A 57,671-nucleotide genomic window follows, 5' to 3' on the forward strand; every position below is an offset into this window, starting at 1 on the left:
GCTGTTGAAGAGGGAGTTTACTTAACTCGCTTCGCATCAAAAGTAACAATCGTTCACAGACGTGATAAGCTTCGTGCGCAAAAGATCCTTCAGCAGCGCGCATTTGACAACGATAAGATCGACTTTATCTGGAATCATTCTGTAAAAGAAATTCACGGCGAAAACAACAAAGTGAATAAAGTAACCCTTGTTCATTCTGAAACAGGTGAAAAACAAGACTTCTCAGCGGATGGTGTTTTCATATACATCGGAATGCTGCCGCTAAACGCTGCGTTTAAAGATCTTGGCATCACGAACGAAAACGGCTATGTTGAAACAAACGAACAAATGGAAACGAGAATCCCTGGCATCTTTGCAGCTGGAGATATTCGTGAAAAAACACTTCGTCAGATTGTTACGGCAACAGGTGATGGAAGTATTGCTGCACAAGCGGCTCAGCACTATGTGGAGAGCTTAGCTGAAAAGCTAAAAAACGTAACTTCCAATTAATGTGATTGTAACAGTGGTGAAACAATTGTGGGGTAATATAAAAATAAGAAATTGACCCCCTTTTTATAAAGGCAAGACTTTGACACGGAGCTATGCTTCGTGTCCTTTTTTATGCGCTTTGTCACATATAGTAAAAATGCGAAAAAAATACTTAAAAAAGGATACTAAATTCATTTCTAATCTCTTCATTGAAAATTGATTGGAGTGTAAGATGCGAGACTCCTGCGGGACAGGCGGGCAGGTGAGACACTTAAGAGTGAAACGTCCAAATGTGGCTCACCGCCTGCCCCGCGGAAAGCGAGCATCTGAAACGGAAATCAACTACTCTCTAAGACATCATTGAAAAGTGCAAAAACTCCATGGATAAAGCTCATTTAATAGGGTATTTTTTCACATAATAAAAAAAGATCAATACCATAAATTAGAATGCTAAAATACGTCAAACCCTTGAGACCTCTGTATTGTGAGGGGTTACATAATTTAGTATACTAACAAGTAGGACATAGCCCTGAGGTGAAACAAGTGCAAAGAGTAACAAACTGTGTGTTAATTAGAGACAATCAAGTGCTTCTGCTTCAAAAGCCTAGACGGGGCTGGTGGGTAGCACCCGGTGGGAAAATGGAGTCTACCGAGTCCATTCGGGATTCTGTTATTCGGGAGTACCGCGAAGAAACAGGGATCTATCTGAAGAATCCTCAACTTAAAGGTGTCTTTAATTTTATTATTAAAGAAGGTGACAAAATCGTCTCTGAGTGGATGATGTTTACCTTTTTTGCAACCGATTCAGAAGGTGTTGCATTAGAAGAATGTGAAGAAGGAATTCTGTCTTGGAAGTCTGTTGAAGAAGTTCGTGAACTTCCGATGGCGCCAGGAGACCATCATATTCTTGATTACATGACTAATGGAAGCAACATGATTTTTGGCACGTTTACGTATACACCTGATTTTGAACTGCTTGCATATCGCTTAGATCCAGCATAACTCTGGGCTAGCCGCATATGAATTGAACATAGCTTACTGGGGGAAATGGCATGGAAAGACATGATGTACAAATGGTGATTATTACAGGAATGTCAGGGGCCGGGAAGACGGTAGCCATGCAGAGCTTTGAAGATTTAGGCTTTTTCTGTGTTGATAATCTGCCACCTGCACTACTCCCTAAATTTGTAGAATTGATGCAAGAATCTGCTGGCAAACTGAACAAAGTCGCGCTTGTGATGGATCTGCGCGGCCGTGAATTTTTTGATCAGTTGTTCTCAACGCTCGATCAATTAGCAGTCTCATCCGATGTTCAGCCGCAGATTTTATATTTAGATTGTAAAGATGCAACGCTTGTAAGGCGTTATAAAGAAACGCGCCGCTCACATCCGCTAGCGAAAAGCGGAAACCCTCTTCAAGGCATCACGCAAGAACGGGAGATGCTCGAAGAACTAAAGGGAAGAGCTCAGCAAGTGTTGGATACGTCTGACTTAAAACCGCTTCAGTTGCGTGAGCGAATCATTCAGCGCTTTTCTGCTAATGCCGCTCATCCGTTTACGATTAATGTGATGTCATTCGGATTTAAGTACGGTATGCCGATCGATGCTGACTTAGTATTTGATGTTCGCTTCTTACCGAACCCGCACTATATTGAACACATGAGACCAAGAACAGGACTTGAAGCAGACATTTCTGAGTACGTATTAAAATGGCCGGAAACGAACATGTTCTTAGAAAAACTGCTGGATCTCCTGCATTTTATGGTTCCTCAATATAAAAGAGAAGGAAAGAGCCAGTTGATCATCGGGATCGGATGTACAGGCGGGAAGCATCGTTCTGTAGCTCTAGCTGAATATATCGGAAATGCACTTTCCAAAGAATATGTAACATTCAGCTCTCACAGAGATATGGGAAAGGATAAAGTATAGATGAAAAAGCAGCCGAAAGTGGTAGTGCTTGGCGGGGGAACAGGGCTCTCTGTTCTTCTACGCGGACTGAAGCGCTACCCAGTTGATATCACTGCTATCGTAACGGTTGCAGATGATGGCGGCAGCTCAGGAAGGTTGAGGAGGGATTATGACATGCCTCCTCCTGGCGATGTAAGAAACGTAATCGCCGCTCTTTCTGAGGTTGAGCCGCTTGTGGAAAAAATGTTTCAGCACAGGTTTAAAGTAGGCGACGGAATTACCGGTCACTCACTAGGAAACCTGCTTCTTGCGGCCATGCATGATATAACAGGAGATTTTTTAACCGGAATTCGGGAACTTAGTCGCGTTTTAAACGTAAGAGGTCAAGTACTCCCTGCTGCAAAAAACAGCATCATTTTATGCGCAGAGTTGGAAGATGGGACGATTGTACAGGGGAATCCAAGATCCCGCTGTCGAATAAGAAAATCAAACGTGTTTTCTTATCAGATGAGAAGATCGAACCTCTTCGTGAGAGTGTTAAAGCGATACAAGAAGCAGACTTAATCGTAATCGGACCAGGAAGCTTATATACGAGCATCTTGCCGAACCTTCTTGTTAACGGAATCTCTAATGCTATTCGCGAGGCAACGGCACCTAGAGTATATGTATGTAATGTGATGACACAGCCTGGTGAGACAACCGATTACACGGCAGGAGATCACATCCAGGCATTAATCGACCATGTGGGCCATAATTTTATTGATGTTGTGATCGTGAACAATGAAACGATCCCGTCTGAATTTTTGGACCTTTACTTGGAAGAAGGGGCATCACAAGTGCAGTTCGATGAGGAACGTTTAAATTCGTTTGGGATCGGACTAGTCTGCGACAATATTATTCAATACGGCACGCTTGTAAGGCATGATGCGCAAAGGGTTTCTGACTTGCTGTTAGGACTTTTAGAAAAATAGTTTATGGTTTGTAATGGATGGAAGAGGAGTGGTGATGCAGATGTCTTTTGCTGCAGATACAAAAAAGAATTAACGCAGCTCGAACTGAAGGATTGCTGTAAAAAAGCTGAGTTAGCTGCTTTGATTCGAATGAATGGTTCCATCTCTTTCAGCAACAGAAAATTGATTCTGGATATTCCGACTGAAAATGCTGCTATCGCAAGAAGAATTTATACGCTGATCAAGCGTGTATATCCTTACCACGTAGAGCTATTAGTACGAAAAAGATGCGCTTGAAAAAGAATAATGTCTACATTGTACGTGTTTCAGAAGAATCAAGAGCATTGTTGGAAGATTTGAAGATTATTGACGGGGCGTTTACGTTTACCCGCAACATTGCAGAGGAATTTAATAAAAAAGCTGCTGCCGCCGTGCATACATGAGAGGCGCTTTCTTAGCAGGGGTTCGGTGAATCATCCTGAGACAAGCTATCATCTTGAAATCTTTTCGATGTATGAAGAGCATACGGTTGCATTGGCAGAACTGATGAACAAATTTAAGCTTAAAGCGAAAGTTCTAGAACGCAAAAAAGGCTATATTATCTATTTAAAAGATGGCGAAAAGATTTCAGAGTTTCTAACCCTGATCGGCGCCCATCATGCTGTTTTGTTCTTTGAGGATATTCGTATCTTAAAGGATATGCGGAACTCGGTAAACCGCCTGGTGAACTGTGAGACGGCAAACCTCAACAAAACGGTAGGAGCTGCCATGAGACAGGTCGAGAATATCAAATTCATCGATGAACAAGTAGGACTTGAAAAACTTCCAGATAAATTACGCGAAATTGCGCAGCTTAGAGTAACTCACCAAGAAATTACCCTTAAAGAACTGGGCGAAATGGTATCATCCGGCCCTGTAAGTAAATCAGGTGTAAATCACCGATTACGCAAGATTGATGAAATAGCAACGAAAATTAGAAGCGGTCAACCCATCAATTGATGTTCCAATAGAGAGATAAGGTTAGAGGAGGTAAGGTAGAATGGTTGAGAAGAAAGTAACCGTGCAGTTGAAAAGCGGACTGCAAGCACGCCCAGCCGCATTATTTGTTCAAGAAGCAAACCGTTACACGTCTGATGTATTTGTTGAGAAGGAAGGCAAGAAAGTCAATGCAAAGAGCATCATGGGGATTATGAGTTTAGCCGTAGGATCTGGTGCTGAACTTGTTTTAGCTGTTGATGGCCCTGATGAGAAAGAAGCCATTGAAGCACTATCGGCTTTTGTTTCTAAAGTAGAATAATAGGGGTCTGACCCCAGACAAATACAAACCGCCGTTTTGTCCATCTAGAAAGGACAAATGGCGGTTTTTTCTATTTCATAGGGTTGGCCAACCAACTTCTCTTTATATACTGATAGAAGAGGAAAAGGGAGGCGATTATTTTGCATCATACAAGTTTTGTGCATGACTGGTCGTTTGCCGCTGGTTTAACCGTTTTGAATATGCTATTAACCTTATATTTGATCAAACCCCGAAAAAGTACGTTCAGGCTCATCTTCTGGGTTTCGATGCTGATTTTCATTCTTCTCTATCCCTTGGCGTTAGCTGGCTACACGCTGCAATATCCACAAAGTTCCGGCTTGTTCTTAGGACTTGCGTTTATGATTACGATTATATTTAGCCTCATATTATTTTTTAGTGTTTGCTGGGTTTGGGTGATTCGGCACTCGTTTTATCGCTAAGCTTTTGTAACCTTATTCAATAGTTGACAGATAAGGGGTAACCCTATATATTAATCACTAATCAGGAGAATAGTAAGAGTTGAGATGAGTGGAGAAAAGAGAGCATAGCTTGAGCTGAGTTGAGAGTATTTAATCCTGTATTAAACCTCTTTCTTAGTTTATTAATGATGCATTTAATTAGCCTCCGCTGTAACAAGCGAGAGGTTTTTATTTTTTGAAAGAGGTGAATTGAACATGTTTGTACCATCTTTAGAGGAAGTTGTATCTCTATCGAAAGAAAACTACAATGTGATTCCGATTGGTCTTACGTATCTATCTGATCAAGAAACATGCATCTCTCAGTTTGAGAGAGTACGCCACGAGCCGTATGCGTTTCTGCTTGAAAGTGTAGAAGGCGGAGAACGTTGGGCTAGATACTCCTATATCGGCAGAAAACCCTTTTTGGTTGTTTCCTCAAAAGGGACCAAAGTCGATCTTGACTTTATTAAAGAAAATCAACACATACAGAAACAAGGCTCTCCATTAGAAATCGTGAAGTACTATATGTCGCGATACAAGTCTCCTAAACACTCTTCTCTGCCTCCGTTTACAGGAGGTGCTGTTGGCTTTTTCGGCTATGACCTGATTCATACGTTTGAAAATGTGCCAAAACCAAAATCGCCATCCAACCAAGAAAATGAAATGGAATTTTTGTTCACTGACGAAATCATTGTATTTGATCATCTGAAACAAAAAACCACAATCCTGTGCAATCTGCACGTTTCCCATGATGATAATGAGGAAAGTATTAAACAAAAGTATAACGACGTTTGCGAGAGTATTCGTCGAACGTATCAAGAGTTGCAGCAACACCCGAAAAGCAAGGCAGAAAATTCAGAACAGCCATTAACCGTGAAAAAAGCAGAGGAGTTCGCTCTTCTCACACAAAAGAAGAATTCTGTTCCATGGTTGAGCAGGCGAAAGAATACATCAAATCTGGAGACGTTTTTCAAGTCGTATTGTCACAGCGGTTTGAACAGGAAACGGAAGCCGATCCGTTTGATGTGTACCGGCTTCTGCGTTCCATGAATCCATCGCCATATATGTATTACTACAAATCTAACGACACGTTTATCGTAGGTGCTTCTCCTGAGCTTCTTGTAAAAGTAGATAACGGATGTGTTGAAAACAGGCCGATCGCAGGAACCCGGCCAAGAGGCAAGACGCATGAGGAAGACTTAGCATATGAAAGGGACTTACTCGCAGATGAAAAAGAGCGTGCAGAACATGTCATGCTTGTTGATCTAGGCAGAAACGATGTTGGACGAGTCAGTGAATTTGGTTCTGTTGAGCTAGACTCTTATATGGAAATCGAACGGTATTCACACGTAATGCATATGGTATCGCACGTAAAAGGCAAAATGCAAAAAGATAAAGATTTCTTTGATGCTTTGCGCTCGTGCATGCCGGCTGGAACAGTCTCAGGTGCTCCGAAGGTAAGAGCTATGCAGATCGTCTCAGAACTGGAGAAGCAATCACGCGGTGTATATGGAGGCGCGATCGGCTATTTAGGGTTCAACGGGCAGATGGACTCATGTATCGCGATTCGAACGATCGTGTTTCAAGACGGCAAAGCATATGTGCAAGCAGGAGCTGGTGTTGTGGCGGATTCCGTGCCTGAACGTGAATACGAAGAAACGGTCAACAAAGCCAAAGCCATGCTGAAAGCAATCGAGGGGGACAGACCCCAGACAAATACAAATCCCTGTTTTGTCCATTTAGTGAGGACACCCAGAACACGCAATACACTGACAGCGTAAAGCTAACCGCCATGAGCATTTTTCTATTATCACACCATCAAAATGGATATACTGTCCCTTGTATCATTTTTACCAATCTTACTACTCGTAAAGGGGACTTTATAGATGAAAGCTTTATTGTTACAAGACAAAAACATGTGGCGTGAAATGAAGGTTAGTGAAACAGATAAACCTGTTCCAGGACCAGGTGAAGTTCTTGTTAAAGTGAAGGCGGCAGGACTTAATCCAGTAGACTACAAAACGGCAACAAATGGAAACCCAAATTGGAACTATCCTCATATTTTAGGACTAGACGCTGCGGGTGTTATTGAAGAAACAGGGGAAGGGGTTACGGAATTCAAACAAGGAGACCGTATCTTCTATCATGGTAACCTCGCAAAAAAGGCGGATACGCTGAATATGCGCTTACTACCGCTCATTCTGTAGCTAGAATTCCAGACGGACTGTCATTTGAGGAAGCAGCTGCTCTTCCATGTGCAGGGATGACGGCTTATCAAGCACTATTCCGCAAGATGAACTTGAAAGAAGGTGAGACGATCCTGATCCATGGCGGCGCAGGGGGTGTCGGCGGTTTTGCGATACAGCTGGCTAAACAGATTGGAGCGATCATCATCACAACATGTTCGCCTGAAAATGAAGAATACGTGAAGAGCTTAGGTGCAGATCACGTGATTTTTTATAAAACAGAAGATGTCCATGCTCGAGTCATGGAACTGACTGATAATGTTGGTGTAGATGCCGTTCTTGATACCGTAAGCCGTGATAATGCTACTCAGTCTCTAAAGAGTATTGCATTTAACGGGCGTATTGCTTTTATTGCTGGAAATCCTGATTATTCCGCTGTTAAACCATTCAGCCAAGCGCTATCCTTTCACGAGATCGCACTAGGTGCTGCTCATTTTTCTAATTCAGTCAAAGCACAAAAAGATCTAGCAACAATGAACGAAGAATTGGCACAGCTTGTGGCCGAAGGAAAAATAACAGCTATGATTTCTGAAACGATTTCGCTAGAAGAAGTACCTGCTGCACTTGCTAAGCTTGCAGAACGACACGTTAAAGGAAAAATTGTAGCTGTACTTTAATAAAACACACAAAAAAACAGGGCTGCTCAACATTGAAGCAGTCCTGTTTTTCCTATTTGTTGTTATTTTTTAATATCTGTGCTGTCTACAGAAGTGATCAGTTTATCGACCAATCCATATTTAACAGCATCTTCTGCAAGTAAGAAATTATCACGGTCTGTGTCGCGCTCGATCACTTCAAGCGGTTGACCCGTTTTTTCAGACAAGATTTTGTTAAGCTGTTCACGCATTTGGATAATGCGGCGTGCGTGAATTTCGATATCACTCGCTTGACCGCGTGTGCCGCCAAGTGGCTGATGAATCATAACTTCTGAATTCGGAAGCACATAACGCTTTCCTTTTTCACCTGCAGCCAATAAGAAAGCTCCCATTGATGCTGCCATACCAATACAAATTGTTGATACGTGCGGCTTAATAAAGTTCATTGTGTCATAAATCGCCATACCTGCTGTGATTGATCCACCTGGGCTATTTATGTATAACGAGATGTCTTTATCAGGATCTTCAGCAGCTAGAAATAGAAGCTGTGCTACGATTGAGTTAGAAACGTTATCGTCGATTGCACTGCCAAGCATAATAATACGGTCTTTTAACAGACGGGAGTAAATATCGTAAGCGCGCTCCCCACGGTTCGTTTGTTCAATTACTGTTGGAATTAAGTTCATGGAAATCCTCCTTCTCCTTTTTCAACTTAAACTGTACTGTCATCATACAAAAAAGGTCAAACAAGGTCAAACAATATGCTGTATGTAACTCATTTCGCCAGCATTGCTCAATATCCTTCTTACACCTTATGTATGGGCTATCATCATAATGCCCGCTAGAAGCAGGATTTTAAACCTCTCCATTACAAAACATTACCCTGATATCGGATTAATTAAGCTTTAGTTTTCATTTTTAATTTCAATATAAGCGGTTTCTAAATTACGTATGCGACGCACGATTTCACTGTTTTTATTGAGATTATCATTGATAAGTGTTCCTACGATCGAACGATAATAAGCATTCATCGCATGTGTTTTCGTAAAAACATCTTTGTTTCGTTCGATATATTGCTGAAAATTTTCTTTAAAATAAGGTACTGAAAATGCTTCGCTCACAGTTCTTCCTCCTTAAATCGATAAACAAGTTTTACAGATGTTACAGGTCTTTATCTATCATAGCCTATCGAGTGGCAGAGCAAAAGTATATCAAAAATTTCATCCCTTGTTTTGACAATTTGGGTTGGACATGTTATAGTTATCTCAACCTTTTACGTTGTGAATATTTTTTGGATTTAAAGCGGTCGTACTTTTTGAATAAGAAGTGGAACACTTAAATCCGCTTCTGAATTATTCAGATGAGTGCGCATTTTTTTATGCCTTTTTATTTACATAGTAAGATGGTTAAAAGAGTTAAAACGCTTACATAGCGTTTGTAAGGAGGAAACACCCATGCAAAATGGTAAAGTAAAATGGTTCAACGCTGAAAAAGGTTTCGGCTTCATCGAAGTTGAAGGTGGAAATGACGTATTCGTACACTTTTCTGCGATTCAATCAGAAGGCTTCAAGTCTCTTGAAGAAGGACAAGAAGTATCTTTCGAAATCGTTGATGGCGAGCGCGGACCACAAGCTGCTAACGTAACAAAACTTTAATAGTAAAGTTTAAAATGCCACACTGCCTTCCGGCGGTGCTGGCATTTTTTTGTATCTTTTAAAATGGTATGAAATTGTGTGTAAATTGTTAGGGGTCTGTCCCCGGGACAGACCCCTAACAATTTAACATTGCGCTTAATCAAAGATGCTAATCAAACTTAAGCTTGTAGGGATCGTTATGTCTTTCTGACAAATACAAATTTGGTAAATTTGTATTTGTTGGGAGTCAGACCCCCAAATTTTGTAGGATGTATAGCGCTTTCATCTATAGTATGATGAAATAATAGGGGAGGGATTTAGGATGGAAATGGGTTTGTTTCAACAACAGAGCATGAATCTTGTCATGACAACTGAATTGCGCCAGGCCATCGCCATTTTACAAGTTCCCAGTCACGAACTGACATCATACCTTCAAGAGCAGGCATTAGAAAATCCGCTTATTGAAATTGCTGAACCAAAAGGCATGTTTACCACATTGAAAAAGAGTGTACGGAAGAACGGAATTAATAGCCGTTCAGATGATAAGCAGCACCTCGAACATTTAATTATGGAGAAGGAAACGCTATATGACTATCTTTATAAGCAGTCCATTCTTCTTCCAATTGAAGAAAAGGATCGCAAACTTTTTCAATATTTACTTTTGAGCGTAGATGAAAGCGGTTATCTTACCGTATCCGCTCAAGAAACGGCTGCCAGATTTAAAACAACAGTCGAGAAATGTGAAGAGCTTATCAGTCTGCTGCAAACACTTGAACCTGTTGGAATCGGAGCGAGAGATTTACGAGAGTGTCTCTTACTTCAGCTACGTGAACAACAGCTTGAACATACGTTAAGCTACATAATTGTTGATCGGCATTTGGATCAATTAGCTGAGCGGAAAATGAAAAACCTAGCGTCAATCCTGAACGTAACACCTGAACAAGTGGAGAAGGCAGCAGATTTTCTACAAACGCTGGAACCGCGTCCTGGTGCGGCGTTTTCACCTGTTAATGATCAGGCGTATTTATATCCTGATGTTTCTGTGACCGAAGAGAATGGGATATTCCACATTTCCGTGAACGAGCAATATTCACCAATCTTAAAGTTGAACGACAGCTATGGTTCGCTTTTAAACGAAAAAAATGCGACCTCTAAATTTTTATATGATTCTTTTCAAAAATTCAATTGGCTGAAAAAAGCGCTGGAACAAAGAAAAGAAACATTGCTTAACATTACGAAAGAGATCGTACGGGTACAGGAAAAGTATTTTTTAACCTTTGATAAATCAGATCTTATACCACTAACGTTAAAAGAAGTAGCGGATGAGATCGGTGTTCATGAATCGACAGTGAGCCGTGCTGTAAAAAACAAAGTGCTTCAAACCTCCAAAGGTGCAGTGGAGCTTAAGAGCTTTTTACCGCAAAAATCTTTACACAAGACGGCGGAAGTGCGTCGGCGACTTCTGCGAAAACCGAGATTAAAAAACTAGTAGACAACGAAGATAAGCAAAAACCTTTATCAGATCAAATGTTAGCTGCTCTTTTAGAAAAAAACAACGGACTATCGATATCCAGGAGAACGGTGGCGAAGTATAGAGAAGAGCTGAACATTCCATCCTCTTCTAAGCGCAAACGGTATACTTCTTAAAAAGATCTTTTCCACGCGGAGAAGATCTTTTATTTTTAGGCTGTTTTCCCATACAGCCCAAACATGATAAATTAACTAAAGAAATCGAGTCAGAAGGAGACATCAAAAATGGGTGAAAAAAAGTAATTTTTTACACGAAAGTACATTGTCCACTTTGTGATAAGGCACATAAACTATTACAGGAGCTGCAGCAGGAAACTCCATTTTCCATGGAAACGATCGATATTTATCAAGATGACGTCCTTCTTGAAAAATACGGGCTCATGATACCTGTTATAGAAGTAGACGGTAAGGAAATTGATTACGGCATCCTTTCAAAAGAAAAGATAAAGAAAGCGCTTACTAATTTTTAATAAGTAAAAGTTGTTGAAATGTAGTGAAAGTATTTGATAATATAAACTTGCCAGAAAGAAATCTGACACTTTTATGACAAAAAGTGAAAGCTGGCACGTTTTAAATGATCACGATCAGGGTATTCTACAATAGGAAATATGCGACTTGGGTTAAACCAAGTTATTTTCTTACGCTAATGGGACAAAAAATGACTAACCGGGACATATTTAGTCCAATGGTTTCGTCGGCATCCCACCAAGATCTATCGTCATCCCATTGAATCAGGAGAATGTGCAATGAAAAATCTTATAGATGTTCAAAAGAAATTGCTGCCAGATCTTCTGGAAACGATGCGAAAACGATACAACGTCTTAAATGTGGTAAGAATTCATGAACCTATTGGCAGAAGAAGTTTAGCATCAACCCTGAGTATGACAGAACGCGTACTTCGATCTGAAGTTTCCTTTCTGAAAGATCAAGGTCTTTTAAGCATTCAAACAGCAGGCATGTCATTAACTTCAGAGGGGCATGATATTTTAGTAGAACTTTCTGAGATGATGAAAGAATTGTCAGGTTTGCATGTTTTAGAATCAGATCTGAAGGAAATGTTAAATCTGTCAGAAGTTATCGTTGTACCAGGTGATAGTGATCAAGATGTGTGGGTGAAAAATGATATGGGTAAGGCGGCGGCAGACCGGTTGAAACGTCAGCTGTCAGCAAAGAACATCATCGCAGTAACGGGCGGAACAACGCTCGCTTCTGTAGCAGAAATGATGTCACCTATTCAAAAAGGACAACAATTATTGTTTGTTCCTGCCCGCGGCGGACTTGGTGAAAAGGTTGAAAACCAAGCGAACACCATTTGTTCCACGATGGCACAAAAAGCCAACGGGGAATACAGGCTTCTTCATCTGCCCGATCAGTTGAGCAAAGAAACCTATCTTTCTCTGATGGTTGAACCAGGTGTTAAAGAAGTCATGGAGCTCATACGGTCTGCTGGTATAGTGCTTCACGGGATTGGCGATGCTAAAACAATGGCGGTACGAAGGAACTCTAATCCATCTCTGCTCCAAAAGCTGGAGAAAGAAAAAGCCGTAGCAGAAGCGTTTGGCTATTACTTTAATCAGCAGGGTGAAGTGGTTCATCGCGTGCGCACGATTGGTCTGCAGCTAGATGAGCTGCAGAATAGTGATTTCATCATGGCTGTAGCAGGCGGATCTTCTAAATCCGATGCGATCGCAGCATTCATGAAACATGGTCCGAAAAAGGTTTTAATCACGGACGAAGGAGCTGCCCGACAACTATTGGGTTGTTCGTAAGTTCATTTCCATTTCGTTATTAAGGGGTTATCCCTTTATATAAAAAATAAATTCTCTCTTAAATCAAGGAGGTCATTTTACATGGCAACAAAAATTGGTATTAATGGTTTCGGTCGTATTGGCCGTAATGTATTCCGCGCAGCATTCAACAACCCTGAGGTAGAAGTTGTAGCTGTAAACGACTTAACAGATGCTGACACTCTTGCTTTCCTATTAAAGCATGACACAGTACACGGCAAGTTCGCTGGTTCTGTTGAAGTTAAGGAAAATGCACTTATTGTAGATGGCAAAGAAATCAAAGTTTTAGCTGAGCGCGATCCAGCACAACTTGGCTGGGGAGACCTTGGTGTAGAAGTAGTTGTTGAATCAACTGGACGTTTCACAAAGCGTGCAGACGCTGCTAAACACTTAGAAGCTGGCGCTAAAAAAGTAATCATTTCTGCTCCTGCTTCAGATGAGGATATCACTGTAGTTCTTGGTGTTAACGAAGACAAGTACGATGCAGCTAGCCACGATGTTATCTCTAACGCATCTTGTACGACTAACTGTCTTGCACCATTCGCAAAAGTTCTTCACGAAAAATTCGGCGTGAAGCGCGGTATGATGACAACTGTTCACTCATACACGAACGATCAGCAAATTCTAGATCTTCCACATAAAGATCTTCGTCGTGCTCGTGCGGCAGCTGAAAACATCATTCCTACATCAACTGGTGCTGCTAAAGCAGTATCTCTAGTGCTTCCTGAACTTAAAGGCAAGCTAAACGGTATGGCAATGCGTGTTCCAACTCCAAACGTATCTCTAGTTGACTTAGTTGTTGAACTTGACAAAGAAGTTACTGTTGACGAAGTGAATGCAGCACTTAAAGCTGAAGCTGAAGGCAACCTAAAAGGAATCCTTGGCTACTCTGAAGAGCCGCTTGTATCTACTGACTACAATGGCGACACTCACTCTTCTACAATCGATGCTCTTTCCACAATGGTTATGGAAGGAAACATGGTTAAAGTAGTATCTTGGTATGACAACGAAACTGGATACTCAAACCGCGTTGTAGATTTAATTGACTATATCGCTAAAAAAGGACTTTAATAGATAGAGAAGAACAATAAGGAGGGGAGAAGTCGTTTCAAACAGGCTTCTACTCCTCTTTCCCATGTAAAACCTGGGGATTGTCATTTCTTTAATCTTTTTGACTAGTCAGGAGGCTGCATACTTATGAACAAAAAAAGTGTTCGTGACATCGATTTGAAAGGCAAAGTAGTATTTTGCCGAGTTGATTTTAACGTACCGATGAAAGATGGAAGTATTACGGATGAAACGCGTATTAACGCTGCTCTTCCTACCATCAAATACTTAACAGAGCAAGGCGCAAAAGTTCTTTTAGCAAGCCACTTAGGACGTCCAAAAGGACAAGTTGTTGAAGAGCTTCGTCTAACTCCTGTAGCAGAACGTTTAAGCGAGCTTCTTGGAAAAGAAGTTGTAAAAACGGATGAAGCATACGGCGAGGAAGTAGAAAAAGCAGTTGCTAACCTAGAAGAAGGCGGCGTGATCTTACTTGAGAACGTTCGTTTCTACCCAGGAGAAGAGAAAAACGATCCTGAGTTAGCACAAAAGTTTGCTGCACTCGCTGATGTGTACGTAAACGATGCTTTCGGAGCAGCTCACAGAGCGCATGCTTCAACAGAAGGAATCGCGAAACATCTTCCGGCTGTTTCAGGTTTGTTGATGGAAAAAGAACTTGAAGTGCTTGGGAAAGCTCTATCCAATCCTGACCGTCCTTTCACTGCGATTATTGGCGGTGCAAAAGTTAAGGATAAGATTGACGTAATTGATAATCTTTTAGACAAAGTAGACAACCTAATCATCGGTGGAGGCCTTGGTTACACCTTCATTAAGGCACTAGGCCATGATGTAGGGAAGTCTCTTTTAGAAGAAGACAAGATCGAAACAGCTCGAGGCTTCATGGAAAAAGCGAAAGAAAAAGGCGTAAACTTCCTGATTGCTGAAGATGTTTTAGTAGCTGACGACTTTTCAAATGATGCTAACACTAAAGTGGTAGCGATCGATTCCATCCCATCAGACTGGGAAGGTCTTGATATTGGAACGAAAACAATTGAAAAGTACGTAAAGGTTATTAAAGAATCGAAGCTTGTAATATGGAACGGCCCAATGGGTGTGTTTGAGATCGATGCATTCGCAAACGGTACTCGTTCTGTTGCAAACGCACTAGCAGAAGCTACAGATACGTATAGCGTAATCGGTGGCGGAGACTCAGCGGCAGCTGTCGAAAAGTTCGGTCTCGCTGACAAGATGAGCCATATCTCAACAGGCGGCGGTGCTTCCCTTGAGTTCATGGAAGGTAAAGAGCTTCCAGGCGTTGTAGCTTTGAACGATCGCTAGAAAGGCCATCAAGAGGTAGATTTCTTTGTTACCTCTTTAGAAGTTGATTGGAGTGGAAGGTGCGAGACTCCTGCGGGACAGGTGGGCAGGTGAGACACTTAGTGGCGCAAAGCGGCAAGTGGCTCACCGCCTGCCCCGCGGAAAGCGAAGCACCTGGAGCGGAAATCAACGGCTTGCAAATGCTTCATGTAAAAGAATTTTACTCTTTAAGAGGTGAAAAGAATGCGTAAACCTATTATTGCAGGTAACTGGAAAATGAATAAAACATTGTCAGAAGCACGCAGTTTTGTAGAAGAAGTAAAAGGCCTTGTTCCTTCAGCTGAAACTGTTGACTCTGTAATCTGTGCGCCTGCTCTTTTCCTTGACTGCTTAGCAGACGAAGCTGAAGGCACGCCTTTAGCGATTGGTGCACAAAACATGCACTTCGAAGAGAGCGGTGCTTTCACTGGTGAGATCAGCCCTGTTATGTTAAAAGATCTAAACGTTCAATATGTTATTCTTGGACATTCTGAGCGTCGTGAACTTTTTGGTGAAACAGATGAATTGGTTAACCAAAAGACACATGCTGCATTCAAACATGGTCTGACTCCGATCGTTTGTGTGGGTGAAACGCTTGAACAGCGTGAAGCAGACAAAACGAAGGACGTTGTAAAAGAACAGACTGAAAAAGGTTTATCTGGTTTGACAGATGAGCAGATGAAACAAACCGTTATCGCATACGAGCCAGTTTGGGCGATCGGAACAGGCAAAACAGCTTCTTCTGAAGATGCAAACGAAGTATGTGCTTACATCCGCAGTGTTGTAGCAGATCAATTCTCTCAAGATGTTGCAGATGCTGTTCGTATTCAATACGGTGGCAGTGTTAAGCCTGACAACATTAAAGAATTAATGGGTATGTCTGATATTGATGGCGCTTTGGTTGGCGGAGCTAGCCTTGAGCCAAAATCTTACCTTCAGCTTCTGGAGGGCGTTAGCCGATGAGTAAAAAACCAGTAGCTTTAATCATCTTAGACGGTTTTGCTTGCCGTAATGAAGACAAAGGTAATGCTGTTGCACAAGCGAAAAAGCCCAACTTTGACCGCTACTGGGAAACGTATCCGCACGCTCAACTAACGGCTAGTGGGGAAGCCGTTGGACTTCCTGAAGGTCAGATGGGTAATTCAGAAGTAGGTCACTTAAACATTGGTGCAGGACGTATCGTCTACCAAAGTTTGACTCGCGTGAATCTATCGATCAAAGAAGGAGATTTTTACGAAAATCAAACGTTTATTGATGCGATGGACCATGTGAAAAAGACCGGCAATGCACTTCATATCTTTGGATTGCTTTCTGATGGTGGGATTCACAGCCACATCGAACACATTCTTTCACTATTAGAATTAGCTAAAAAGCAGAACGTGGAAAAGGTATATCTGCACGGATTCTTGGACGGGCGTGATGTACCACCGCAATCAGCTAAAGGCTATATTCAAAGAACAGTGGACAAGATAAATGAACTCGGTGTTGGTGAGATCGCAACACTTTCTGGCCGCTACTATTCCATGGACCGCGATAAGCGTTGGGACCGAGTTGAAAAATCATACCGCGCTATGGTTTATGGTGAAGGACCAGATTACAAAGATCCATTTGAAGTCGTTGAAGATTCATACAGCAATGGCGTTCATGATGAATTCGTTCTTCCTTCAGTTTTGAAAAAAGAGAACGGTGAACCTGTTGCGACCGTTCAAGATGGAGATGCAGTTATCTTCTGTAACTTCCGTCCTGACCGTGCGATTCAAATTTCACAAGTGTTTACAAACGAAGATTTCCGTGGATTCGACCGCGGAGAAGCGTTCCCGAAAAACCTTCATTTCGTATGTTTGACACACTTTAGTGAAACAGTAGATGGTGACGTAGCATTTAAACCTACGAACCTGGACAATACTTTAGGCGAAGTTTTATCACAGCAAAACTTTAAACAGCTTCGTATTGCTGAAACAGAAAAATATCCGCACGTAACGTTCTTCTTTAGCGGAGGACGTGAAGCAGAGTTTCCTGGTGAGACGCGTATCCTAATCGATTCGCCAAAAGTGGCAACGTACGACTTAAAGCCTGAAATGAGTGCTTATGAAGTAACGGATGCTCTTTTAGGAGAAATTGAGGCGGATAAGCACGATGCGATCATCTTAAACTTTGCCAACCCTGATATGGTAGGTCACTCAGGCATGCTTGAGCCTACGATTAAAGCGGTTGAAACAGTGGATGAGTGCTTAGGAAGAGTGGTCGATGCGATCCTTGCAAAAGGTGGAGCTGCGATCATTACAGCTGACCATGGTAATGCTGATGAAGTAATTACGATGGAAGGCAATCCGATGACGGCTCACACGACGAACCCTGTACCGGTAATTGTTACGCAAGAAGGATTAGAACTGCGTCAAGACGGAATCTTGGCCGATCTTGCACCAACGGTTTTAAACCTTTTAGGTGGAGAACAACCAAAAGAAATGACAGGTAAATCGTTAATTAAATAAGGCGATTTTACGGAATATGTACCAGGGCCCTTGTGCGTATTGCCGAAAATGTCTTATTCTCAAATTACATTTTCTTATAAAAAGGAGAGACAATTATGTCAGCTATTATTGAAATTTACGCTCGCGAAGTTCTAGACTCTCGCGGTAATCCAACAGTTGAAGTAGAAGTTTACACAGAATCAGGTGCTTTTGGACGCGCAATCGTTCCATCTGGTGCTTCTACTGGTGAATACGAAGCAGTTGAGCTTCGTGATGGAGACAAAGAACGCTACCTTGGAAAAGGTGTACTTAACGCAGTAAATAACGTAAACGAAAACATCGCTCCAGAACTTATCGGTTTCGACGTTCTTGACCAAGTAGGAATCGACCAAACGTTGATCGAGCTTGATGGTACTGAAAACAAAGGTAAACTAGGTGCTAACGCAATCCTTGGTGTTTCCATGGCTGTTGCACACGCGGCTGCTGATTTCTTAAACGTACCTCTTTACATGTACCTTGGAGGATTCAACTCTAAAACTCTTCCAGTTCCAATGATGAACATCTTGAACGGTGGAGAGCACGCTGATAACAACGTAGATATCCAAGAATTCATGGTTATGCCTGTTGGTGCTGAAAGCTTCCCTGAAGCACTTCGCATGGGTACTGAAATCTTCCACAGCCTAAAAGCAGTTCTTAAAGAAAAAGGCTTAAACACAGCTGTAGGTGACGAAGGTGGATTCGCTCCAAACCTTGGTTCAAACGAAGAAGCTCTTCAAACAATCATGGAAGCGATCGAAAAAGCGGGTTACAAGCCAGGTGAAGAAGTTCGTCTTGCAATGGACGTTGCTGCTTCTGAATTGTTCAACAAAGAAGACGGAAAATACCACCTTTCTGGTGAAGGTGTTGTTAAGACTTCTGAAGAGATGGTTGCATTCTACGAAGATCTTGCTAGCAAATATCCGATCGTTTCAATCGAAGACGGTCTTGACGAGAACGACTGGGATGGCTTCAAGCTATTAACAGAGCGTATCGGTGACCGCGTACAGCTTGTTGGTGACGACTTGTTCGTAACAAACACAACGAAGCTTTCTGAAGGTATCGAAAAAGGAATTGGTAACTCAATCCTTATCAAAGTTAACCAAATCGGTACGTTGACTGAAACATTCGACGCAATCGAAATGGCTAAACGTGCTGGTTACACAGCAGTTATCTCTCACCGTTCAGGTGAATCAGAAGACAGCACGATCGCTGACATCGCTGTTGCGACAAACGCTGGACAAATCAAAACAGGTGCTCCTTCTCGTACTGACCGTGTTGCGAAGTACAATCAGCTTCTTCGCATCGAAGACGAGCTAGGCAACCTTGCGGTATATCCAGGAATGAACGCATTCTACAACCTAAAGAAATAAGTAGTACAAAAGTAGGGGTCTGACCCCAAACAAAGACAAACTCGCCATTTTGTCTTTCTGAAAAAGACAGCCCCCGGATCAAGCACAATAAGCGCCGATCCGGGGGCTGTCTTCATTTCAGGCTGGTAAAGGATTTCACTGCTGATTATCGAGAGCGATTGTTAGAATGAAGGATGGTAACAATGAGCATTGAGAAACTGATCATAAGCGACATCGTTTCAAAAACAGTCATCTTGATCCCTCCAATCATGTTACCTTTAAGATTCGTAAAAGCAGGGTTGTCCTATTCAAAAATAGAAAAATATGAGTAAAAAGGCTTGTCTTTTATCCGATTTAATTAAGGATATATTTTAAAAAGGTATTTATGCTCGCTCGCGGAGATATATGCTCGTCCGAAGATTTACGTTCAACAATCATCAACGAACCAAACAGCTCACTTATAAAGAATCACACTCATAATCCTTCTATTTTTACAGAAAATCATTTAAAATGCTTATAACAAGTTCTTGTCTGATGTACGGGGAATTTAGATATGAAAGATAGTTTATACATACGAATTGAAGCGGGAGATCCATATGACACGGGGAGTCTCATACCGCTTAAACCAGAAGGTGAAACGTTAACCTTTGGGCGGTCATCACAAACGAACGACACCGACGTTTCGTTTATCAGTCCATACGTGTCTCGGTTACACGCAGAAATCTATCTGCAAGATGGTGTACCCTTTATAAGAGATCTAGACTCCAAACACGGGACGGCTCTAAATAATAACCTGCTAGAACCAAACATGCCAAAACAGCTGCAATCTGGAGATGTAATCAGTCTTGCAAAGGGTGTTATCCTGTTAACCTACTTAAATACACAATCCGATGAAACAGATCTCACCATGGAATTCACATCACCCATTCAGCCGGCAGAAACACAAATAACGAACGGTCTTCACATCATACCTGAACGCCGCCAAATCTCGATTGACGGAGAACCGCTCTTTTTATCAGGTAAACACACAGATCTGCTTGTGTTCCTTTATCGGAAGAAAAACCAAGCCGTTAGCAGTGATGAAATTAAGATTCAAATTTGGCCGGAAAGAATGGTTCCTGGATCTAATGAAATACCTGACGTTGGGAACGACGAGATCAATGCGCTTGTTTACCGTCTGCGAAAAAACTGGGTCGCTATGGAGACTCAATCGTTACTGTCCCGAGGTATGGTTATATGCTTCAAATCAACTAAATCATCCATTCAAAACCTGTATGAACAACAACGTTCAGCAGGTTTTTTCTTTGGCTCATATCAAAAATTGCAAAAACAAGCACTCAACTATTCACTCACACCCTATAAAACATCTGTTTAATTATCTGAAACTTATCATGTGCGTATGAGAAAGAAATCATGGTAAATCCATTTTAGAGGAGACAAAAAGAGAGTAAATTAAGTAAAAGGAAAAAACTCCTTTAAAAAACGATGTTTCTTCTAAATAGGTGTGGTGAAGATTAAATGAGGGTACAGGAAAATAGACAGCATCGCAGAGGCAGGGTATATCGTTTTAAAGTATATCGCGGATTTATCATTCTTTTATTTACTATTTTATTGATCAGAACCTATGATCTTCAGATTACAAATGGTGAAAAAGCACGTTTGAAATCAGAAACGTATGAAGATGTTGTAATAAAAAAATCCATATTCAATGACCACTATTACTCTTCTAAAGAAGACACACCACAGGAAACAGACATAAATTTAAACAAGTAACAGTAAAATGAATATGGGGGATGTCCCCATAAATGCGAAGAGGGGATGTTTATGATGCAGCCACTTAAACAAGAATCTTCGGATGGTGCAGAAAACAAACAAGAAAAATTGAACCCGATCAGCTTTATAGGAAAAGTGAAAGAATCCAATGGACATGTATTTACCGTCTATCATAAAAAAACAGTGATGAAAGTAAAACTGGACTCCAAAACAGAGCTCCTGGATGGGGACAAGACACTTGATATTGCACCAGATGAAGCAGTACAGCCAGGTGTTACGGTTCAAGTAGTAGGATTGTTGAACAAGAGGCTAAATGTAATTAAAGCAGTACGCCTTTATATTTTTCATAAGGAATTTGATATCAATTACTTAGGAACAAATTAACGAAGGTTCTTAAAAAGCTTTGCCTCGTCCCTTCTAGTTATGATACATTTATAGTAATGTAACGTGGAACGGTGGAGGTGTAACATACATGCTAACAGCAGCAAAAATCCTTCTTATTTTAGTATCAATCGCTTTAATCGTAGTCGTTGTTCTTCAATCAGGTCGTTCGGCAGGATTATCAGGCGCGATTACAGGTGGAGCTGAGCAGCTTTTTGGAAAACAAAAAGCGCGTGGAATCGACGCATTGCTTAGCAAACTAACAGTTATCCTTGCAGTTTTGTTCTTCATCCTAACTGTATTGGTAGCGTATTTTCTATAAGCAATCAAAAACAACAGGTGGACAATCCGCTTGTTGTTTTTTTGTTTTCTAAAAAACACCTCACACCCTTTCTCTGAGTGGATGTGATATGATTTGATACGTACATAAAAGGGTAACCTAAAGTCAAAAAGGTGGTAGCATGATCGGTTGTCTTTGTTTGCATGGCTTTACAGGCGGGCCTTATGAAATTGAGCCAATCACACAGTATTTACAGAAACATACGGATTGGCTGCTATCCGTTCCCACTTACCCTGGACACGGAACAAAACTTTCTTTAAAAGGAAGAACCCATACAGAATGGCTTGAAGAAGCTGAAGCGGCTTATTTAGAACTCCGCGAAAAAGTAGAAACCATCTATATTGTCGGTTTTTCGATGGGCGGCATGATTGCGGGCTACTTAGCCTCTAAATATGGCTGCGACAAATTAATATTGCTAAATGCAAGTGCGTATTATTTAAATCCTGCACAGATGATTAAAGATCTTGCCAATATGATGATCTCTGGTTTCAACGGTCAGTTAAGGGATCATGAGTTATATAAAAGGTACAGACAGAAATTCCTTGATACACCTTTTAGCGCAACAAGAGAATTTCGAAAACTTGTAAAGCTGATTAAACCGGAATTCTCACAGATTTCAGCACCTACATTAATTGTTCAAGGAGAATGCGATGGCCTTGTTCCAAGAAAAAGTGCTGAGTTTTTATACGGTACTATAGCAGCTTCCAATAAGCGGATTTGCTACTTCAAAGAATCCAAGCACATGATCTGTCATGATGTAGAAAAAGAGCAACTAATCGATGAAGTTTATCAATTTTTAATGAACGAATAGGAGAGAAGATTCATGAAAATCACAGCACCAAAACCGTTTTTCTTTGAAGGAGGAAAGCGGGCAGTCTTAATGCTGCACGGGTTTACCGGCAGTTCAGCAGATGTACGAATGATGGGGAGATTTCTGCAGAAGAAGGGGTATACGTGTCATGCCCCTCAGTACAAAGGACACGCCGTACCCCCTGAAGAATTAGTACACACTGGCCCTGAAGACTGGTGGGAAGATGTGATTGGCGGCTACAATCACCTAAAAGAAAAAGGATACGATGAAATTGCAGTATGCGGGCTTTCTTTAGGTGGAGTATTCTCACTTAAGCTGGCAACTGAACAGCCTGTAAAAGCAGTGATCCCAATGTGTGCACCAATGTCTATCAAAAGCGAAGAAGTGATGTATAAAGGGGTTTGCGAGTACGCTGAAGAATATAAAAAGCGTGAGCAGAAAACGCCAGAACAAATAGAGCAAGAGATGGAAGACTTCAAGAAGACACCGATGAATACGTTAAAAGCTCTTCAAGATCTTATTCAAAGTGTAAGAAATTCTGTTGATCTCGTATACGCACCCACGTTTGTTGTGCAGGCTAGACATGATGAGATGATTAACACAGATTCTGCAAATATTATTTATGAAGAAGTAGAAAGTGATAAGAAAGATTTAAAATGGTACGAAAATTCAACACATGTGATTACATTAGACAAGGAAAAAGAACAGCTGCATGAAGATGTTTATGCTTTCTTAGAAGACCTCGACTGGTCGGAATAGAACTTTTTCCTTTAAAAGGAGGTCAGTTTTTGGATAAACTGCAAATACTCCAGCTCATGAAAGAATCGGAAAAACCGATGACAGTGACAGAGATTGAAGAAGCTCTTCAACTTCCTGATGCTGAAGCTTTCAAGAAACTGGTTTTAACACTAAACGAACTAGAAGATGAAGGATCTGTTGTCCGAACACGTACGAATCGCTATGGACTGCCAGAAAAGATGAGTCTCATCAAAGGACGCGTTCAAGGCCACGCAAAAGGCTTTGCTTTTTTGATTCCTGAAGAGAGTGAGCAAAAAGACGTATACATCTCACAATCGGATATGAATGGTGCGATGAGCGGTGATACCGTTCTTGTTCGGTTAAATCAAACATCTTCCGGTTCTCGTCCAGAAGGAACCATCATTCGTATTTTGGAACGCGGCGTAACAGAAGTAGTAGGTACGTTCCAAGAGAGCCGCAAATTCGGTTTTGTTGTTGCTGATGATAAACGTATCCCAAATGATATCTTTATCCCAGCAGATGGGGTAAACGGGGCTGTGGAAGGCCATAAAGTATTGGTTAAAATAACGAAATACCCAGAAGGCAGAAACAGTGCTGAAGGGGAGATCATCCATATCATCGGTCATAAAAATGACCCTGGCGTAGACATCATTTCCGTTATATTTAAGCATGGATTGCCAAAGGAGTTTCCAGTTGAAGCATTAGAGCAGGCGCATAACACACCGGATGTCATTGATCCGAACGATATTGAAGGACGCCGTGATCTTCGCAATGAAACGATTGTAACGATAGATGGAGCGGACGCAAAAGACCTGGATGACGCGGTTCATGTAATCAAGCTGCCAAACGGTCATTACAAGCTTGGCGTACATATCGCGGATGTTACCCACTATGTAACAGAGGATTCTCCGATTGATAAAGAAGCACAGGAACGCGGTACGAGTGTGTACTTGGTCGACCGAGTGATTCCGATGATTCCTCATCGTCTATCAAATGGAATCTGTTCATTGAATCCGAAAGTGGATAGGCTGACGATCTCATGCGAAATGGAGATCAACCACGATGGAGAGGTTATCAAACACGAAATCTTCCCAAGTGTAATTAAAACTACAGAGAGAATGACTTATACAGACGTTCGAAAAATTCTGCAGGATGAAGATGAGGAAGTTAACAAGAAGTACGAATCTCTTATTCCATTCTTTAAATTAATGGGAGAGCTTGCAGACGTTTTACGCAAAAAACGGTTTGCGCGCGGTGCGATTGACTTTGATTTTTCAGAAGCAAAAGTACTTGTTGATGAAAACAGCGATCCGCAAGACGTAGTACTTCGTGAACGTTCCGTTGCTGAAAAGCTGATTGAAGAATTCATGCTTTGTGCCAATGAAACGGTAGCACAGCATTTTCATGAACTCGAGCTTCCGTTCATGTATCGAATTCATGAAGATCCAGACGAAGGTAAGTTAGAGCGTTTCTTAGAGTTTATTGGCATGTTTGGTTATGCGTTAAAAGGAACCGCGAGCGATATTCACCCTCGCAGTCTTCAACAGTTACTAGAAACGGTTAAAGGCGAGCCAGAGGAAATGGTGATCTCAAAAATCATGCTTCGCTCCATGAAGCAAGCAAAGTATGATCATATGTCACTTGGTCACTATGGCTTAGCGACTGAGTTCTACACGCATTTCACATCACCAATTCGACGTTATCCGGATTTAATCGTACACCGATTGATTCGTACTTATCTATTCAAAAAAGATACAAGTCCGAAAACCGTCAGTCATTGGAAAGCCGAACTGCCAGGTATCGCGAAGCATTCATCAGCGATGGAGCGTCGTGCAGTTGAAGCTGAGCGTGAAACAGATGAGCTGAAAAAAGCACAGTTTATGCTTGATAAAGTTGGGGAAGAGTTTGATGGTGTGATCAGTTCCGTTACGAACTTTGGTTTGTTTATCGAGCTGCCAAACACAATTGAAGGTTTAGTGCACGTTAGCTACTTAACGGACGATTATTACCGTTTTGACGAAAAGTTTATGGCGATGATCGGTGAACGAACAGGTAATGTATTCCGTATCGGTGACGAAATTTCCATTCGTGTTGTAAACGTAAACGTTGATGAACGCGCGATTGATTTTGAAATTGTCGGTATGAAAGGCACGCCTCGTAAACGCCATAAAGATCGTCAGCAAGTGATAGATATCGGTGATACACCAAAACGGGGTCGCGGCAGACGAAGCAAGAATCGTAAGAGTGAGTCCGAGCGTTCCAGCGGTCCTCAAGATTCAAAAAAGGGCAAGAAAAAGCCTTTTTATAAGCCTGTTGCTAAAAAGAAGGGCAAGAAAAAGAAGAAATAAGCTGGTTGACTTGTCAAGGTTCATCTCAAGTGGTGAACCTTGACGTTATTTGACCATATTGCTATAATTAAAGTTCACTTGCTGTGGGGAGGATTGAGTTTTACATGCCAAAAGGAGAAGGGAAAGTAGTCGCACAGAACAAGAAAGCGCGGCACGATTACCACGTTGAAGAAACATTTGAAGCTGGAATTGTCCTTCAGGGCACGGAGATTAAATCTATTCGCGCAGGCAGGGCAAATTTAAAAGATTCCTTCGCACGTGTGCAAAATGGCGAGTTGTTTTTACACAACATGCACATCAGCACGTACGAACAAGGAAACCGCTATAACCATGATCCGCTTCGTACGCGTAAGCTGCTTTTGCATCGCAAAGAAATCAACAAGCTGTTAGGTGCTACAAAAGAACAAGGATATTCGATTGTTCCTTTGAAAATGTACTTAAAGAATGGTTTCGCCAAGCTATTGATTGGACTTGCGAAAGGTAAAAAGCATTACGATAAGCGTGACGACCTGAAGAAAAAGGATGCAAAACGAGAAATTGAGCGTGCATTCCGAGATCGTCAGAAAGCGTAATTGGTTCCTTTTACAGGAACTTACAATTGAGACGCAAGGGTGAAAATGTTATACTGAGTACACAAGTGAATAAGAGCAATAAGCTTTTATCTCTCTCCGAGGTTCGGCAGGATTAATTTCTTGCTTACCATTTTATATGGGGACGTTACGGATTCGACAGGGGTAGTTTGAGCTTAAGTTGCGAGTCGAGGGGTCGGCCTCGTTAAAACGCCACAGCCAATAACTGGCAAACAAAACAACAACTTAGCTTTAGCTGCGTAATAGCACTTTAGCTGTTCCTCCCTCCATCGCCCATGTGGTAGGGTAAGGGACTCACTCTTAGTGGGCTACGCCGGTTGTCCTCCGCCTGAGGACGATGGAAGAGAATAATCAGGCTAGCGATCCGGACGCCTGTCGGCTGGCAGATGGATCCGCGAAATACGAATGAACCGACTACACTCGTAGAAGCTTAAGTGCCAATATCTTTGGACGTGGGTTCGATTAGTTTTAGTCGCCTTGTGTGGTAACACATAAGTGAAAATCCGGCTTTATCGGTGAAACCTAACCAGTGAAAACTTTCGCTGCAAGGCAATGCCGAGTGGTATGTGGAGCAATCCAACAGCCATGTATCGACTTATAGGCTGCCAAGTTTTTTGGTAGTACTAGGATACGAAATTCTGCTTGGATACAAGTAAATTTATGTTTCGTATAATACGCCGGGGGACCTGGAAAAATCAGGTTCAAGATATAGTCAGTGCCATGACGAAAGCATGGAACAACATGTCCCACCGTCTCCACCAATACATAGGTGGATAACAGATCAGCAATCATCATTTGCTGGTCTTTTTTTATATTTCAAAAAAGCTTCTTCAAAATGCAATTTTGCTTTTAACATTTCTGGAGTGTACTTCCCATTACGGGGAGTAACTGTATTGTAATGATTGAGAATAAATTTTGTTCGCTTTATTTTTCTTTCAATCCTTAAATATGGCAGTATTTCCGATAGTACAACCATAACAGTTTCTTTCTTCTTAATAGTCAGGGTATAGGAATTTTTATGTTTATCTGGATAATAATTTTTCTTGAAATTTATTCTGCCCCTTACAATTGAATTAATATAAGTAAGAAGTTCTAAGTCAGTAGAAGCAATGGAAATACAAGGGCGTCGAAATTCTTTATTATGCATTCTTGTTAACGTAATACTGCCTTCTCCATCAATAATTCCAGCTAAATAAGCAGCTTCAACGTTTTCCATTTTATCCTCCTATGATATATATTATTTCTTATCTAATTATAACACAACGAAGGAACATACGTTCTTGTTTTGAGTCTTGTTATTTTGAAAACTCAAGTCATTTTAAGCATACTTCTTCTTTATACTGCCTTCAATTTCTTCTTTTTTTGCGACAACAAATTATAAAAATAAGAGGATGTAGTTGAACCTCAACAAATTTTCTAAAATAAATACAAATCCTATGACTCAAAAAACTGAAATATAGACGAGTTACCTATGCCTTTTTAGCGTGTTCTTACATATAATGCATGGACAAGAATAGTCAATCATATTTTCAGGAGGAAATTTTTTGAGTTGTAAGAATAACAAACTCTCCGCACGAGAGGTTGCCCAATTATTGTGTAAGCGTGTAATAGCAAACGAAGGCTTTGACGACATTGAAATAGAGGGTAAGCTTGTCTGTGTTGGAAGAGATTTTATCGCGATTAAAACTGACGACAGAGAGGTGTTCTATTTACCTCTAAACAACGTAAGAAACATTGCAGTTGTATCCGACAAGAGCTGTTGCCATAACGAACGCAGAAAAGTATGTAATGATACTTTCCGTAGCATTTTAAATAAATTGATTAATTGTAAGGTAGCCGTTAACGATGGCGGCGAAGAAGAAATTGAAGGCGTCCTTACATCTGTTAATCGCCAATCCATTCAAATCGTTGAAATCGATGATGGAAATATCGTTTTCATACCAATTGGCTCAATTAACTTTATTAAGCAAGCTGGAGAACTTGGTGACCATGAGAGCAGCAACTGCAGAATTTTATGCTGTAAAAAAGAGAATCCTTGCGGGAAAAAGAAAGAAGAATGCAAAAAAGAATCTTCTTCTAAATGCTGTAAGAAAGAGTCCTCTTCTAGCTCAAGCTCAATCGCTTATTGGTGTAAAAAAGAATCTTCATCTTCATCCTCTTCATCCTCTTCGTCTTCATCTTCATCTTCATCTTCATCTAGCTATTGCAAAGAGTCCTCTTCAAGCGATTTTTATTGTAAGAAGAAGAAAAAGCATAAGAAGAGATGTTGTGCAGATTTAGAATCTAGAGGCTGGTTTAAACTCTAAAATTGTTTAGTGTCCTGTTTTTTAAAACAGGGCATTTTTTTGCCCGATTTAGAGTATACCCACTAGAACGATAATTCTCAATTTTTTCTGTAATAATTCATAAAAATATTCCCATCCTATACATATAGGACGGTGATTAAGGTGGATTTGTTAAAAGAATTAACGGAAACAAACGGCGCACCAGGGTTTGAAAGAGCAATTCGGGACATTATGAAACGTGAAATAGAGCAGACAGGAGCAAGTCTTGTTACAGACAACTTAGGAAGTGTTTTCGGAGAGAAAACGGGAACCGCAAGTGATGGTCCTAAAGTTCTCCTCGCGGGTCACATGGACGAGGTAGGATTCATGGTGAGCGAAATTACTAACGATGGCTATCTTCGCTTTGTACCCCTTGGAGGCTGGTGGTCACAAGTACTTCTAGCGCAGCGGGTACATGTTCAGACGAAGAACAAAACGTTCACTGGTGTCATAGGTTCAAAAGCTCCACACATTTTAACAGCAGATGAACGTAACCGCGTGTATCCAATGAAAGAAATGTTTATTGATATTGGGGCAAATGATAAAGATCAAGTGAAAGAATGGGGAATTAAAGTAGGTGATCCGATTCTTCCAATATGCCCTTTTGAACTAATGCCAAATGGGGACACGATTCTCGCAAAGGCCCTCGATAACAGGGCAGGCTGTTACACAGCGTTAAAAGTACTACAGCAGCTTCAAAACATAGAACACCCAAACACGGTTTATTGTGGTGCAACGGTTCAGGAAGAAGTAGGGCTCAGAGGTGCAATTACGGCACCTGCTATTATGGAACCTGACGTCGCAATCGCGCTGGATGTAGGAGTTGCAGAAGATGGCCCTGGAGGTAATGCAAATAAAGCAAAGCTTGGAGAAGGTCCGCTTATAACGTTTCTTGATTCATCCATGATTCCGCACACCGGTTTCCGAGACTTGGTCATTGAGGTTGCAGAGAAAAATAATATTCCGTACCAAGTGGATGTAATGCTTGGCGGCGGAACGGATGCAGGAAAATTTCACCTTTATAAAAAGGAATACCAAGTCTTGTCGTTGGAGTTGCCGCGCGTTATATCCATAGCCACACATCCATGATCAGCAAGAGCGATTTAGAAAACAGTGCAAAACTTCTAGTCGAACTAGTAAAGGTTATTGATAAAGAAAAACTTCATTCGCTGCTGAATTATTAATAACCACTCATACAATCCCCGTAGGATTTATATCCAACGGGGTTTCTCACTTTTACACAATATGTTACAGTGTTATAAAAAGTTTTACATCATTCTTTGCTAATGATATAAAAAAGTCTATTATAGAGAGATGAGAGTAAAAGTAGTAAAAGGAGATCAGTAATTTTTATGGACATCCTATTATTGTTAAAAGCCCTTATTTTAGGGATGGTTGAAGGTTTGACGGAGTTCGCTCCTGTATCATCAACAGGACATATGATTCTTGTCGATGACATGTGGCTAAAATCACAGGATTTTTAGGGAAATACCCGGCCAACACATTTAAAGTTGTTATTCAGCTTGGCTCAATCTTAGCAGTCGTTGTCGTCTTCAGACAGCGATTTATCGACATGCTTGGTTTAAGAAGAAATAAAGCGACGAATGAAGTTACTGGTGGTCGCCTAAAGTTAACTCAAGTCATCGTAGGATTACTGCCTGCTGGTATTCTTGGCGTACTTTTCGAAGACTATATTGATGAGCACCTTTTCACTACAAATACAGTGCTTGTTGGACTAGCAATTGGTGCAGTTCTTATGATTTTTGCAGATAAATTTGCTGCTAAAAATCAAAACCCAGTTATTGAAAGTGTTGATCAGATCACATACAAACAAGCTTTCTCAATTGGACTAATTCAATGTTTGTCACTTTGGCCAGGATTCTCACGTTCAGGTGCTACGATTTCAGGTGGTGTTCTAGTTGGGCTTAGCCACCGTGCAGCAGCTGATTTTACATTTATTATGGCCGTTCCGATCATGGCTGGTGCGAGTGGTATTTCACTTTTAAAAAACTTGGAATACTTTAAGATGGACGCTATGCCGTTCTTTGTGGTTGGATTCATCAGCGCGTTCATTTTCGCCATGCTATCTATCCATTTCTTCTTGAACATTATCGAAAAAGTAAAGTTAACACCATTTGCGATTTATCGCTTAGTACTAGTGGCTGTTATTCTAATTGTTATTATGTAAAAATGTTAATCCTGAACTCCGGGCTGATTATAAGTCCCTGAGTTCAGGATTTTTTTATTTGTCCGCGCTTTTTTAAGGTAGATAGTCCTGATGAATATAGGTAAAAATACGTAAATGTACATAAGGAAATATTGTAATATTTAGTCAATTTCCCACTTCTATTAAAGAATCAACTCCTATATTCTAGGAACTATTACAATGGAGGTGGAGATACGGATATGAACAAATTTGCATCGAAAATTTTGTCGAGTACACTTGCCCTTTCCTTAGCAGGCGGCGGAATCGCTCTTGCTTGTGAAAACGGGCAAAAAAGCTATATTGAAGCGGGAGAATCTACATTTGGCGGTATACCAAAAGTGGAAGGATCCAAAAACTTTGAGCATCTAAAAGAAGTGGCTGCTGTTCCCCTAAAAAACATTAAAGGAAAACCTGCTACAACAGCAGATGTATATGCATATAAAGGGTATGCTTATCTTGGTACACACCGTGGTCAGATGACAAACGAAGGCGTTCGAATTTTTGATATGAAGGATCCGGCTAATCCTAAAGAGGTAGCAGTTCTTGCGAATGATATTCCTGGAACATGGCAGGAAAAAGTAATCGTTCAATCTGTAAGTACTCCGTCATTTAAAGGAGACTTGGCTGCTGTAAGTGTTCAGCGAGTCGATAAAGAGCGATATGGCTACGAGGGAGAAACATCTGAAAATGGTGGTGTGGTGTTATACGATGTGACGAATCCTAAAGAGCCGAAGAAGCTAGGTTTTGGAAAACACCTTCTAATCTGCCAACGGGGACGCATGAACATTGGCTGACAGAACAGAATAACAAAGTCTTATTATTAGCTACTAATTATCAGGCTCACCGCTATAAGGAGGATGGGGTAGATGTACATGACTTTTCAATCGTGGATGTAACAGACCCTAGTAAACCGAAGGAACTCTCAAACTGGGATCCAACTGAAGTGGGTGGTGACTTTAATGGTGACTATCAATATGAAGATGAGACAGGAGCACAGCGCACTGCATTTTTACATAGTGTCATCACGGATGAAACAGGTAAATATGCATACCTTTCTTATTGGGATCTTGGTACAATCATTTTAAATATTGAAGACCCTGCAAATCCGAAGTTTGTAGGAAGAACAAAATTCGAACGTGATGTTCAAGGAGCAGCGCATTCGGCAGCTTTAGCTCACGGTGGAAACATCTTGATTGAAACACGAGAAGTATTTAATCCAGATCCTCATGATCCAGAATTTGAAAGAGGTTGGGGGTATGTTCGTGTATATGACATAAAGGATAAGAGCAACCCTGTCTTGCTAAGTACCTTTAGAACGTTAAACTCAATGGTGCAGATCAAAGCAGGTGAGCGCAAACCGGGAACATATACCGTTCATGATCCAAAAATAAGAGGAAACACGCTCTACTTATCTCATTATTCAGATGGCATACGTATGATTGATCTCACGGATCCATCAAATCCAGTTGAAGTAGGTTCTTATGTATCCGACAAAGCAAACGTATGGGGAGTTTTTGTGGATCGAAATTATATATTAGCTTCTGATATGGGCCAAGGATTAAAAGTATTGCAGAAGAAAGTTAATCAAAATGTAAGTAAGTTGAACTTGCAAGAAGATCTGTTTAACTAAGTATTGTAAACATGGGAAAACCCGCTAAGTATTAACCTTAGCGGGTCCTTTTTTAATATTGTCCAACTCGGCTATACCAGTCGTCATATTCACGCTCAGCATCTTCTCTTGATCTGCCGTGTCGCTCCTGAATCTTGCCGATCATTTTTTCACGGTCACCTTGTGCTTGATCGTAATCATCATCCGTTAGGTTGCCCCATTGTTTTTTGGCTTCACCTTTGAACTGTTTCCATTTGCCTTCCATTGTATCGTTTTTCATGTTGAATCATCCTCCTTTTAATATTTGTTGGAATATGAATCTTCATAACGATGTGCATTTGTTGAACGGTAGTTACGGAATGTATCGTTTACTTGCCTATGTCGGTCTACTTCTTTTGTATCAACGAGAACGAGAATGTCCCCAGCTTCAACAGATTGTTCGTATTCTTTCGCTTCATTTTCAGGAATACCTAATCCTACAAGAGCACCAACAATTCCGCCAGCGCCAGCTCCAACTGCTGCTCCGCCAAGAGCGGCTGCAATTGGTCCCGCTGCTACGATCGGTCCGATTCCTGGAATGGCGAGAGCTCCTGCACCTAGCAGTAATCCGCCAATACCTCCAAGAACACCACCTGTAGCCATTCCAGTCGCGGCACCTTGAGGGGCTTTGGAACCTGTTTCTTCATGAATGTGTTTCACTTCTTTTCTGTCTTTTGCAATTACCGAGATATCATTTTCGTCATAACCTTGATGTCTCAATTCTTTGATCGCATCAATTGCATCATCTTCTGTACGGAAAACGCCTACCACCTTACTATGAGTATCCATGGACTGCCTCCTTTTATAGAAGATTGTTACCTTGTTTGTGTTCCCACTGGATGATAAAACGAAACGTATGTAAGCAGGTTTGAGAAAAAACTTCTCATTTCTTCAATCACAATAGGATTTGGAACATTTTAACAACAAAATGTATATTGTACTAGCTTACAATTTATGGTTTGATGTCTATATATAGGAAATAGAAAAGAAATAGAAACTGAAATGGTGATTGTAATGGATATTTTTATCGGCAGGCAACCTATTTTAGACAAAGATGAGAATGTTGTCGCTTATGAACTTTTATATAGAAATAGTGCAACAAATAGGTACGAAGGATTAGATCATGACAGTGCTACGATTGATGTTATGGTGAACAGTATTGCAGGGATTGGGATAAAAGAGGTGGGTGAGCGGAAAAAGTGTTTTATAAACTTTACTGAAAACCTTTTACTAAACCGAATTCCGACCTACATCTCACCAGAGTATATCGTTGTAGAGATCTTAGAAGATGTCCGTTTAAGTGAAGAAATACTAACGGTCTGCAAAGAGTTGAAGAATAAGGGGTATATCATCGCGCTCGATGATGTTTCGGTAAACAAAGGTCTTGATTCGCTGCTGCCTTATATCGATATTATAAAAGTGGATTATTTAGTAATGGACGTAACCGAGATGCAGAGGATGATCGAAACCTATAGGGGTCAAGTCACCTTCTTAGCTGAAAAGATTGAAACACGAGAGCAATTTGAAGAAGCACTAGGATTAGGTTTTGAGTATTTTCAAGGATACTTCTTTAGTAAGCCTATTATCTTACACGGAAAAGATATTGCGCCCATTCCTACAAACTATATTTTACTTTTAGAAAAGCTCAACAATTCAGAACCGGATATTAATGAAATCAGCAGTCTCATTCAGAGGGATTTATCGCTTTCATATAAGCTGTTAAAAGTGATGAATTCAGGAACGTACTTCTTTAAGAGCAAAATCACATCCATTAAACAAGCGGTAGTATTGGTCGGACTTTACGAGATTAAGAAATTAATTATGATCCTCATGATGTCCACTTTGAACAGAGCGGATAACCAAATGGAAATCGTTAAAATGAGCTTAACAAGAGCTGTGTTTTTTGAACGGATTGCAAACATTGTAGGTGTTTCAAAAAATCACCTCTATATGTTTGGTATGTTCTCATTAATTGATACACTCCTGAGTAAGAATATGAAAGATATTATCGAGGATATCCCCATTACAAATGAGCTAGCTGATGCACTCCTAGGGAACAATGCTAAGTACAATCTAGCTTTAACAATTGTACAGCACTTGGAACGCGGCGCTTGGAGTGAAATTCAATCTTTATGCCTTACACTAAAAACGACAGAAGATGAACTATTAGCGCAGTATCGAGCAAGTATATTGTCTTCAAATCAATTTTTACAAACCGATCCTGAAACAAGTGTTATAGAAACCATATAAGTATGAGGACCTCTAAATAGCTAGAGGTCCTTTGCCGTTTTTTAGAGGAGTTGTATACCAAGTAAAATAAGCAGTTTTGGAGTAAAATATGTCTTAATGGAAAGGGAGGAGGAAAGTTATGAAATTAAGCATTTTAGATCAATCACCTATCTCTTTCGGAAAAACCTCGCGTGAAGCGCTGCAAGCTTCAATGGAACTAGCAAAAGTGGGAGAACAGCTGGGATATTCACGTTATTGGATAGCCGAACACCACAATTTCTCAGGTTTATCCTGCTCAGCTCCTGAAGTGATGCTGAGTTATATTGGGGCACATACTCAAAAAATACGATTAGGTGCTGGCGCTGTTTTGCTGCCGCATTATAAACCATACCGAGTTGCAGAATCCTATAATATGCTTGCCACTCTTTTTCCTGGCCGTATTGACCTTGGAATTGGCCGCGCTCCTGGTGGATCTGCAGAAGCAACAATGGCACTATCGGAGAACTTTTTGGAAAATGTACGCCAAATGCCAAAATCGATTAAGCAACTGCTGCAGTTTTTACATAATGATTTTCCGCCGGATGATCTATTTTCTAAAATAAAAGCCTCTCCAGTTCCTGAAATTGCTCCTGTTCCTTGGATTCTTGGCACGAGTCAAAAAAGTGCAATTTTAGCTGCCGAGTACGGGACGGCTTATGCGTTCGGTCATTTTATGAGTGATAAGCCAGGACCAGAATTTGTGGCGTCTTATAAAAAACAATTTATTTCTAGTAAAACTCAAGAGAGACCAGAGACCATTATTGCCGTTTCTGTCATCTGTGCAGAAACAGCAGATAAGGCCGAACAGTTAGCTTTGCCGGGGATTTTATGGAGAAAACAAAACTCAATGGGTGGAGGAAATGACGGAGTTCCTTCCATAGAGGAAGCACTGGACCACTATTCAAAAGACGAACAAAAACAGCTAATCAATGAGGCGAAAAGAAAAATGATTATTGGCAACCCATCTGAAGTAAAAGAGGAAATAAACAAGCTGCAAGAGATCTACGGTGCAGATGAAATGATGATTGTTACGATTACCCATTCTTATGAAGATCGAATAAGGTCTTATGAGCTTCTTGCAAATGAAATACTAAAATAAGCATAATTTTTTATTTCAGCAATCATCCTTGTTATACTATTACCGATTATTAAAATATAGTAGCTAATTTTTTGTTGCTTTATATAAGGAGGACGGTAAGATGTCCAATAAAAAGAGATTGAGTGATAGTAAGTGGTCTGTTTTAGACCTTGCCCCGGTTATTGAAGGCGGAACTGTAACTGATTCATTCAAGAATACGCTAGATCTTGCTCAGCATGCTGAAAAATGGGGATACAACCGCTATTGGCTTGCGGAACATCACAATATGCCTGGGATTGCGAGCTCTGCCACTTCGGTTGTCATTGGTCACGTGGCTGGAGGTACTTCTAAAATACGTGTAGGTTCTGGTGGGATCATGCTTCCTAACCATGCGCCACTCGTGATAGCTGAACAATTCGGTACGTTGGATGCTCTATTTCCGGGAAGAATAGATTTAGGATTAGGACGTGCTCCTGGGACCGATCAAATTACGGCACAAGCATTACGCCGTGAACTAGGCAGCATGGGGGATGATTTTCCCTACCAGTTAGAGGAATTGCGCACTTATCTGGATCCTGAACGCTCAGAAACACCTATGAAAGTTAGAGCGGTTCCTGGAGAAGGCCAAAATATACCGATCTGGCTTCTAGGTTCAAGCGGATTTAGTGCACGTTTAGCAGGACGAGAGGGACTGCCTTTTGCATTTGCCAGTCACTTTTCACCAGATAATACGCTTCCTGCTCTAGAGTTGTATCGAAACACATTTACACCATCAGACGTTCTGGATGAACCGTACGCGATGGTAGGAGCGAATGTTGTCGTTGCAGATACAGATGAAGAAGCAGCAAGAATCGCTACATCCTTGCAGCAGCAGTTTGTAAACTTAGTTCGTGGAAACCCTTCAAAACTTAAGCCGCCGGTTGAAAGTATGGATGGCATTTGGAGTCCATATGAAAAAGCTGCGCTTGATCAGCAATTACGGACCACTTTTGTAGGCAGTCCAGATACAGTAAAAGAAAAACTGCAATCGTTTATAGATGAAACTCAGGCTGATGAGATAATCGTTAATGGCCAAATCTATGATCATAAAGCAAGATTGCGCTCATTTGAGCTGTTAGCTGAGATCGTAAAAGAGAATTAACACCTGGAGACTCCAAAAATGATGGGGTGCTCTTGATGAAGATGACTCATTTTAAGTGATGAGTCATCTTTTAATTTGTCGAAAATCGGATAAATTTTTTTATACATGGAATTATGAGGCGTATGCGCGGAATTATTAGCAATTACCTCGTATAAAAACTGGATTACCTCGTAATTAAATTATAATGGCTGCCTCATACAAACAAATTCACAAAGTGTACGTTCCGCAAACACACTTCAAGCCCTTCCTCCTTATTCCATCCATCAAAAAGAATCGCATTATAAAATCAGCTTCGATAACAAAACGTTTGTTCGGTTTATTGGTATTATTAAAAGGATTTATTTAAAAAAGCTAGAAGTTTTAAAGTGTATGTATAACTTAAACCCCATTGGAGGTAAAAATGGATAAATCTCTACAACTATATCACTTTAATACTTGGGCAAATAGCAAAGTCTTTGAGCAATTAAGAAGTCTTCCAGCAGAAGTTTATCGAAAGGAAGTAGACAGTGTTTTCCCTTCAGTTGCAGATGTTCTGATTCATATGTATCAAGTGGATTATGTTTGGCTTAAGGCACTAAAAGGAGAGAAGTTTGAAGATATTCTAGCTTCCATCAAACCTTTATACCAGGAATTAAAGGAAGCTGATTTAAATGGTATGGAGAATAAATTTGAGAAGATGGGTACGTTTTATGAGACATTTATGGCTCAAAAAGTAGACTTATCTCAAGATACAACTGTTCATCATCCTCATTTTGGCACACTTCACGGAAGCTATGCAGATCTTATTCAGCATATCGTGAATCATGGCACGTATCACCGTGGACACATCTCCGCTATCTTAAATCAGCAAGGTCACAAGGGAGCTTCCACTGATTACATTTTTTATCTCTATTCCTTGCAGCATCAGAATTAAGTTTAAGCATAAAAAAAGGACGTTCGGATGAATGTCCTTTTCTAGTTCTGTCCTTTTTGTATTTTTTCTTTTAAATCGTTAATATATTTCTTCTTTTCCTTTTCGTCTTGCAAATTTCCGGGATTCTTGTTTTGTAAATACTTTTGAAGAGCTTGGTTGATTTCCTCAGGTGTAGCATTCTCAGGGATTTCTCCTTTTTTCTTCAGCATTTCTATAATTTTTTCATCGTTTGCGATCATCGTACTCACCTCATTATTAACTTCTGAATCCGACGAATGGGCTGCTTCTTCCTCTTTTTTACTGCTTTCTGTAACGGAATTCTTTGGTTCTGTTTGAGAGCTGCAGCTTACCAAAATAGACAATATGCTTATTAATAGAAAAGACCGCATGAACGTTTTCATCATTCACCCTCCTTACAGATACAGTTTACCCTTCTAAAGAAAACCCAACTGCAGAAATACAGTTGGGCTCATGAAATGTTACTTTTTACGAGAAATTTTAATTTTTGCTACGGAATCGTCTTTGCTTTTTCCTGTCACTTCAAACTTAATTCCGTATTGTGGAACGTTGCGTCCAGCGTCAACTAAACCAGGATTGCTGTAATCATCTTTATCATTGAATACAGGATTCGGATGTACAGCGTTATCCGTTAGAGTTGTGCCAAGCTGTTCTCTATAATCTAAGAACATTGGTTTACCTTTTTCTGTGTTGAATGCTGCATCATGGACTAAATATCGAGTAGAGGCAACTTTTCCATCGCTCCACTTAAGTGTTTCTTGGTTAGCATCGACTACTCCTAAGAAACCATCTCCAGGGTGAATGCCTGTCCAGTTATCTGAATAGCTGTTATCTACGTACCAAACCACAAGACCGCCATCATAAGACATTAAGCTTTTACCGCGTGCGATATGAGCTAAGCCTTTATCTACACCTTGATGGTTTCTCCATTCTAATAAGTAGTAATGATCAGAATAGAATTTTCCTTGGTTCTTTGTAAAACCTTCTTCTTTAAATGTGGAAGTTCCTTCAGCATCATCAAATAATACTTCTGACCCATCAACATCTACAGAGATATCATCTACAAAGAATCCAGGCATTGTTGCCGCTACATCTGTCCAGTAGTTGAATTTCAAATCGATTTTCTTTCCAGCATATGCAGAAAGGTTAAACGCTCCGTCCACCCATTCACCGTTTGAGCTGCCCGTAATTCCGTGACCAGGGTTTTGATCATGCGGGTCAGTTTCAGTTGTAAGGTTTCCTTTAACTGTTTTCCATTCAGTAGATCCTTCTTCTTTTACTTTTACAGAAGCATAATCCCAATCTGTTTCTATGTCATACCATGTTTTAAAGTTTAACGAAGCTGTTGAAGCTTTAGATAAGTCAAGAGAAGTAGTCAATGAGTTATCTAAACCATCTCCACTTCCACTAAAATATTGATATTCACCGCTATATGGTGAGTTTACAGTCGTTTCTTTTTGTGGAAGATCAACACGAACCGCATCGTTGTTTGTTCCTTTTGTGTTTCCTTGATCTAAAAGAACGTCAATTCCTTTACGATCAATCTCATCCAACACAAACGTTTCTCCACTTAACCAGTTACCACCGATATAAGACTGTAAGAATTCTTTCGACCAAGCACTAAAACCAGTTGGTTCAGTTCCAGGAACTTTACCAGCCCAGCTGCCGCTTGACATGATAGACCAATAGGCTACTGGTTCACCTTGACCTGTGTATTGTGTGTCATATTCATCCGGAAGTTCTAAGTCATGACCGTATTCGTGTGCAAACACACCAGCAGCACCGTCAGCAGGCTGAACTGTGTAGTCATAAGCTGCCATCGCACCATCCCAATAACCTACTTCAGATTCTGTTCCTTCAATTGGGAAAACAGATCCAAGGTTCCAGCGATGACTCCAAATCGCGTCTCCTTCAAGAGCGCCTCCGCCAGCTTCTTCACCAACGCTGGAGTGAACAATCATAAGGTGATCAACTAAGCCATCTGGCTCACGCGTATTGCCATCACCATCTAGATCGTAGCGATCCTCTTGGTCGAACTCACCTAAGTCAATATTCGGATCTTTTGCAGCAGCCTCTAAAGCTTCTTTTACTAAAGAACGAGCGTCTTTATCATTACCATCTGGATCAGGAACATTCCCACCATAGTAAGCTGCAGGATGTTTTGCCTTATACCATCCGCCGACTTTTCCCGTTACAGAATAGCTTCCACCAGATTGTTGTTCATAATATTGCTTCATGGAAATTAACTTTTCGCCATTCGGTCCTTCATAACCCTTATCTCCAAAGACCAAATCCTCATAATGCTCTTTTGTATATTCATCATAGAACATATCCGTTTCTTCAGATTTGATGTTAGTAGCAGGGTAGTCCGGATACTCTACCAAAAGAACAAGAACGTTATCTACACGCTTTTGTCCTTTCCACTTTTCTTCTTTCACGTTCTTGATCTTATCCTCTTTTTTACCGTCTTTTTTAAGTCCTTCTTTTTTGTGTTTTTTCGTGATTTCTTTACGCTTTTCGCTATGCTCGTCTTCTAAAGCTCCCTCAGAAAATTTAGAAGCATTCTCTTGCTTTTTGTGTAGATATTGTTGTAATTTTTTCTGAGCATCTGCCTCAGTAGCATTCTTGCTGATTTCACCTTTTTTCTTAAGCATCTCTATTAATCTTTCATCGTTTGCAATTCCTAAATCAAACGGACCACCAGTATGCTTATGTCCTTCATGTTCATGAGATGCTTTTCCATCTGACAGCACATTTATAGGTGCAGCACTTACACTTGAAAAAGCACTGCAGCTTAACATTGCTGCAAGGGCAGCAGAAACCCATTTCCCTTTTTTCACCAAAATCCCCCTAGAAGTATTGTTTTAACCGATATCCGACAAATATTGTCGGATAATTCCGTGTATTCAAAATGTTACCACGTAATGTCGAATACTAGAATAGGTGATTTCTCCCGTGTTTTTATTTTAGAATAGGGATTATTTACTATTTAAAGAACTATTTTCAATTTTGTGTTATATGAAGAAAATGAATATAAATGTACTGATATGGGGGTTTCTAAATAGTTCTTTAGGCGCATAAAACAACTTTGGTAAGAGTTTGAACAAAAGAAGTTTTAGTTTACTAAACAAAGGGAAAGTAATTGGGTGGACCATCAAAAAGTACAAATGAAAATGAAGTCACGAAAACGAAAGGCTGGTCAATTACCTTGTCTATGAATTTTAATTCTGCTCTTAATCCTAAATCTGTCAGAAACTTTGAAGAAGCAACAGAAAACATTCTTCATTTTATGAGTAAATTTATCAACATCAATACATTATTTGTTGCAAAAAACGACAAACAAATAAATGAAATAAAAAAAGCAGTAAACAAGGATGCTATTTTAATTGAAGCGGGTTCAACACTTCCATTTCATGAAACGTTTTGTAAAATCAGCGTGGATCGGGGAAATGAAATTTTACTAATTGAAGATATTATGGAAAGTGAACTAACAAATCATCTTAATGTAACAGCGAACTTAGGTGGAGGAAGCTTTATCGCTATTCCAATCTATTATGAAGATGGTGAAAATTACGGAACGATCTGTGGCTTAGATACCGATTCATTTGAGTTTACGGAGCAGCACATCGAACTTTTTCAGACGATGTCCTCACTGTTAACATATGTTTTAGAGTTAGACAAGGCAAACAAGGAGATTAAAGATCTATCAGTACCGATTGTTCCACTGACGAAAGGCGTTGCAATCCTCCCAATCATCGGACATATCAATGAATATAGAGCTGATATCATTATTCAAAGTACTCTAGAGAGCAGTACAAACTTAGAACTTGAATATATGATTATTGATCTTTCTGGAGTGAGCAGAATTAACAACAAGGTTAGTGAATATCTCTTAAACATCGTTAAGCTGTTAAAATTAATCGGTGTAACGCCAATTCTTACTGGGTTTAGACCGGATTTAGCGATAAAAACACTTGAGATAGATGTCGATTTTAACGGCATATTGATTACGAATAACTTAGAAAGTGCACTATCTGAAATTGGGTTTAGCCTGAATAAAACGGAAAACAACCATTCAAGATCACATACTGTCGTGTGATCTTTTACTTTGTTATAGGGTCTTTTTCTAATGATTGTTGCTTTCAAATTTTGTCTTCTATGATAGTTGATTGGAGGGTAATGTGCGTGCCTACCACTTGAGGAGCTTCTTGCAAGGCATGTGACGAGGAAGCTCACTTCGGTAGCATTTGCTAGTAGACGCAGGAGCAAGAATACTACCTTGAAACGGGCAGGTGAGACACTTAAGAGTGAAACATACGAATGTGGCTCACCGTACGCCTCGTGGAAAGCGAGCAACCTGGAGCGGAAATCAACTCCTTCTAAGAACAACATTGAAAACAGCTTTAAGAAAAACAGTAGTCTAAATTTTCTTTTTTTATATAATAGTAATAATATAAACTTATCAGTCGTTTTTATGTTTAACCAATCGGAGGGGAAAAGTATGAAATCGTTTGAAGAAAAGTTAGATCAATACGCTGAGTTGGTTGTTAAAGTAGGATTAGGTCTGTCAGAAGGACAAAAATTGTTAATCAGTTCTCCTATAGAAGCTGTAGAATTTACACGTAAGGTAACGAAGCACGCTTATGACAATGGCTGTAAGCGAGTGATGGTGGATTGGAATGATACGCAAACAAACCGCATCCATCTTACTCATGCCGATGAAGAAATCCTGAAAAACGATCTTCCTTCATGGGAAATTGACAAGTATAACAGCCTTGTAGAAAATCATGATTGCTTTTTAATGATCACTGGAAACGATCCGAATGCTTATAAAGGTGTTCCTTCTGAGCGAATGATGTTCGTACAAAAGAACCGCGGCGAAAAACTACAGGCATTTTCTGCAGGACAATTAAGAGGAGACATGCATTGGGCTATTGCTGGTGCACCTACAGTTGGCTGGGCAAAAAGTGTATTCCCAGAAATGAACGATGAAGAAGCGGTAGAAGCGCTATGGGAAGCAATCTTTAAAACAGTACGAGTAGATCAGGCAGATCCTGTAGCTGCATGGGAAGAGCACGTAAAAACATTAAGTGATAAAGTAAACTACTTAAATGAGCAGCAATTTAAGACGCTTCATTATAAATCAACAGGTACAGACTTAAGCATTGATTTGCACCCTGATCATACATGGATCGGCGGAGGACATCATTCTACTTTCGGTACGTATTATATCCCGAACCTTCCTACAGAGGAAGTTTTCACGACACCAAGAAAATATGGTGTGAACGGAAAAGTTTCAAGCTCTAAACCACTTTCAGCAATGGGGAATTTAATCGATAATTTCAGTTTGACGTTTAAAGATGGAAAAGTGGTAGATTTCACAGCTGAGGAAGGGTACGACACGCTTAAGCAGTTGTTAAGCATTGACGATGGAATGGGTTATTTAGGGGAAGTTGCATTAGTACCTCACGATTCACCGATTTCGAATTCAGGCATCATTTTCAATAACACGTTGTACGATGAAAATGCATCTTGTCACTTAGCGATCGGAACTTCTATTACGATGTCTGTTAAAGACGCTGGCAACTTAACGCCTGAGCAGATGGAAGAGAAGGAAATTAACTTTAGCCGAGGTCATACTGATTTTATGATCGGCTCTGCAGATTTGGAAATTGAGGCAGAGTATGAGGATGGCAAACGCATTCCGTTATTTAAAAATGGTAACTGGGCGATATAAAGACGAAAAGACTCCACTTAGCTGGAGTCTTTTTTAAATTAATAAGAATAGTACAAACCTCTTATTGGAAAAATAACTAAAACTGAGGAGGTTTGTATATGAAAAAAGTAGTCGCGTTATTAGCGGCATTCACCATTGTACTCGGCGGTTGCGGCGGTGGCTCTAACAATATGAAAGAGAGCGAAGCAGCACCAAAGAACATGAGTAACGAAACGCGAAATAGTCCAAGATTGGAACAGATTAATTCACCACAGAAAAAACAACAAGATATTTCTAAAGCGGAAACTACTCATGGCAAGACAAAGATTGAGACACTAGGGTTTTTAGAACCATTAGAAGCAAAGCAATCTGTGAAAGATGTAAAAGAAGCTGTTAATGATTTAACATATGTAGCTTTTTTAGCTATCAAGTTAACAAAGATGGTTCTCTAAAGCCGATCAAGGATTATGCTGCTCTTCAAGAGGTGAAGAAATCTAAAGCTATGCCGATGATGGTGTTAACAAACTTTATAGATGGAAACTTTTCACCTGAGATAGCCCACACCATTTTTACTGATAAAACTGCATCGAAAACATTAATCGGAAGCGTCATCAGTACGATGAAGCAGAAAGGATACAAAGCTTTAAATATTGATTTCGAGCACATTAAAGAAAAAGATCGTGAGCTGTACAACGGATTTTTAGAAACAATTATTCCACTCGTACAAAAAGAAGGTTTTAAGGTTTCAACCGCATTAGCTCCGAAAACAAGTGATGAGCAAAAAGGTCCTTGGCATGGGGCTCATGACTATAAACGTCATGGAGAACTTGCAGATTTCGTTGTATTAATGACATATGAGTGGGGCTGGTCTGGTGGCCCACCGATGGCTGTAGCACCTGTACCACAAGTAGAAAAGGTAGTTAAATACGCAACATCGGTCATTCCACCGGAAAAGATTATTATGGGAGCACCACTATACGGTTATGATTGGACACTTCCTTATAAAAAGGGTAATAAATTTGCTAAACGCGTGGCACCAGCTGAAGCACATGACTTGGCGTTAAAAGAAGGAGCTACTGTAAAGTATGACAACGATGCTCAAGCTCCGTTCTTTAACTACAAAGATGATAATGGTAAAGAACACGTTGTCTGGTTTGAAAATGAACAAAGTGCAGAAGCAAAAAATAAACTAGTAAAACAATATAAGCTAAGAGGTCTTGCCTATTGGGTTCTAGGTGAACCATTCCCTGAAAACTGGACGCTTTTAAGAGATGAATTTAAAATTGCACATAGATAAAAAAGAAAGGATTAAGCTCAAAGAGCTTAATCCCTTTTTTCGTAATATAGGAGTGTTTTATTAATACTCGCTCCAATTAACTTCTAGACCTGAAGGAGCTTATAAAGCGATCCTTCCTTTTCATCAATTTAATAAAGCTCTTATCTAAAGTTCTTTTCTAAATGATTGTTGCCTTTGGATCTTTTTTCTCTTCATTTGCAAGTTGATTGAAGCGCAAGGTGCGAGACTCCTACGGGACGAGCGGTCAGGTGGAGACTCCTAATGGCGCAAAGCGGCAGGAGGCTCACCGCACGCCCCATGGAAAGCGAGCACCTGAAACGGAAATCAATTACTTTCAAGAGTAACTTGGAATGCGATAACAGCGTTTTATAAAGCAGCGGATAAACATTTCTCCACCACAACACCTCTGCGATCGGGAAAAACCGTCTCAAAGTGGTATTGAGGAAACAACAATGACAGTTGTTCTGTAATCCCAGCTGCTTTTTGATGAGGAGTAAAGCAGACGATAGAAGGCCCTGATCCACTAATAGCTGCACCATATGCCCCAAGCTCAACGGCTTTTAGCTTTAGCTCCGCATACATAGGTACCCATTTAGAACGGAACGGCTCATGAAATAAATCACGATTCATCATATCAGCAGCTTTTTCCAATCGTTCTTCATTAGAGCCGCAACAAGCACGTTGCTGATCGCACTTCCTTCAACTGCTTTATTAAAGGGCAGAAGATTTGGCAGTGAACCACGAGAGTGTTTGGTGTGAAGAACACCATCAGGGATCGCCACGATCATTTCAACAGCTACATCAGGCACATGAACCGTCTCCAATTCTTGTCCGTTGTAAAAACTAATTGTGAGTCCACCGAAAATGGCCGGAATCACATTATCAGGATGTTCTTCTAAGGAACTGGCTAAAAGTGCTTTTGACTGCTTTGAAAGCTCTAAATCTAAAAGGATGTTTGCCAGTTCAATACCTGCAACGATCGCAGACGCAGAACTTCCCATTCCTTTTGAAGTCGGGAATGTGCTAACAACGTCCAGCTGACAAGGAGGCAGTTTCTTGCCGTAAGAATCCGCTGTAAAATGTGCAGCATGGACGATTAAATTATTTTCGTCTTTGTTTAATGCTTGAAGTTCTTCACCATGAAAAGTCGTTTTTCGCGGTGCGAATGGCTGGACGTGAACGGTTAAGTACCGGTTCATTGCAAGCCCTACGGAATCGAAGCCGGGGCCTAAGTTAGCTGTACTTGCTGGAACATGTATGGAAAATGGCTCTGCTTTCATTTATACAACACATCCTTTTAGCTGCTGACGTAATAATTCAAGATCGTTTGGGATGACGACAGGTTTTTGTGCGACTGTTTTTAAAGCGATGTCTGGATCTTTAAGACCGTTGCCTGTTAACACAGCTACAACCGATACTCCTTTAGGAAGAACACCTTGTTTGTATTGCTTATACAATCCGGCAATTGAACTGCATGAAGCTGGTTCTGCAAAAACACCTTCTTTTGATGCAAGCATCTGATACGCTTCTAAAATTTCTTCATCCGTTACAGAATCTATCACTCCGCCTGACTCTTCTAATGCAGCTGATGCTAATTTCCAGCTTGCAGGGTTTCCGATTCGAATAGCTGTCGCAATCGTTTCTGGATTTTTTACAACAGCTCCGTTCACGATAGGTGCAGCACCTGCCGCCTGGAAGCCATGAATTCTAGGAAGGCCAGAAGATTTAACAGCATCATACTCTTTGAAGCCTTTCCAATAAGCACTAATGTTGCCTGCGTTTCCAACTGGGATGGCTAGAATATCAGGTGCTCCATCCAGTGCATCAACCAGTTCGAATGCAGCTGTTTTTTGACCTTCTAACCGGTATGGATTTACAGAATTAACGAGAGTGAACTCTTCTTCTTCACTCATTTGCTGCACCATTTGAAGGGCTTCATCAAAATTTCCTTCAATCGCAAAGATTTCAGCGCCATACATTTTCGCTTGAGCAAGTTTTCCTTGAGCAATCTTTCCGTCCGGAATCACAACGATACATCTGAGTCCTGCTCTCGCTCCATAGGCAGCGGCAGCGGCCGATGTATTTCCTGTAGAAGCACAGATGATTGCTTTGCTGCCTTCTTCTTTTGCTTTGGCAACAGCCATCACCATCCCTCTGTCTTTAAATGAGCCGGTAGGATTCGCACCTTCATACTTGGCGTATAATTTGATGCCCCATTCTTTTGACAAGTGCTCTAACGGTATGAGTGGAGTGTGCCCTTCATTTAATGATAAAAGGGAGTAGATTCATTGACTGGCAAGTATTCTTTGTATTGATGTAAGAGACCGTTCCACTGCATGTTAAGCACCCTCCACACGATAATGACTTTTGATTTCTTGTACAACGTCTGAGTCTTGAAGCAGGTTGTATACTTGATTATCTAAATGTTTGTTTGTGCCATGTGTCACGATCACAACTTCTGCAACACCTTTATGATCGACAGGACTTTGAATCAATTTTTCAAGTGAGATGTCATGAAGAGCAAAGAGGGAAGTGATTGTTGAGAAGGCACCTGCCTCATCTTTAATGTACAATCGGTAAAAGAATTTCCCGTCGATCTCATTAGGCTGCTTTAATTGTTTATCGAACTGAGGAGCAATCACACTCTTTCCGTTAACACTTAGTCGCATGTTCTTCACGACTGCAACTAAATCGGAAACAACGGATGTAGCAGTCGGAAGCTGCCCAGCACCTGGACCAAAGAACATCGTTTCCCCGACAGATTCACCATATACATACACGGCGTTGTATTCGTTATGAACGCTCGCAAGCGGGTGGGAGTCTGGAAGCAATGTCGGTTCAACACTGATTTCCACTTTTCCGTTGTCCTTTTTCGCATTTCCGATCAACTTGAGCGTGTAACCAAACTGACGCGCATATTCCAAATCCTCTTGCGTTACTTTAGAGATACCAGAAACCTTTACATCATCTAGATGAATGTGCATGGAGAAACCGAGTGTTGAGAGGATCGCCATTTTTCTCGCCGCATCAATTCCTTCTACATCAGAAGTGGGATCAGCTTCTGCATACCCAAGATCTTGAGCTTCTTTTAATACTTCCTCATAGTTGCGCTGCTGTTTATCCATTTTTGTAAGAATATAATTTGTTGTTCCGTTTACAATTCCCATCATTTTTGTGATTCTGTCTGACGCTAGCCCGTCAACAAGTGAACGAATGATCGGGATTCCGCCAGCCACACTTGCTTCATAGAAAAGGTCACATCCATTTTCATGAGCAATCTGTAAAAGTTCTGCACCATGAAGTGCCATTAAATCTTTATTCGCTGTAATGACATGCTTTTTATTTTGCAGTGCTAGTGTGATATATTCTCGTGCTAACTGAATACCACCCATCACTTCAATCACTACATGTATGTTTGGATTTTGGAGTACGTCTTCCGGATGTTGTGTCAGCCATTCGTTGTTGATGGAGACAAGCCGTTCTTTCTCCACATCTTGAACTAATATTTTTTTATAAAAACAGGGCATCCAACACGATGCTGTAATTCTTCGCGGTTTCCTTCAATCATTCTTACAACACCGCTGCCGACTGTTCCTAATCCTAGAAGTCCTACTGAAACATGAGTAACCATTTTATCCGCCCCTTTGTTTTTATAGAAAATACACTTGTTTGTCTGATATGGACATTTTACATGGAGTTGATCAATCGCACAACAGGGATTTTTGTAAAGATTTAGATAGCGCTTACATGGTAAAAAGAGTCTTCCAAAAACTTAGTATGATGAACGGTCCAGCAAATTCAGAAGCTGACAGATGCTATCGGTTAAAAAAAAGCAGCCGTATTAATTCGGCTGCTTTGTTTTTTTAATATTTTTAATGGCTTCTTTATATGAAAGAGGACTTAACTCTTCTGTATGTACGAAATCCCACACCCAATCTCCGTTTGTGTGTGCGTACTCTCTAAGTGCCCATCCTATCCCTTTACGGATAAAAAAGTCTTGTTCGTATTTCGTTTCTTTAATGATGTGTGCCAAGAGCTTCTTGTCGGTCTTCTCTTTATACCCAAGTTGAAACAGAATAGCAGAACGCATAAGCCAAATGTTCTTAGAGGCAATCCAACGTTCAGTAACTGGTGTAATTTCTTCAGGAAATTTTAAAAAGTAATAGCCGGCAATCTGTTTTGCGATGTGATCAATCGTGTCCCACCAGCTTTTGTTTACGATGATATATTCAATCCACTCAATATCCTCTTTTGTCATCTGCTTCTTTAATTTGTCTACTACCGTGAAAGCTGAATACTGCATTTCTCGTTCAGGCTTTGACCACGCCTCTTTTATAAAACTGGAGAGTTCCTCTTTTGCAGGCAGTCCATTTTCTTTCAAAAATCCTTCAGACTTTGTTTCAAAATCGGAGAACGAATACCGAAGAATTCAAACTGATCACGCATATACTTTTTCATCGGTTCAGCATCTTCTTTGTTCGCGAGTGCGTTTAAATGCAACCATAATTTCTCTGCATACATAGGATCCCATCCCTTCTTAACAAAATTATACAAAAATTTGTTAACAAACTGAAACTTTTTTCATGTGTTCACGTAATAACCTATATACAACCAATATTGGAAATTATTTAAAAGTCGACAAATTTTTACAATGTTTTTTAGTTCGTTTTGTTAAGGTTAAAGATATTCGACAAGAGGGATGTGGTTTACGTAAGTTCTTAGTTTAAAAGATATCAGGACAGGAGAGATGACCATGGAACTGTTTGGGTATCCGTTGTCTACGATCTATTTGGGCAGTTTTATCATTTTTGGGTGCATCACTTTTGTGTATATCCTTTTTGGTGACATGCTTGATGCGGCATTGGATTTTTTACATCCTTCGCTCATTTTATCCTTTTTAACCATTGGAACGGCTTCCGGATATTTATTAGAGATCATGACCAATATTAACAGCTGGTTCATTATGGTGTTTAGTGCTTTGCTAGCGTTATTGCTCGTTACTCTACTAAACGTTTTCGTCCTTATGCCGATTCGATCTTCAGAAGAATCCCTGGCCTATCGTGATGAAGACCTAAAGGGCAGGGTTGGCACAGTCCTAACTTCTGTTCCCGTCGATGGGTTTGGCGAAATATTAATTGAAGGCATCAGCGGAAGAATCTCTAAATCTGCTATAAGCATGGATAACAAGCCAATTTCACAAGGGGAAAAAGTGTTGATCATCGATATCCAAAAAGGTGTCGTATCGGTTATGCGTTATGAGCAAGTGGAACAAACATATATTCATTAACTGGAGGGGTTGTTATGAGTTTTTCACCGTTATTTATTGTAATCGGGATTGTTGTCTTTTTGGTTGTTGCTCTTATTAGTGTTTTTATTACGAAATATCGTACAGCAAGTCCTGATGAAGCATTGATCGTAACAGGAAGTTTCTTGGGAAGTAAGAACGTCAACATCGACGAATCTGGAAATCGAATTAAAATCGTTCGCGGTGGCGGTACGTTCGTTCTGCCGGTATTCCAACAAGCAAAGCCGCTAAGCTTATTAACGAGTAAACTGGATGTTCAAACACCAGAAGTATATACAGAGCAAGGTGTTCCAGTTATGGCTGATGGAACAGCGATTATAAAAGTCGGGAGCTCAATAGGTGAAATCGCGACTGCTGCTGAGCAGTTTTTAGGAAAATTGAAAGAAGATCGTGAAAATGAAGCACGTGAAGTACTTGAAGGTCATTTGCGTTCCATTCTAGGTTCTATGACCGTTGAAGAAATTTATAAGAATCGTGAAAAATTCTCGCAAGAAGTTCAGCGCGTTGCTTCTCAAGACCTTGCAAAAATGGGATTAATTATCGTTTCATTTACGATTAAGGATCTGCGTGATAAGAATGGATACTTGGATGCACTAGGTAAACCGCGTATCGCACAGATTAAACGAGATGCGGATATGGCAATGGCGGAAGCGGAAAAAGAAACGCGCATCAAGCGTGCTGAAGCAGATAAAGAAGCGAAGCAGTCAGAGCTCGGCCGTGCAACGGAAGTAGCTGAAGCTGAAAAGATGAATCAATTAAAAGTAGCTGAGTTCCGCCGCGAGCAAGATGTTGCTAAAGCGCGTGCTGACCAAGCTTACCATCTGGAAGAAGCCATCGCAAAACAACAAGTTACAGAACAGCAGATGCAAATCAAAATCATCGAGCGTCAAAAACAGATTGAACTTGAAGAAAAAGAGATTCTGCGTCGTGAAAAGCAATATGATTCAGAAGTGAAGAAAAAAGCGGATGCAGATCGCTATGCTGTTGAACAGAACGCAGAAGCAGACAAACGCAAACAGGTTGCTGAAGCGGATGCTCATAAGTATCGTGTTGAAGCAATGGCAAAAGCCGAAGCTGAAAAAGTACGTTTAGACGGTCTTTCTAGAGCAGAAGCGGAACGCGCTAAAGGGGAATCGGAAGCAGATGTTATCCGTCTGAAGGGTCTTGCGGAAGCCGAAGCGAAGCAGAAGATTGCCGAAGCGTTTGAGTTATACGGCCAGGCTGCGATGATGGATATGATGATCAAGATGCTTCCGGAATACGCGAAGCAAGTGGCAGCACCACTTTCTAACATTGATAAAATTACAGTCGTGGATACTGGCGGCAGTGAGAACGGCGGAGCGAACCGTATTACAGGTTATGCGACAAACTTGATGTCCTCTCTGCAAGAATCATTGAAAGCTTCATCTGGCATTGATGTGAAGGAACTATTGGAGAACTTCTCTGGCAAAGGCAACGTGCGCCAAAGCATTGACGATCTTCGCATTGATTTTGCAAAAAAGCAGCCAAATGCGGTAGCAACGAAGGAAAAAGCAGAGGTAAATGCTTCAAAGGGAGAATAAATAGAAGAAAAGCTTACTCTGAACGGGGTGAAACAACCCGGGGAGTAAGCTTTTTTATGAGTTTATGAGTGATTCTTGAAATTTACGAGCGATACTTGGAGCTTATGAGCGATTTTTGAGATTTACGAGCGATTCTAGAGGGTTTACGAGCGCTCATTTTAATTCAGCGCTCGGCACCTCTCAAACTCAAGACTACTTCTTATTCATCTGTGCCTCAACAGCTTGCAGTTTTCCAGCCATCGTGGACTTCTTATCTCGGCGGTCATCGATGCGTATGTTTGTTGCCACTCGCTGAATGCCGTTAGAAAATGGAACCTCATGCAGCTGTTGAATGACATCAAAAAGATCCGAAAGTTCTCCTTCGATCAACGTGCTCATCGGTGTAAGCTGGTAACTTACTTTATCTTTGCTTTGCTGAAGAACTTTTTGAATCTCTGCTACATAAGCACTGACACTTGGCGTTTCAGTACCGATTGGAATAATCGTAATGTCTACAATAGCCATAAGAATAACACCTCAACTTTTTCTCTATTGTAGCAAAACCGTACATAATCACAAATAAGAGGATGATACATATGGAAATCCGGCAGGCAAATGAACATGATTTTAACGAAATAGTGGCTATTGATCAAAACATAATCGGAAGTGACCGAAGAAAAGAAGAAATAGATCAGGCGATAAAAGGGGAAAGGTGTTTGATTATATCCACCGAAAATGAATTATCTGGGTTTCTTATCTATCATGTTCAATTCTTTGAGAGCTGTTTTATATCTTTAATTATGATTGATCCGGCCCATCAAAGAAAAGGATTAGCTAGTAAATTGCTGACCTACATGACATTGGTTTCGCCAACAGAAAAACTATTTTCATCAACCAATGAATCAAACGAGTCTATGAAAAAGGTCTTCGACAAAAATGGGTTTAGTAAAAGTGGTTTCGTTGACAACTTAGATGAGGGAGATCCAGAGATTATTTATTTTATAAATAGGAGAGGTGTCGAATAACATGGTTCAATTGAAAAAGATAGATGACGCACTTGATGAGCTTTTCCATTATAGGGAGATCGGAACTGACCCAGCGTTCAGTCGTTTTATCCCGATGGTGTATGACCCTATTGAATTTGATTGGCGCAATGAGTTTCAGCCAGAATTTAATCAGTTGTTTAATGGGCTTATGTTAAGAGGAGAAGAAGAGGTGAATCGTGTTTTCCTGGCCGTGTTTCCATCAGACGAAGTATTAATGAGATTTATTGAAGAAAGCGACCCTGGCGATCTCTTATTTATGCACCATCCACTCGTTATGGAGTGCGGTGATCCACGCGGGAAGTGGGGACGTGGATTCATTCCTATTCCGCCCCATTATATTCAACAAATGAAGGATAAGGGTTTATCCGTTTTTACTCTTCATGTACCACTGGATTACTCCAGAGTGATCAGTACGAGTGACGCGATAGCTGAAGCGCTCAATGCGAAAGTAATTGGTGAGTTCCATCAAGATGAAAAAGGAGCTTGTGGGATTATTTGTGAAGTTTCACCGGTTTCTTCAGAAAGTCTAATAGATGATTCAAAAGAAATATTCGGAGTTCCATATGCAGATGTACAAGGGACATCTCGCTCTACCATTACAAAAATAGCTATCGTAGCAGGGTGTGGTGATAAAGTGGACGCGATGAAAGAAGCTGAAAAGATGGGGGCACAAGCTTATTTGACGGGAGAAGTGCACTGTCATATCGATAATGATTATGGAAAAAAGAAATATGATCAAATGAAGGAATATATCAGTACGACTTCAATGAGTTTAATAGGTGTCTCCCATGCAGCTTCAGAATACTTAGTACACGCTACGCACATGAAACCATGGTTTGAAGAAAGATTTCAATTACCTGTAACGCTTTTGCCACAGAGTAAATGGTGGATTTAGATTGATAAAACTTCTAACATGAGGTGAACAACATGAACATTCGACGGGCTGCTCAAACAGACGCAGCGAACATTGCACACGTGCACGTGAAAAGCTGGCAGCAATCATATAAAGGATTAGTAGATTCTGACTATTTATCTCAAATGTCAATTGATGAAAGAACAGCAAGATGGAAAGAATGGCTACCTCAAAAATCACACATTGTTTTTGTATTAGAAGATGAAGAAAGGAATCTTTGCGGCTTTATTTCTGGTGGTCCTATTCGATCCCATCATCCTTATGAGTGTGAAGTGTATGCCTTTTATCTATTAAAACATGTTCAACAAAAGGGATTTGGAACAAAAATGTTACGTATGTTTGCAGCTGAGCTTGCAGCGAATGGAAATACAAGTATGATTGTATGGGTATTAAAAGATAATCCGTCAAAACAAGCATATATTTCATTAGGTGGTAAAAAAATAGATGAAGAACAAATCGTGATCGGAAATCAAGAATTGACTGAAGAATGCTTTGCATGGCTTGATTTAGAGGCTATGTGCATATAGTGTCCATCTCGTCCCATACGCATATATTATCATAAAATGTATTTTCCCCTTCCCAAATCACCTAATTTATCGTTACAATGGTAGAAGGTGTAAAAAAGAAGTTGGTGATGTCATGGAATTCGACTTAATAAATATAATTCATCAATATAGCTATTTCGGCATTTTTTTATTATTGGCGTTAGGTATTATTGGGTTGCCGATTCCTGATGAAATCCTTTTGGCCACAGTAGGCTACTTCATCTTTGCAGGAGATCTGCCAGCGGTGCCTGCTATACTGAGTGCTTTTTTAGGTGCTGTCACAGGTATTACGGGGAGTTATTTCATCGGAACAATCTGCGGTAAGCCTTTGTTAAATAAGTTAGGTCCTAAGATTGGAATTTCTGAAGAGAAAATAAACAAAACACAAAATTTCTTCTTGAAATATGGAAAAGCAGCTCTGTTTTTTGGATACTTTATGCCAGGTGTTAGACATCTGACTGCTTATTTTGCGGGAATGTATTCATTGAACTGGAGGCAGTTTGCCCTTTATGCATATAGTGGAGCTATGTTCTGGTGTTCCTTTTTCTTAATAATCGGCTATCAGCTTGCAGGACGCTGGGCACTTGTGATGGATGTGATTCATAAGATTGGGTTATATGCATTCACGATTGTTATTCTAAGTGTCGTTGCGTGGTTAATTTTTAAGCCGAAAAACAAAAGTTCATACGAGTGGTTTAAATAGAAATCGTCTTCCGCTTTGGGAGGCTTTTTTTATATCCATTTCCTAACAACAAATGAGCCTTATGTATATTTTCTCTTATTCCAACAAATTTTATTAGATGACAGTCAAAAATTTTAAAAGGAGTGTCATTTAATGAAAAAGACGATTCTCGTTACTTCAATGGCCGTTATGCTTGCTTCCTTTTTAGGAGCATGTGGCATGAACAACAACGATAAAGACATGGGAAGAGAAGCACGCAATAACATGACTGAAGTAAATTATGACAACCGTGCTGACCGTAACATGAACGATATGAACAACAACATGAATATGGGTACGGACAACCGTTATGATGAAAATGCGCGAATGGATGTCGCTGATGAGGCTGCTAACAAAGTTACAGACTTAAAAGAAGTGCAGAACGCTACAGTTATCGTTACAGATAATAATGCTTATGTTGCAGCCATGCTTGAAGGTGGAGAAAGCATGAAGCTTACGAAGGAAACAGAGAAAAAATCGGGGATGCTGTAAGAAGCACAGATCCAGACATTAATGATGTGTTTGTATCCACAAACCCTGATTTTATGGATCGTATGAAAGGCTATGCAGATGAGATCAACAAAGGAAACCCAGTTTCAGGTTTCATCAAAGAATTCAATGATACGATTCAACGCATGTTCCCAACGAACCGTTAAATACCTAAAAAAGGGCTGAGAATATCTCAGTCCTTACCTTTTGTCATTATTTATTAGAAAATTCATTATATCTGAATATTGACTCCAATCAAATATCATGTTACAAATACATATGGATAAAATATTTCGACAAATTTCGATAAATACTAACTTTAGATAAATGACCACGGAGGAGGATATTAACATGGAAAAAAGAACGCTCTCGGTGGGCTTGATGTTATTTGCTTTATTTTTGGAGCTGGGAATTTAATCTTTCCGCCAGCACTGGGTCAGTCAGCAGGAGATATGGTCTGGCAATCCATGATTGGCTTTTTTATAACAGGAGTAGGTTTACCTTTATTAGGTGTTATCGCACTAGCCCGATCAGGCGGTGGGCTGCAAACGCTGACTGAACGTGTAAATCCACTGTTTGGCGCAGGCTTTGCCATCATTCTCTATTTAGCAATCGGTCCTTTCTTTGGAATTCCAAGAACAGGGACAGTTGCATACGAAATGGCTGCTATGCCATTTCTGCCTGAAAGTATGAATGGTGGACTGCCATTGTTCTTATTCACTGTCGCATTTTTTGCTCTAACTTATTGGCTAGCATTAAATCCATCAAAGCTAGTAGATCGTATCGGTAATATTTTAACGCCTTTATTGTTGATTATTATTGGAACTGTTCTTGTAAAAGCGATTATTACGCCAGTTGGGAAATTAGGACAGGCAACACCAGAATATGCGAGCAGCCCGCTAATTAAAGGGTTCATGGATGGCTATCTAACGATGGATACACTTGGGGCTCTTGCATTTGGAATCGTTGTAATTACAGCTGTAAAGCAGCCTGGTATGAAGAAAGAGCAAGTGACTAAAATGGTTATCAAAGCAGGTATTATTGCTGCGCTATGTTTAGCGGCAGTGTACGGTATCCTTGCTTACCTTGGCGCAACAAGTCAAGCACTTGGGAAATCAGATAATGGCGGACAAATTTTAACAAATGTCGTTTCACAATTGTTTGGCCAGCCTGGAAACTTACTTCTCGGCCTCGCTGTAGCATTAGCTTGTTTAACAACGTCAGTTGGTCTTGTAACAGCTTGCGGTGAGTTTGCAAACAAAATGTTTCCGAAGCTATCTTATAAAACCGTTATCCTTGTATTAAGTATTTTTAGTGCAGGTGTAGCGAATCTTGGTCTAAGTCAGTTAATTAAAGTTTCTGTTCCTGTTTTAACAGCCATTTATCCAGTGGCTATCGTGCTCATCATTTTGTCTTATTTTCACGAAGCATTTTCAGGAAGACAAGAAGTTTACCTTGGTGCAATCATTGCCACAGCATTAATTTCGATTGCAGACGGATTAAAAGCATTCGGATTTAATCTCGGTGAGATTGAACAAATCTACTCGCATATCCCTTTATATGCAGACGGAATCGGCTGGCTTTTACCGGCTGTTATCGGTGCAGTTGTCGGGTTCATCATTGCACTGATCAGAGGAAGAATCGTGATCTTCTCCACATAAAAAGAAAAAGATGCCAAAGGATTATTTATTTCCTTTGGCATCTTTTTTTGCATTAGCAATATTATATTATCCGCACAAATGTTAATTTTTAACTAATCATATTCTTTACATGGTAAAGTTAATATCAAAGTAATATGAATAGCTTGTTGAAGATCCCATTGCATTTTATTTCGTTTAATAGGAAAAAGGTGGAGAAATGTTAAACTACTCGTTTAAATTTAGGGGGAATATACTTGAGGGGATTCTTACAAGCATGGTTTGTGTTTATTGTTACAATCATGATGGTTGGCACTTCTGTACATGCATCACCAAAAGTAATCAGTGAGGGGAAAGCATGGGGCTTCCATTACACGATGACTGCAGAGAATAAAGTGTTCACCTGGAAGATTGGGAACGGTAAGAAGCAGTCTGTTATTGAAGAGAATGAGCAAAACCGAAATGAACTAGATCATTTTAAAAGTGCGGTTGATGAGAGTAAAGTAGAAACAATAACTTTCATCATTTTTGTTGTTTACTTATTAATTATTGGAATCGTAGCGTTGATATTCTATAGAAAAGGTAAAGACAATAGAAGAAACGTGATACCCATACTTTGGTTATTCGCTATATTTGGATCATACAAATGTTTCATAGCGTTCACCAATCTTCAAAAAGCACTGGATGATGCTAAATTTTATTTCCTAGTCCTGACGAATAATTAAACGAAG

55 protein-coding genes, 1 other RNA gene and 11 pseudogenes (1 of these 67 cut by a window edge) are annotated in these 57,671 nt (G+C 40.4%); 53 read left to right on the forward strand and 14 right to left on the reverse strand.

Annotated elements, in window-relative coordinates:
- The 10 genes and pseudogenes from trxB to ACEWFH_RS05805 all read left to right on the forward strand — a co-directional run.
- A protein-coding gene (trxB, locus tag ACEWFH_RS05760; RefSeq protein ID WP_473726480.1) for a thioredoxin-disulfide reductase crosses the window boundary here: on the forward strand, positions 1-489 show its 3' portion. It extends 468 nt beyond the left edge of the window; the window shows 489 of its 957 coding nt (coding positions 469-957); its start codon lies off the left edge, out of view; its stop codon occupies positions 487-489.
- A 211-nt stretch (positions 490-700) separates the two neighbouring features.
- Positions 701-832: a hypothetical protein gene (locus tag ACEWFH_RS05765; RefSeq protein WP_473726481.1), complete on the forward strand. Its 132-nt coding sequence runs from the start codon at positions 701-703 to the stop codon at positions 830-832.
- A gap of 179 nt (positions 833-1,011) precedes the next feature.
- On the forward strand, positions 1,012-1,470 hold the full coding sequence (locus tag ACEWFH_RS05770) for an NUDIX hydrolase (protein ID WP_289494515.1): 459 nt from the start codon (positions 1,012-1,014) through the stop codon (positions 1,468-1,470).
- Between the two features lie 50 nt (positions 1,471-1,520).
- Positions 1,521-2,396 (forward strand): RNase adapter RapZ, encoded by an 876-nt coding sequence (gene rapZ / locus ACEWFH_RS05775; protein WP_289494516.1) that lies wholly within the window; start codon positions 1,521-1,523, stop codon positions 2,394-2,396.
- A pseudogene (locus ACEWFH_RS05780) lies at positions 2,397-3,346 on the forward strand (gluconeogenesis factor YvcK family protein).
- A gap of 40 nt (positions 3,347-3,386) precedes the next feature.
- Positions 3,387-4,324, forward strand: a pseudogene (whiA, locus tag ACEWFH_RS05785) (DNA-binding protein WhiA).
- Positions 4,325-4,364: 40 nt separating this feature from the next.
- Entirely contained in the window at positions 4,365-4,622 is a 258-nt protein-coding gene (locus tag ACEWFH_RS05790) for an HPr family phosphocarrier protein (protein WP_473726482.1), read from the forward strand.
- A 140-nt stretch (positions 4,623-4,762) separates the two neighbouring features.
- Entirely contained in the window at positions 4,763-5,062 is a 300-nt protein-coding gene (locus ACEWFH_RS05795) for a hypothetical protein (protein WP_473726483.1), read from the forward strand.
- A gap of 234 nt (positions 5,063-5,296) precedes the next feature.
- Positions 5,297-6,861, forward strand: a pseudogene (gene trpE, locus ACEWFH_RS05800) (anthranilate synthase component I).
- 105 nt (positions 6,862-6,966) lie between these two features.
- A pseudogene (locus ACEWFH_RS05805) lies at positions 6,967-7,943 on the forward strand (zinc-binding dehydrogenase).
- 62 nt (positions 7,944-8,005) lie between these two features.
- Here the strand turns inward: ACEWFH_RS05805 and clpP are convergent.
- The gene (clpP, locus tag ACEWFH_RS05810; protein ID WP_137791692.1) at positions 8,006-8,608 is read right to left on the reverse strand and encodes an ATP-dependent Clp endopeptidase proteolytic subunit ClpP; all 603 of its coding nucleotides are present in this window, start codon (positions 8,606-8,608) and stop codon (positions 8,006-8,008) included.
- Between the two features lie 219 nt (positions 8,609-8,827).
- On the reverse strand, positions 8,828-9,043 hold the full coding sequence (gene yvfG / locus ACEWFH_RS05815) for a protein YvfG (protein ID WP_066245683.1): 216 nt from the start codon (positions 9,041-9,043) through the stop codon (positions 8,828-8,830).
- Positions 9,044-9,376: 333 nt separating this feature from the next.
- On the opposite strand from yvfG, the gene cspD reads away from it, so the two are divergent.
- The 10 genes from cspD to eno all read left to right on the forward strand — a co-directional run bounded on the left by cspD (position 9,377) and on the right by eno (position 19,153).
- Positions 9,377-9,577: a cold-shock protein CspD gene (gene cspD, locus ACEWFH_RS05820; protein ID WP_066245685.1), complete on the forward strand. Its 201-nt coding sequence runs from the start codon at positions 9,377-9,379 to the stop codon at positions 9,575-9,577.
- A gap of 301 nt (positions 9,578-9,878) precedes the next feature.
- Entirely contained in the window at positions 9,879-11,045 is a 1,167-nt protein-coding gene (gene rpoN, locus ACEWFH_RS05825; RefSeq protein ID WP_473726484.1) for an RNA polymerase factor sigma-54, read from the forward strand.
- Between the two features lie 283 nt (positions 11,046-11,328).
- Complete coding sequence (locus ACEWFH_RS05830; protein WP_473727227.1) at positions 11,329-11,556, forward strand: glutaredoxin family protein; 228 nt, start codon at positions 11,329-11,331, stop codon at positions 11,554-11,556.
- A 276-nt stretch (positions 11,557-11,832) separates the two neighbouring features.
- Positions 11,833-12,855, forward strand: a complete 1,023-nt coding sequence (locus ACEWFH_RS05835; protein WP_473726485.1) for a sugar-binding transcriptional regulator — start codon at positions 11,833-11,835, stop codon at positions 12,853-12,855.
- Positions 12,856-12,936: 81 nt separating this feature from the next.
- Positions 12,937-13,944, forward strand: coding sequence for a type I glyceraldehyde-3-phosphate dehydrogenase (gene gap / locus ACEWFH_RS05840; protein ID WP_066292564.1), 1,008 nt, complete (start codon positions 12,937-12,939; stop codon positions 13,942-13,944).
- Between the two features lie 126 nt (positions 13,945-14,070).
- Positions 14,071-15,255 (forward strand): phosphoglycerate kinase, encoded by a 1,185-nt coding sequence (locus ACEWFH_RS05845; RefSeq protein WP_473726486.1) that lies wholly within the window; start codon positions 14,071-14,073, stop codon positions 15,253-15,255.
- Positions 15,256-15,314: 59 nt separating this feature from the next.
- Positions 15,315-15,485 carry a hypothetical protein gene (locus tag ACEWFH_RS05850; RefSeq protein WP_473726487.1) on the forward strand — a complete coding sequence of 57 codons (171 nt, stop codon included), beginning with the start codon at positions 15,315-15,317 and terminating at the stop codon, positions 15,483-15,485.
- On the forward strand, positions 15,478-16,236 hold the full coding sequence (tpiA, locus tag ACEWFH_RS05855; protein ID WP_473726488.1) for a triose-phosphate isomerase: 759 nt from the start codon (positions 15,478-15,480) through the stop codon (positions 16,234-16,236). Before ACEWFH_RS05850 ends, tpiA begins: the two co-directional genes overlap by 8 nt.
- Complete coding sequence (gpmI, locus tag ACEWFH_RS05860; protein WP_473726489.1) at positions 16,233-17,765, forward strand: 2,3-bisphosphoglycerate-independent phosphoglycerate mutase; 1,533 nt, start codon at positions 16,233-16,235, stop codon at positions 17,763-17,765. The genes tpiA and gpmI overlap by 4 nt, the downstream gene beginning before the upstream one ends.
- A 95-nt stretch (positions 17,766-17,860) precedes the next feature.
- The gene (gene eno, locus ACEWFH_RS05865; protein WP_416729499.1) at positions 17,861-19,153 is read left to right on the forward strand and encodes a phosphopyruvate hydratase; all 1,293 of its coding nucleotides are present in this window, start codon (positions 17,861-17,863) and stop codon (positions 19,151-19,153) included.
- Between the two features lie 145 nt (positions 19,154-19,298).
- Here eno and ACEWFH_RS05870 read toward each other — a convergent pair whose 3' ends face one another.
- Positions 19,299-19,367: a putative holin-like toxin gene (locus tag ACEWFH_RS05870; protein ID WP_373869408.1), complete on the reverse strand. Its 69-nt coding sequence runs from the start codon at positions 19,365-19,367 to the stop codon at positions 19,299-19,301.
- Here ACEWFH_RS05870 and ACEWFH_RS05875 point away from each other — a divergent pair.
- The 10 genes from ACEWFH_RS05875 to ssrA all read left to right on the forward strand — a co-directional run bounded on the left by ACEWFH_RS05875 (position 19,336) and on the right by ssrA (position 26,599).
- Positions 19,336-19,464 carry a hypothetical protein gene (locus ACEWFH_RS05875; protein WP_473727402.1) on the forward strand — a complete coding sequence of 43 codons (129 nt, stop codon included), beginning with the start codon at positions 19,336-19,338 and terminating at the stop codon, positions 19,462-19,464. The two genes, ACEWFH_RS05870 and ACEWFH_RS05875, sit on opposite strands and share 32 nt — an antisense overlap.
- Before the next feature lie 221 nt (positions 19,465-19,685).
- The gene (locus ACEWFH_RS05880) at positions 19,686-20,507 is read left to right on the forward strand and encodes an FHA domain-containing protein (RefSeq protein WP_473726490.1); all 822 of its coding nucleotides are present in this window, start codon (positions 19,686-19,688) and stop codon (positions 20,505-20,507) included.
- Between the two features lie 143 nt (positions 20,508-20,650).
- Positions 20,651-20,905, forward strand: coding sequence for a hypothetical protein (locus ACEWFH_RS05885; protein ID WP_473726491.1), 255 nt, complete (start codon positions 20,651-20,653; stop codon positions 20,903-20,905).
- A 51-nt stretch (positions 20,906-20,956) separates the two neighbouring features.
- On the forward strand, positions 20,957-21,289 hold the full coding sequence (locus ACEWFH_RS05890; protein WP_473726492.1) for a hypothetical protein: 333 nt from the start codon (positions 20,957-20,959) through the stop codon (positions 21,287-21,289).
- Between the two features lie 88 nt (positions 21,290-21,377).
- A complete protein-coding gene (gene secG, locus ACEWFH_RS05895; protein WP_473726493.1) occupies positions 21,378-21,608 on the forward strand; it encodes a preprotein translocase subunit SecG in 231 nt (76 codons plus the stop codon).
- Positions 21,609-21,747: 139 nt separating this feature from the next.
- Positions 21,748-22,437, forward strand: coding sequence for an alpha/beta hydrolase (locus ACEWFH_RS05900; RefSeq protein WP_473726494.1), 690 nt, complete (start codon positions 21,748-21,750; stop codon positions 22,435-22,437).
- Between the two features lie 12 nt (positions 22,438-22,449).
- A complete protein-coding gene (locus ACEWFH_RS05905; protein WP_473726495.1) occupies positions 22,450-23,196 on the forward strand; it encodes an alpha/beta hydrolase in 747 nt (248 codons plus the stop codon).
- A gap of 56 nt (positions 23,197-23,252) precedes the next feature.
- Complete coding sequence (gene rnr, locus ACEWFH_RS05910) at positions 23,253-25,544, forward strand: ribonuclease R (protein WP_473727228.1); 2,292 nt, start codon at positions 23,253-23,255, stop codon at positions 25,542-25,544.
- 104 nt (positions 25,545-25,648) lie between these two features.
- Positions 25,649-26,116 carry an SsrA-binding protein SmpB gene (gene smpB, locus ACEWFH_RS05915; protein WP_066239234.1) on the forward strand — a complete coding sequence of 156 codons (468 nt, stop codon included), beginning with the start codon at positions 25,649-25,651 and terminating at the stop codon, positions 26,114-26,116.
- Positions 26,117-26,262: 146 nt separating this feature from the next.
- Positions 26,263-26,599, forward strand: a transfer-messenger RNA (tmRNA) gene (gene ssrA / locus ACEWFH_RS05920).
- Between the two features lie 316 nt (positions 26,600-26,915).
- On the opposite strand, the gene ACEWFH_RS05925 is transcribed toward ssrA, so the two are convergent.
- Positions 26,916-27,350 carry an LAGLIDADG family homing endonuclease gene (locus ACEWFH_RS05925; protein WP_473726496.1) on the reverse strand — a complete coding sequence of 145 codons (435 nt, stop codon included), beginning with the start codon at positions 27,348-27,350 and terminating at the stop codon, positions 26,916-26,918.
- A 328-nt stretch (positions 27,351-27,678) separates the two neighbouring features.
- Here ACEWFH_RS05925 and ACEWFH_RS05930 point away from each other — a divergent pair, with 328 nt between their 5' ends.
- From ACEWFH_RS05930 to ACEWFH_RS05950, 5 genes and pseudogenes are all read left to right on the forward strand, one after another.
- The gene (locus ACEWFH_RS05930; RefSeq protein ID WP_473726497.1) at positions 27,679-28,440 is read left to right on the forward strand and encodes a hypothetical protein; all 762 of its coding nucleotides are present in this window, start codon (positions 27,679-27,681) and stop codon (positions 28,438-28,440) included.
- Positions 28,441-28,572: 132 nt separating this feature from the next.
- Positions 28,573-29,642: pseudogene (locus ACEWFH_RS05935) on the forward strand (M42 family metallopeptidase).
- A 168-nt stretch (positions 29,643-29,810) separates the two neighbouring features.
- A pseudogene (locus ACEWFH_RS05940) lies at positions 29,811-30,646 on the forward strand (undecaprenyl-diphosphate phosphatase).
- A gap of 218 nt (positions 30,647-30,864) precedes the next feature.
- Positions 30,865-31,458, forward strand: a complete 594-nt coding sequence (locus ACEWFH_RS05945) for a hypothetical protein (protein ID WP_473726498.1) — start codon at positions 30,865-30,867, stop codon at positions 31,456-31,458.
- Between the two features lie 92 nt (positions 31,459-31,550).
- Positions 31,551-32,294 (forward strand): LVIVD repeat-containing protein, encoded by a 744-nt coding sequence (locus tag ACEWFH_RS05950; protein ID WP_473726499.1) that lies wholly within the window; start codon positions 31,551-31,553, stop codon positions 32,292-32,294.
- A 52-nt stretch (positions 32,295-32,346) separates the two neighbouring features.
- Here ACEWFH_RS05950 and ACEWFH_RS05955 read toward each other — a convergent pair whose 3' ends face one another.
- Entirely contained in the window at positions 32,347-32,553 is a 207-nt protein-coding gene (locus ACEWFH_RS05955) for a CsbD family protein (protein WP_289494541.1), read from the reverse strand.
- Between the two features lie 17 nt (positions 32,554-32,570).
- Positions 32,571-33,101: a general stress protein gene (locus ACEWFH_RS05960; RefSeq protein WP_473726500.1), complete on the reverse strand. Its 531-nt coding sequence runs from the start codon at positions 33,099-33,101 to the stop codon at positions 32,571-32,573.
- Positions 33,102-33,326: 225 nt separating this feature from the next.
- On the opposite strand from ACEWFH_RS05960, the gene ACEWFH_RS05965 reads away from it, so the two are divergent.
- The 4 genes from ACEWFH_RS05965 (at position 33,327) to ACEWFH_RS05980 (ending at position 37,712) form a co-directional block, all read left to right on the forward strand.
- Positions 33,327-34,562 (forward strand): EAL and HDOD domain-containing protein, encoded by a 1,236-nt coding sequence (locus tag ACEWFH_RS05965; protein WP_473726501.1) that lies wholly within the window; start codon positions 33,327-33,329, stop codon positions 34,560-34,562.
- A gap of 118 nt (positions 34,563-34,680) precedes the next feature.
- Complete coding sequence (locus ACEWFH_RS05970) at positions 34,681-35,679, forward strand: LLM class flavin-dependent oxidoreductase (protein WP_473726502.1); 999 nt, start codon at positions 34,681-34,683, stop codon at positions 35,677-35,679.
- 100 nt (positions 35,680-35,779) lie between these two features.
- Positions 35,780-36,799: an LLM class flavin-dependent oxidoreductase gene (locus ACEWFH_RS05975; protein ID WP_473726503.1), complete on the forward strand. Its 1,020-nt coding sequence runs from the start codon at positions 35,780-35,782 to the stop codon at positions 36,797-36,799.
- 400 nt (positions 36,800-37,199) lie between these two features.
- A complete protein-coding gene (locus ACEWFH_RS05980) occupies positions 37,200-37,712 on the forward strand; it encodes a DinB family protein (RefSeq protein ID WP_473726504.1) in 513 nt (170 codons plus the stop codon).
- A gap of 41 nt (positions 37,713-37,753) precedes the next feature.
- On the opposite strand, the gene ACEWFH_RS05985 is transcribed toward ACEWFH_RS05980, so the two are convergent.
- Positions 37,754-38,116, reverse strand: a complete 363-nt coding sequence (locus ACEWFH_RS05985; RefSeq protein ID WP_473726505.1) for a hypothetical protein — start codon at positions 38,114-38,116, stop codon at positions 37,754-37,756.
- A 75-nt stretch (positions 38,117-38,191) separates the two neighbouring features.
- Complete coding sequence (locus ACEWFH_RS05990) at positions 38,192-40,570, reverse strand: immune inhibitor A domain-containing protein (RefSeq protein WP_473726506.1); 2,379 nt, start codon at positions 40,568-40,570, stop codon at positions 38,192-38,194.
- Between the two features lie 302 nt (positions 40,571-40,872).
- Between ACEWFH_RS05990 and ACEWFH_RS05995 the strand changes: the two genes are divergently transcribed.
- The 5 genes from ACEWFH_RS05995 to ACEWFH_RS06015 all read left to right on the forward strand — a co-directional run bounded on the left by ACEWFH_RS05995 (position 40,873) and on the right by ACEWFH_RS06015 (position 45,087).
- Positions 40,873-41,829, forward strand: a complete 957-nt coding sequence (locus ACEWFH_RS05995) for an STAS domain-containing protein (protein WP_473726507.1) — start codon at positions 40,873-40,875, stop codon at positions 41,827-41,829.
- A 402-nt stretch (positions 41,830-42,231) separates the two neighbouring features.
- Complete coding sequence (locus tag ACEWFH_RS06000; RefSeq protein ID WP_473726508.1) at positions 42,232-43,467, forward strand: aminopeptidase; 1,236 nt, start codon at positions 42,232-42,234, stop codon at positions 43,465-43,467.
- A 98-nt stretch (positions 43,468-43,565) separates the two neighbouring features.
- Positions 43,566-43,898: a hypothetical protein gene (locus ACEWFH_RS06005; protein WP_473726509.1), complete on the forward strand. Its 333-nt coding sequence runs from the start codon at positions 43,566-43,568 to the stop codon at positions 43,896-43,898.
- A 32-nt stretch (positions 43,899-43,930) separates the two neighbouring features.
- Positions 43,931-44,743 carry a glycosyl hydrolase family 18 protein gene (locus ACEWFH_RS06010; RefSeq protein WP_473726510.1) on the forward strand — a complete coding sequence of 271 codons (813 nt, stop codon included), beginning with the start codon at positions 43,931-43,933 and terminating at the stop codon, positions 44,741-44,743.
- A gap of 218 nt (positions 44,744-44,961) precedes the next feature.
- Entirely contained in the window at positions 44,962-45,087 is a 126-nt protein-coding gene (locus ACEWFH_RS06015) for a hypothetical protein (protein ID WP_473726511.1), read from the forward strand.
- 22 nt (positions 45,088-45,109) lie between these two features.
- Here ACEWFH_RS06015 and ACEWFH_RS06020 read toward each other — a convergent pair whose 3' ends face one another.
- The 5 genes and pseudogenes from ACEWFH_RS06020 to ACEWFH_RS06040 form a co-directional block, all read right to left on the reverse strand.
- Positions 45,110-45,394, reverse strand: a complete 285-nt coding sequence (locus ACEWFH_RS06020; protein WP_473726512.1) for a hypothetical protein — start codon at positions 45,392-45,394, stop codon at positions 45,110-45,112.
- Positions 45,373-46,023: a homoserine kinase gene (gene thrB, locus ACEWFH_RS06025; protein ID WP_473726513.1), complete on the reverse strand. Its 651-nt coding sequence runs from the start codon at positions 46,021-46,023 to the stop codon at positions 45,373-45,375. Before thrB ends, ACEWFH_RS06020 begins: the two co-directional genes overlap by 22 nt.
- A pseudogene (gene thrC, locus ACEWFH_RS06030) lies at positions 46,024-47,081 on the reverse strand (threonine synthase).
- 1 nt (position 47,082) lies between these two features.
- Positions 47,083-48,374: pseudogene (locus tag ACEWFH_RS06035) on the reverse strand (homoserine dehydrogenase).
- 210 nt (positions 48,375-48,584) lie between these two features.
- Positions 48,585-49,264: pseudogene (locus ACEWFH_RS06040) on the reverse strand (DNA alkylation repair protein).
- 232 nt (positions 49,265-49,496) lie between these two features.
- Here ACEWFH_RS06040 and ACEWFH_RS06045 point away from each other — a divergent pair.
- Together ACEWFH_RS06045 and ACEWFH_RS06050 are read left to right on the forward strand one after the other, a co-directional pair.
- Entirely contained in the window at positions 49,497-50,030 is a 534-nt protein-coding gene (locus tag ACEWFH_RS06045; protein WP_473726514.1) for an NfeD family protein, read from the forward strand.
- Between the two features lie 14 nt (positions 50,031-50,044).
- On the forward strand, positions 50,045-51,610 hold the full coding sequence (locus ACEWFH_RS06050) for an SPFH domain-containing protein (protein ID WP_473726515.1): 1,566 nt from the start codon (positions 50,045-50,047) through the stop codon (positions 51,608-51,610).
- Between the two features lie 192 nt (positions 51,611-51,802).
- On the opposite strand, the gene ACEWFH_RS06055 is transcribed toward ACEWFH_RS06050, so the two are convergent.
- The gene (locus ACEWFH_RS06055; protein WP_473726516.1) at positions 51,803-52,114 is read right to left on the reverse strand and encodes an MTH1187 family thiamine-binding protein; all 312 of its coding nucleotides are present in this window, start codon (positions 52,112-52,114) and stop codon (positions 51,803-51,805) included.
- A 71-nt stretch (positions 52,115-52,185) separates the two neighbouring features.
- Here ACEWFH_RS06055 and ACEWFH_RS06060 point away from each other — a divergent pair, with 71 nt between their 5' ends.
- From ACEWFH_RS06060 to ACEWFH_RS06090, 7 genes and pseudogenes are all read left to right on the forward strand, one after another.
- Positions 52,186-52,614, forward strand: a complete 429-nt coding sequence (locus tag ACEWFH_RS06060) for a GNAT family N-acetyltransferase (RefSeq protein ID WP_473726517.1) — start codon at positions 52,186-52,188, stop codon at positions 52,612-52,614.
- 1 nt (position 52,615) lies between these two features.
- Complete coding sequence (locus ACEWFH_RS06065) at positions 52,616-53,530, forward strand: Nif3-like dinuclear metal center hexameric protein (RefSeq protein WP_473726518.1); 915 nt, start codon at positions 52,616-52,618, stop codon at positions 53,528-53,530.
- A gap of 32 nt (positions 53,531-53,562) precedes the next feature.
- Complete coding sequence (locus ACEWFH_RS06070) at positions 53,563-54,075, forward strand: GNAT family N-acetyltransferase (RefSeq protein ID WP_473726519.1); 513 nt, start codon at positions 53,563-53,565, stop codon at positions 54,073-54,075.
- A 112-nt stretch (positions 54,076-54,187) separates the two neighbouring features.
- Entirely contained in the window at positions 54,188-54,796 is a 609-nt protein-coding gene (locus ACEWFH_RS06075) for a DedA family protein (RefSeq protein ID WP_473726520.1), read from the forward strand.
- Between the two features lie 243 nt (positions 54,797-55,039).
- A pseudogene (locus tag ACEWFH_RS06080) lies at positions 55,040-55,470 on the forward strand (YhcN/YlaJ family sporulation lipoprotein).
- Between the two features lie 184 nt (positions 55,471-55,654).
- Positions 55,655-56,964 (forward strand): annotated as a pseudogene (brnQ, locus tag ACEWFH_RS06085) (branched-chain amino acid transport system II carrier protein).
- Positions 56,965-57,197: 233 nt separating this feature from the next.
- Positions 57,198-57,665, forward strand: a complete 468-nt coding sequence (locus ACEWFH_RS06090) for a hypothetical protein (protein WP_473726521.1) — start codon at positions 57,198-57,200, stop codon at positions 57,663-57,665.
- The last annotated feature ends 6 nt before the right edge of the window (positions 57,666-57,671 follow it).

The organism is Fictibacillus sp. EA-CB0309 (assembly GCF_055814265.1).

What these genes read in the sequence shown, in the direction of transcription:
- ACEWFH_RS05765 (WP_473726481.1), top strand. Translation starts at nt 701, where the DNA reads ATGCGAGACTCCTGCGGGACAGGCGGGCAGGTGAGACACTTAAGAGTG.
- rapZ (WP_289494516.1), top strand. Translation starts at nt 1,521, where the DNA reads ATGGAAAGACATGATGTACAAATGGTGATTATTACAGGAATGTCAGGG.
- ACEWFH_RS05790 (WP_473726482.1), top strand. Translation starts at nt 4,365, where the DNA reads ATGGTTGAGAAGAAAGTAACCGTGCAGTTGAAAAGCGGACTGCAAGCA.
- clpP (WP_137791692.1), bottom strand. Translation starts at nt 8,608, where the DNA reads ATGAACTTAATTCCAACAGTAATTGAACAAACGAACCGTGGGGAGCGC.
- cspD (WP_066245685.1), top strand. Translation starts at nt 9,377, where the DNA reads ATGCAAAATGGTAAAGTAAAATGGTTCAACGCTGAAAAAGGTTTCGGC.
- rpoN (WP_473726484.1), top strand. Translation starts at nt 9,879, where the DNA reads ATGGAAATGGGTTTGTTTCAACAACAGAGCATGAATCTTGTCATGACA.
- ACEWFH_RS05835 (WP_473726485.1), top strand. Translation starts at nt 11,833, where the DNA reads ATGAAAAATCTTATAGATGTTCAAAAGAAATTGCTGCCAGATCTTCTG.
- gap (WP_066292564.1), top strand. Translation starts at nt 12,937, where the DNA reads ATGGCAACAAAAATTGGTATTAATGGTTTCGGTCGTATTGGCCGTAAT.
- ACEWFH_RS05845 (WP_473726486.1), top strand. Translation starts at nt 14,071, where the DNA reads ATGAACAAAAAAAGTGTTCGTGACATCGATTTGAAAGGCAAAGTAGTA.
- tpiA (WP_473726488.1), top strand. Translation starts at nt 15,478, where the DNA reads ATGCGTAAACCTATTATTGCAGGTAACTGGAAAATGAATAAAACATTG.
- gpmI (WP_473726489.1), top strand. Translation starts at nt 16,233, where the DNA reads ATGAGTAAAAAACCAGTAGCTTTAATCATCTTAGACGGTTTTGCTTGC.
- eno (WP_416729499.1), top strand. Translation starts at nt 17,861, where the DNA reads ATGTCAGCTATTATTGAAATTTACGCTCGCGAAGTTCTAGACTCTCGC.
- ACEWFH_RS05875 (WP_473727402.1), top strand. Translation starts at nt 19,336, where the DNA reads ATGAGCATTGAGAAACTGATCATAAGCGACATCGTTTCAAAAACAGTC.
- ACEWFH_RS05880 (WP_473726490.1), top strand. Translation starts at nt 19,686, where the DNA reads ATGAAAGATAGTTTATACATACGAATTGAAGCGGGAGATCCATATGAC.
- ACEWFH_RS05885 (WP_473726491.1), top strand. Translation starts at nt 20,651, where the DNA reads ATGAGGGTACAGGAAAATAGACAGCATCGCAGAGGCAGGGTATATCGT.
- ACEWFH_RS05890 (WP_473726492.1), top strand. Translation starts at nt 20,957, where the DNA reads ATGATGCAGCCACTTAAACAAGAATCTTCGGATGGTGCAGAAAACAAA.
- secG (WP_473726493.1), top strand. Translation starts at nt 21,378, where the DNA reads ATGCTAACAGCAGCAAAAATCCTTCTTATTTTAGTATCAATCGCTTTA.
- ACEWFH_RS05900 (WP_473726494.1), top strand. Translation starts at nt 21,748, where the DNA reads ATGATCGGTTGTCTTTGTTTGCATGGCTTTACAGGCGGGCCTTATGAA.
- ACEWFH_RS05905 (WP_473726495.1), top strand. Translation starts at nt 22,450, where the DNA reads ATGAAAATCACAGCACCAAAACCGTTTTTCTTTGAAGGAGGAAAGCGG.
- rnr (WP_473727228.1), top strand. Translation starts at nt 23,253, where the DNA reads ATGAAAGAATCGGAAAAACCGATGACAGTGACAGAGATTGAAGAAGCT.
- smpB (WP_066239234.1), top strand. Translation starts at nt 25,649, where the DNA reads ATGCCAAAAGGAGAAGGGAAAGTAGTCGCACAGAACAAGAAAGCGCGG.
- ACEWFH_RS05925 (WP_473726496.1), bottom strand. Translation starts at nt 27,350, where the DNA reads ATGGAAAACGTTGAAGCTGCTTATTTAGCTGGAATTATTGATGGAGAA.
- ACEWFH_RS05945 (WP_473726498.1), top strand. Translation starts at nt 30,865, where the DNA reads ATGAACAAATTTGCATCGAAAATTTTGTCGAGTACACTTGCCCTTTCC.
- ACEWFH_RS05955 (WP_289494541.1), bottom strand. Translation starts at nt 32,553, where the DNA reads ATGAAAAACGATACAATGGAAGGCAAATGGAAACAGTTCAAAGGTGAA.
- ACEWFH_RS05960 (WP_473726500.1), bottom strand. Translation starts at nt 33,101, where the DNA reads ATGGATACTCATAGTAAGGTGGTAGGCGTTTTCCGTACAGAAGATGAT.
- ACEWFH_RS05965 (WP_473726501.1), top strand. Translation starts at nt 33,327, where the DNA reads ATGGATATTTTTATCGGCAGGCAACCTATTTTAGACAAAGATGAGAAT.
- ACEWFH_RS05970 (WP_473726502.1), top strand. Translation starts at nt 34,681, where the DNA reads ATGAAATTAAGCATTTTAGATCAATCACCTATCTCTTTCGGAAAAACC.
- ACEWFH_RS05975 (WP_473726503.1), top strand. Translation starts at nt 35,780, where the DNA reads ATGTCCAATAAAAAGAGATTGAGTGATAGTAAGTGGTCTGTTTTAGAC.
- ACEWFH_RS05980 (WP_473726504.1), top strand. Translation starts at nt 37,200, where the DNA reads ATGGATAAATCTCTACAACTATATCACTTTAATACTTGGGCAAATAGC.
- ACEWFH_RS05985 (WP_473726505.1), bottom strand. Translation starts at nt 38,116, where the DNA reads ATGATGAAAACGTTCATGCGGTCTTTTCTATTAATAAGCATATTGTCT.
- ACEWFH_RS06000 (WP_473726508.1), top strand. Translation starts at nt 42,232, where the DNA reads ATGAAATCGTTTGAAGAAAAGTTAGATCAATACGCTGAGTTGGTTGTT.
- ACEWFH_RS06005 (WP_473726509.1), top strand. Translation starts at nt 43,566, where the DNA reads ATGAAAAAAGTAGTCGCGTTATTAGCGGCATTCACCATTGTACTCGGC.
- thrB (WP_473726513.1), bottom strand. Translation starts at nt 46,023, where the DNA reads ATGAAAGCAGAGCCATTTTCCATACATGTTCCAGCAAGTACAGCTAAC.
- ACEWFH_RS06045 (WP_473726514.1), top strand. Translation starts at nt 49,497, where the DNA reads ATGGAACTGTTTGGGTATCCGTTGTCTACGATCTATTTGGGCAGTTTT.
- ACEWFH_RS06050 (WP_473726515.1), top strand. Translation starts at nt 50,045, where the DNA reads ATGAGTTTTTCACCGTTATTTATTGTAATCGGGATTGTTGTCTTTTTG.
- ACEWFH_RS06055 (WP_473726516.1), bottom strand. Translation starts at nt 52,114, where the DNA reads ATGGCTATTGTAGACATTACGATTATTCCAATCGGTACTGAAACGCCA.
- ACEWFH_RS06060 (WP_473726517.1), top strand. Translation starts at nt 52,186, where the DNA reads ATGGAAATCCGGCAGGCAAATGAACATGATTTTAACGAAATAGTGGCT.
- ACEWFH_RS06065 (WP_473726518.1), top strand. Translation starts at nt 52,616, where the DNA reads ATGGTTCAATTGAAAAAGATAGATGACGCACTTGATGAGCTTTTCCAT.
- ACEWFH_RS06070 (WP_473726519.1), top strand. Translation starts at nt 53,563, where the DNA reads ATGAACATTCGACGGGCTGCTCAAACAGACGCAGCGAACATTGCACAC.
- ACEWFH_RS06075 (WP_473726520.1), top strand. Translation starts at nt 54,188, where the DNA reads ATGGAATTCGACTTAATAAATATAATTCATCAATATAGCTATTTCGGC.